The organism is Streptomyces sp. SM18, from assembly GCF_002910775.2.
GTDB classification, from domain to species: domain Bacteria; phylum Actinomycetota; class Actinomycetes; order Streptomycetales; family Streptomycetaceae; genus Streptomyces; species Streptomyces halstedii.
On the sequence record NZ_CP029342.1, the window covers coordinates 1,036,993 to 1,092,247 of the forward strand.

Sequence of the window (55,255 nt, forward strand, 5' to 3'; positions counted from 1 at the left end):
GGTGCCGGTACCGTCCCGGACTTCGACCACGTAGGGGTCGCCGCAGACGACGCGCAGGTAGGCGGTGCGGCCCGACCGGGGCCAGTCCGCCGTGAACGGCTCCTCGGGACCGGCCTCCTGCTCCGCGTCCCGTCCGGCCTCCTCGACGGCGTCCAGCAGTTGACCCCAGTCCGAGAGGTCCTCGGAGTCGAACCCGAGGCGGACGGTTCCGTTGACGAAGTCGCTCGTGACGACGGCCTCCGCGTCGTAGTACCGGACACCCAGGCTTTCGAGGGTGGGCTCGGCCGAACGCAGGCGGACGCTGACGCTCTGGCAGGGGTCGGCCAGCCGGATCAGCTCGATCGTCTCGGGCCGCGTGTTCGTGTCCATGGTCCGGAACCTACGGCAGGAGGGGGCGGCGGGCGGCACCGGTGCGGTCGACCGAATCGGCCGGGCTCGTCGCGGAACTCACCGCGCGAGGTGGCCGGAAATAACACAGGCCCGGAGATGACGCAGGCCGGACATGACGAAGGCAAGGAGGGACATCCGCTCCTTGCCACTCTCAAGGTATAGCGCACCAGGGGGCTTGCGGCAAGGCCCCGGTGGTGCCGCAGAATGACCGACCGAAGCCGCGACCTGCGGAAATGCCAGAGCTGCGGCGTATGTACGCCGTTGTCGGTGTACGGGCCGTACCGGGCGCGACCCCGCTGGAACGCGCCGCGCGGTCGCGGGATCCCTGCGGGTGGCCGGGGCGCGCGCGGCGGCCTGCGGCCGGCCTCCACCTTCGTTGAAATGGGCGTACTGATGAGTGACGTGATCGTGGTCGGCGGCGGACCGACCGGACTGATGCTGGCCTGCGAACTACGGCTGCACGCGGTGCGCGTGCTGGTACTGGAGAAGCTCACCGAGCCCACCGGGCAGTCCCGGGGGCAGGGTCTGCACGCGCGCAGCGTCGAGGTGATGGACCAGCGCGGGCTGCTCGGCCGCTTCCTGGCCGTCAGTAAGAAGTTCCAGGTCGGCGGCCTCTTCGGCGGCATCATGAAGCCGTGGCCCGACCGCCTGGACACCGCCCACCCGTACGGCCTCGCCACCCCGCAGCCGGTGACCGAGCGGCTGCTCGAAGAGCGCGCCCGCGAACTCGGTACGGAGATCCGGCGTGGCTGCGAAGTGGTCGGGCTGGACCAGGACGAGGACGGCGTGACCGTCGAGCTGGCGGACGGTACGCGGCTGCGCTCGCGCTACGTCGTCGGGTGCGACGGCGGGCGCAGCACGGTGCGCAAGCTCCTCGGCGTCGGCTTCCCCGGCGAACCCGCCAAGGTCGAGACGCTGCTGGGCGAGATGGAGCTGGCCGAGGACCCGGCGACGGTCTCCGCCGTCGTGGCGAGGGTCCGCAGGACCCAACTGCGGTTCGGGGCCGCTCCCGACGCGGGCGGGAAGGAGGGGGTGTACCGCGTCGTCGTGCCCGCCGACGGCGTGGCAGAGGACCGGGCGACCGCGCCGACCCTGGAGGAGTTCAGGCAGCGGCTCCGGGCGGTGGCCGGTACCGACTTCGGCGCGCGCTCACCGCGCTGGCTGTCCCGGTTCAGCGACGCCACCCGGCAGGCCGAGCGCTACCGGGTCGGCCGGGTGCTGCTGGCCGGGGACGCGGCGCACATCCATCCGCCGACCGGCGGGCAGGGGCTCAACCTCGGTGTCCAGGACGCGTTCAACCTCGGCTGGAAGCTGGCCGCCGAGGTGGCCGGCTGGGCTCCGGACGGGCTGCTGGACAGCTACCACACCGAGCGGCACCCGGTGGGCGCCCGCGTGCTGGACAGCACCCGCGCGCAGATCACGCTGCTGGGGACCGAGCCCGGGCCGGCCGCGCTGCGCGAGCTGTTCTCGACGCTGATGGACTTCGAGGAGGTGAACCGGTACGTGACCGGGATGATCACCGCCGTGGACGTCCGCTACGACCTCGGCGACGGCCACGAACTGCTCGGCCGCAGGATGCGGGACGTGGAACTGAAGCGGGGGCCTCTGTACGGGCTGATGCATACGGGCCGAGGGCTGCTCCTGGACCGGACCGGCGGGCTCTCGGTGGCCGGCTGGGCGGACCGGGTGGACCATGTCGTGGATCACAGCGAGGAGCTGGACGTGCCCGCCGTGCTGCTGCGGCCGGACGGTCATGTCGCGTGGGCCGGTGAGGACCGGCGGGAACTGCTCGGCGCCCTGTCCACCTGGTTCGGCGCGGCCACCGGCTGAGTTGGGGCGCGGGGCCCGAGGGGGCCCGCCGGGGCCGGTCGGCCCCGCCCGCGGGTCCGCCAGGCAGACCGAGAGGGCCGGGGCCGTCGCACGGGGCGTCGGGCGATCCGCCGGAGCGCCTTGTGCACCGGCGGGGAGTCGGACGGACCCGGAGGAGCGGGACGACGGAGCGGCCGGGCCGTGTGCCGTGTCCCGGGCCGGGCGACGGAGCGGCCCGGTCGTGTGTCGTGTCCCGGGCCGGCGCGTCCGTCAGGAGTCGGTGGAGTCGCCACCCGCGCGCTCGGCGGCGCGGGCCGCGTCGCGCGCCTTGATCCGCTCCGTCTCCTTGCGGACCTCCGCCTGGGTGGCGCGCTCCTTCTGGAGCCAGTCGGGGTTCTCCTGCTTCAGGGCGTCGATCTGCTCGGTGGTGAGGGGCTCCGTGACCCCGCCCCGGGCGAGGCCCGCGATGGAGACGCCGAGCTTGGAGGCGACCACCGGCCGGGGGTGCGGCCCGGTGCGGCGCAGGTCCCGCAGCCAGGCCGGCGGGTCGGCTTGCAGCGCGTTCAGCTCGGTGCGCGAGACGACGCCTTCCTGGAACTCCGTGGGGGTGGCCTCGAGGTACACACCCAGCTTCTTCGCCGCGGTGGCGGGCTTCATGGTCTGGGTGCTCTGGTGCGACGTCATGGGTCAAGGGTATCGAGCGTGCGGCACGGCTCCGACCACGGCGGGTGCCCCGGTAACCTGGCGGGGTGACAGGCTCGGAAGTACCCCCCTCGTTCCGGCTCGCCTACGTCCCGGGCATGACCCCGACCAAGTGGGTGCGGATCTGGAACGAGCGGCTGGCCGGTGTCCCGCTGACCCTCGTGGCCGTGGCCGCCGCCGAGGCGGCCGACGCCCTGCGGCACGGGGACGCCGACGCCGCCCTGCTGCGGCTGCCCGTCGACCGTGCGGACCTCAGCGCGATCCCGCTCTACACCGAGACGACCGTGGTGGTGATCCCCAAGGACCACATCGGCGCGGCCGTCGAGGAGCTGTCGGTCGCCGATCTGGCCGACGAGGTCGTGCTGCACCCCCTCGACGACACCCTGGAGTGGGAGCGTCCGCCCGGCCGGCCCGCGTTCGAGCGGCCCGCCACGACGGCCGACGCCGTCGAGCTGGTGGCGGCGGGGGTGGGGCTGCTCGTCGTACCGCAGTCGCTGGCCCGGCTGTACCACCGCAAGGACCTCACCTACCGGCCCCTCACCGCACCGGACGCGGAGCTTTCGGCCGCCGGGCCGGATTCCGCCCCCTCCGCTCCCTCGGTTCCCGGGTCCCGGGTCGCCCTGTCCTGGCCCGAGGCGCGGACCACCGACCTGGTGGAGGAGTTCATCGGGATCGTGCGCGGGCGGACCGTCAACAGCACCCGGGGGCCGAAGAAGTCCCCGGCGGCGCAGGAGGCCGCCGGGCGTTCCACCCGGGGCGGCGCGGCACGCGGTGCGTCGGCGGGCGGCACCAAGAGCGGCGGGGCCAGGGCCGGCGGGGCCAAGGGCGGCGCCCGGACCGGCGGCGGCACGGGCGCGGCAAGCGGGCGCAGCACCAAGGGCACCAGGGGCGCCAAGAGCGGCAGGAACACCGGCGGCGGCAAGGGTTCTGGCAAGGGCAACGCCAAGCGCGGCAGGCCCGGCCGCACCTCCTGACGGGCCATCACCACCCAGGCTGCGCACCGCTCCTGACGTAGCCTCACACATTTTCTGACGCCCTCTCATACCGCCGTACTCCCCGGTGGCGGCAGCAGCCCACCCCCTACCCGTAGTACTCGGGAGCTACCCCGCAGGTGGGCTCTTCTGCGGGACGCCGACGACACGGCTCGGTCCATAGCTTCTGTACCGGATTCACCACCCGGTACGGAAGGACCACCCCATGGCGTCCCGCCCACGCACCCACCGTCTGCGCCGAGCGCTGCTGACCGCGCTCGCCACCGGGGCCGTCGCGCTGCCGGTGTCGGGGGCGGCCCGGCCCGCCGCCGTCCCGGCCCCCGTGCCCGCCGCCCTCGCCCCGCTGGCGGCCGCGACCCCCACGGCGCTGGGTACGCGGTACGCCGCCACCCGCGACGAGATACGGGCCGCGCGGCGGGCGGCCGTCGACCACGGCGACGGGCGGCGGGCGGAATCCCTGCGGGCCATGGCGGCTTCCGGACGCCACTTCCTGGCCTTCGACGGACGCGACGGAGGCCGCACCGCCGAGGTCTTCGGTGACCTGTCCGGGGCCACCCGGATCGCCGTCCTGGTGCCGGGCGCGGGTGTGGACCTCGACCACTACTGGCGGCTGAAGCGGGACGCCGAGGCGCTCACCGACGAGCTGGGCGGCGGCTCGGCTGTCATCGCCTGGCTCGGTTACCGGACCCCGGCGACGGTGAGCCCCCAGGCGGTCACACCCGGGGTGGCCGATCAGGCCGTACCCCAGCTGACGTCCTTCGTACGGGAGTTGGGCGCGGCGCTGCCGGACGCGCGGATCTCCCTTCTCTGCCACTCCTACGGTTCGGTGGTCTGCGCCCGGGGCGCGTCCGGCCTCGCCGTCGCCGACCTCGTGCTGTACGGCAGCCCCGGCACCTCGGCCGGGAGCGCCGCCGGCCTGGGTACCAGCGCCACCGTGTGGGCCGGCCGGGGCGGCGGCGACTGGATCGCGCACATCCCGCACCTGCGGCTGGACCTGGGCTTCACCTCCCTGGGGTTCGGCACCGACCCGGTCTCGCCGGAGTTCGGCGCCGAGGTCTTCGACGCGGGCGACGCCGGACACAGCGACTACCTCCGACGCGGCTCGGTCTCGCTGCGCGGCATCGCCCGCATCGTCACCGGGACGGAGGACGACCGTGCGTGAGCGCGTGGGCGACCTCGTCCGCCGTATCGACGCGGCGACGCCTCCGGACCGCGACCGTGCCCTGGACGCGCTGCGCGCGTTCGCCATCCTGGGGGTGGTGTGCGGCCACTGGCTGGTGACCGCGCTGGTCTCCGACAGCGGCACGCTGCGCGGGGCGAGCCCGCTGCGGTACATGCCCGAGTTCACCCCGGTCTCCTGGGTCTTCCAGACGCTCGCGGTGTTCTTCCTGGTGGGCGGGGTGGTGGGGGCCAAGGGCTATGCCTCGGCGCGGGCCGGTGGCCAGTCGTACGGCCGGTGGCTGAGAGCCCGGACGGTCCGGCTGTTCCGCCCGGTCGTGGTGGTCCTGTCCGTGTGGGCCGTGGCGGCCGGGGTGATGCTGGCCTCCGGCGTGGACCAGGACACCGTCCGCGCGCTGGGCAAGCTGGTGTGGTCGCCGCTGTGGTTCCTGCTGGTCTTCATGGTGCTGACGGCGGCCACCCCGCTGGTGGCGCGGGTGCACCCGCTGTGGCCGCTCGCCGTGGTGCTGCATGTGGATCTGTTCCGGCTGGGGCTGGGCGGCCCGGCCTGGCTGGGCTGGATCAACGTGGCGGCGGGCTGGCTGGTCCCGTACAGCCTGGGCGCCGCGTGGGCCCGGGGCGGGCTGCGGGACCGCAGGACCGCGTGGGTGCTGCTGGCCGGGGGTGCGGCGGCCGCGGCCGGGCTGGTGCTGTTCGCCGGATATCCGGCCTCCATGGTCGGGGTGCCCGGGAGCACGCTCTCCAACCTGGACCCGCCGACCCTCGCCGCGGTGGCCTTCGGGCTCGCCCAGTGCGGTGGCGCGCTGCTGCTGCTCGGGCCGTTGCGCCGGGTGCTGGCCCGGCCCGCGGTATGGGCGGCGGTGGCGCTGGTGAACCTGTCCGCGATGACCGTATTCCTGTGGCACCAGACCGCTATGATCACGGTCACCTCCACCGCCCTGTTCCTGGGGGGCCCGCTGCCCGGCCTGCACACCGTGCCCGATTCCCCCGGCTGGGTGCTGGCACGGCTGGCCTGGCTGCCGGTGTTCGCGGCGGTGCTGCTGGTGCTCCGGACGGTGTTCGGGCCGTACGAGACGCGGGGCGGCGGCCGTTCGACGGTGGTGCGCACCGGCTCCCCGGCCCGGGTCAGGGAGTCGCGCCGTGTCTAAGCTGAGCGTTATGACGGGGGCGGCGGGGGCGGGGCGACGGCTGGTGGTCCTGCTGCGACGGCTGCCGCGCACGCTGTACGAGGACCTGTGGGCGTCACCCGTCGACCCGCTGCCCGCCCCGGGCCGGCCGGGGGCGCCGGTGTGGCGGCCGGTGTTCGCGATGCTGCTGGCACTCGCCGCGGCGGCCGTCACCCTGTTCCACGTGTACGACCTGATCCCGCCCGGCGCGGGCGTCCCCGCGTCCGTGGTGCTGTTGGCCCTCCTCCAGTCCGTGACGCTGATCGCCGGCCTGTCCCGGCCGCTGTACGCGTGGTGGGTCTCGCTGGTCCTCATGGTCGTCAGCGTGCGCCTCTCGGAGCCGGTGCTGCCCCCGGCGGACGCCTTCCCGACCGTGCCCGAGATCGCGTTGCAGAGCGGCGCCCTGTTCCTGCTGGCGCTGCGGGTCCGCCCACGCCGGGCGGCCACCGCGCTCGTGGTCAGCCTGCTCACCGGGGCGCTCGCGGCCGCGCACCACACCCAGCGCCACGACCACGCGCTGGACCGGGCGTTCCTCGTCCTCGTCACCGCCGTGGTGATCGGTGCCGCGCTGCGCGCGCTGCGGGTGGCCCGCACCGAGCTGGTGGAGCAGTCGGAGCTGACGGCGGAGGAACGCGCCCGGCGCACGCTCCTGGAGGAGCGCAACCGGATCGCCCGCGAGCTGCACGACGTGGTCGCCCACCACATGTCGGTGATCTCGATCCAGGCGCAGGTCGCGCCGCACCTCGTCGAGCACCCGTCCGAGGAGCTGAAGGCGAACCTGGCGGGCATCCGGGAGAACGCCGTGGAGGCACTGGCCGAACTGCGCCGGGTCCTCGGCGTGCTGCGCGCGCAGGACGCGCTCGCCGACGGCGTACGGCACGCCCCGCAGCCCACGCTGGACCGGGTGGACGAGCTGGTGGGCACGGTGCGGGCGGCCGGGGTGGACGTGACGGCCCGCACCACCGGCGTCCCCCGGCAACTGCCGCCCGGCGTGGGGCTGTCGGCGTACCGCGTCACCCAGGAGGCGCTCAGCAACGTGATGCGGCACGCGCCGGGCGCCCGCGCGAGGGTGGAGGTCTGCTACCACACGGCCGCCGTCACGGTGCGGATCACCAACTCCGCCCCCCGCGCACCCGCCGCACCCGCCGCCGGTGCCGGGCACGGGCTGCTCGGCATGTACGAACGCGCCGCATTGCTCGGCGGCGACCTCACCCACGGCCCCACCCCCGGCGGGGGCTACGAAGTCATGGCGACGCTCCCCCTGGAGGACCCCTCGTGACCATCCGTGTGCTGATCGCCGACGACCAGGTGATGGTCCGTCAGGGATTCACGGTGCTGCTCGGCGCGGAGCCCGGCATCGAGGTCGTCGGACAGGCCGTGGACGGTCAGGACGCGGTCGAGCAGGTCGCGGAACTCGCCCCCGACGTCGTCCTGATGGACATCCGGATGCCCCGGCTCGGCGGCATCGACGCCACCCGCCGCATCGCACGGAACTCCAGGACCCCGGTCAAGGTCCTGGTGCTGACCACCTTCGACCTCGACGAGTACGTGTACGAGGCCCTGCGCGCGGGTGCCTCCGGCTTCCTGCTGAAGGACGCCTCGGCCGACGAACTGGCCCAGGCGGTACGGGTGGTGGCGGCCGGGGACGCGCTGCTCGCCCCGAACATCACCAAGCGGCTGATCGCGGAGTTCTCCCGGGTCAGCACGGCCCCGCGGGCGCCGGACAAGGACCGGATCGGCGGCCTGACGGAGCGGGAGACGGAGGTGCTGTCCCTCATCGCGCAGGGCCTGTCCAACGCGGAGATCGCCGGCCGGCTGGTCGTGGCGGAGCAGACCGTGAAGACCCATGTGAGCCGCATCCTGGTCAAGCTCGGCCTGCGCGACCGCACCCAGGCCGCGGTGCACGCGTACGAGACGGGGCTGGTGCGCCCGACGGGCTACTGAGCCCACCGGCCGGCGGCGCCCGGGCGTCCGGCGTTCTCCAGCGAGCCGTACACCGCGTCGACCAGGGCCGTCTTGCGGGGGTCGTCGGCGATGTGCGGGCCCATGCGGTTCATGACGTAGCCCAGGGCGATCCCGGCCTCGGGGTCCGCGAGGCCGCAGGAGCCCCCCGCCCCGTCGTGGCCCACGGCGCGCGGATTGGGGCCGTAGGAGCCGTTCGGGCCGCTGAGCCAGAGGCCGAGGCCCAGTTCGGTCTCGTGCGTGAACCCGGTGCCCAGCACCAGGTCGCGGCAGCTGCCCTGGCCCTCGCGGACCCGTTCGGCGGCCTGTTCGGACAGGATCCGCCGGCCGTCGAGGCTGCCGCGTCCGGCGATGATCCCGTAGAGGGCGGCGACCGCGCGGGCGGTGCCGTGGCCGTTGGCGGCGGGGATCTCGGCGGCGCGCCACTCGGGGGTGTTGGCGGCCTCGGTCCCCGTGCCTGGGTTGAGCAGGGAGGCGATGGCCACCGGCTCCATCCGGGCGAAGAGGGCGGCCTGTTCGCGTACGACCGTGCCGGGCCGGACGAGTTCAGCGACCCGGTGCGCGTCCTGTTCCGGGCGGCCGATGGTGAAGTCGATGTCCAGCGGCCCGGTGACCTCCCGGCGCAGGAAGGCACCGGGCAGCAGGCCGGTGATCCGGCGGACGACCTCCCCGACCAGGAAGCCGTAGGTGAGGGCGTGGTACCCGGAGCGGGTGCCCGGCTCCCACCAGGGTGCGGTGGCCGCGAGCGCGGCCGTGGTCGCCTCCCAGTCGTACAGCGCGGCCAGGGTGTGCGGCTCACGCAGCCCGGCGACGCCGGAGCGGTGCGACAGAAGGTGCCGTACCCGGACCGACTCCTTGCCGGCGGCGGCGAATTCGGGCCAGTAGGCCGCCACGGGCGCGTCCAGGTCCAGCTGACCGCGGTCGGCCAGGATGTGCGCGCACAGGGCGGTCGGCCCCTTCGTCGTGGACCACACGTTGACGACGGTGTCGCGCTCCCAGGGGCGGCCGCGGTCCGCGTCGGCCCAGCCGCCCCAGAGGTCCACCACGGGCTCGCCGTCGAGGAGGACGGTGACGGCCGCGCCCAGTTCGGCGCGGACCGCGAAGTTCCCGGCGAACGCGTCGCGCACGGCGGTGAAGCGGGGGTCACAGTGGCCATGGATCCGCGACACGGGCTCTCCTCGACTCGGGGGCTGCGCACCCTACCGGGCAACGCACCGTACCGACCGGTCGGACCGCCGGGAAGGGCCCGCGCGTCACCGGTACGCCGTCCGGCCCGGCCGGTCAGCCTGGGAGCGCTTCCACGCTGAGGTGCCAGCGGCCGGGCAGCCCCGCGATGGTGGTGACGGACAGCGGCCGGACGTCCACGTGCCAGTACGCCGAGGGCGGCGCCCCCAGGGCGTAGACCAGGGCCGCGCGGACGACGGCGGGTTCGGCGACCGCGACGACGAACCCGTCCTGGACCGGCCGGGTGTCGAGCCAGCCCCCTATCCGGGAGATGAACGCGGTCAGCGGCTCGCCGCCGTGCGGGGCGGAACGCGGGTCCGCGATCCAGGCGCTCATGGCGGCCGGTTCGCGGGCGGCCACCTCGCCGAGGGTCAGGCCGCGCCACCGGCCCATGTCGCAGTCGCGCAGGGCGGGTTGCAGGAGCGGGGCGAAGCCGAGGGCGTCGCCGGTGGCGCGGCTGCGCGGGGCGGGCGAGCAGTAGCGCAGCTCGGCGGCGCCCAGCGGGACGAGGGTGTGCGCGACGAGCTGGATCTCGCGCCAGCCGGCGTGGTCGAGCGGCCGGTCGTCGTCGAAACGCTCGGCGAGCGGAGGGGAGGTACGTGCTGCGGCGACCAGCGAGACCCGAACACTCATGGCCGCGATCGTGGGGCGCGGCGCCGCCCCGGTCAAGAGGGCGGTGCGGCGCCGTCGCTCAGTTCACCTGGAGGGCCATCCACATGTCCGGTTCCGCGAGGGGCTCGAATCCGAGCTTGGCGTACACCCCGTGGGCGTCCTTGGTGGCGAGCAGGAACCGGCGTACCCCCAGCGGGGTCAGGTGGTCGCGGACGGCGGTGACGAGGCGGGTTCCCAGGCCGTGGCCCCGGGCTCCGGGGTCCACGTACACGTCGCAGACCCAGGCGAAGGAGGCGTGGTCGGTCACCACCCGGGCGTAGCCGGCCTGGGCGCCCGAGGCGCGGTCGTAGGCGCCGAAGTTGAGGGATCCGGCTATCGCCCGGTCCTGTTGCCCGCGGGTACGGCCGAGCGCCCAGTAGGCGTCCGTGGAGAGCCAGTGGTGGATGCGGGCGGCGTCGAGCCGGGAGGGGTCCGGGGAGATCTCGTAACGCCCCTGGGGCGTGGCGTGGTCGGTCATGCGGGGGAGGCTATCGCCCGGGGCCCCCGCGCGTCGGCCATATCCGGGAGGCCTCCGTACCGGATGCGGGCCGGGGCACGCCGTGTGCGGGGCGCGGCCGCGGGGAGGTCAGCCCCCGGAGGCGCGCAGCTCGTCGGCCGCGGTGCGCAGCCTGCGTACGCCCTCGGCGATCTCGGCGGCCCCCGAGACGGCGGCGAAGCTCAGCCGGATGTGTCCGGCCGGGGGTTCGGCGCAGTGGTACGGGCGGCCGGGCGCCACGGCGACCCCGGCGCGCAGGGCGGCGGAGACCAGGGCGGGTTCGTCGGCGGCCGGGCCGGGCAGCCGGAGCCAGAGGCTCCCGCCGCCCGACGGGACGTGGGTGAGGGTGAGTTCGGGCAGCCGGGTGCGCAGGGCGGCCGTCATCACGGTGCGGCGGGCGCCGAGTTCGGCGGCGACGGTGTGCAGATGGCGCGTCCAGGACGGGGAGCCGACGAGTTCGAGGGCGGCCTCCTGGAGCGGGCGCGGCACGAAGAAGCTGTCCACGGCCTGGAGGGCGCGCAGTCGTTCCAGCACCGGGCCCCGGGCGGCGAGCGCGCCGACCCGCAGGCTGGGTGAGGTGATCTTGGTGAGGGAGCGGACGTGGACCACGACGCCGTCCGGGTCGTGGGCGGCCAGGGGTTCGGGCAGCGGGCCCGCGTCGTGGTGGACGAGGCGGCGGGCGAAGTCGTCCTCCACGACGAAGGCGCCCGCGGCGCGGGCGGCCCGCACGACCTGTGCGCGGCGCCCGGCCGCGAGGGTCGCGCCGGTCGGGTTCTGGAACAGCGGCTGGCAGACGAAGACCCGTGCCCCGGTGGCCCGGAAGGCGGCTTCGAGCAGGTCGGGGCGTACCCCGTCGGGGTCCACCGGCACGGGGACGGGGCGCAGCCCGGTGGCGCGGGCGGCGGCCAGCAGGCCAGTGTACGTCGGCGACTCGACCAGGACGGGGGCGCCGGGCGGGGCGAGGGCGCGCAGGGCGACGGCCAGGGCGCTCTGGCCACCGGCGGTGATCAGGACGTCGTCCCCGGAGTGGGCGGGTCCGATCTCGCGGGCGAACCAGGCCCGCAGTTCACGCAGCCCGTCCATGGGAGGCCGGCTCCAGGCGCCCGGCCGGCGGCCCGCCCGCGCCAGGGCTGCGGCGAGCGCCCGTTCGGGCTGGAGTCCGGGGTGCAGATAGCCGCCGTTGAGCTCGATGATCCCGGAGGGCGGTGCGACGAGGGTGGTGAGGAGGCCGGAGGAGTCGACGGTGCGGGGGACGGCTTCGGGGCCGCCGTCGCCGCTCAGGGAGACCTCCTGCCAGGAGGTGTCCCCGGGTTCGGGTACGCCGGTGCGGGGCTCGGCCCGGAACGCGCCGGCGCCGGGGCGGGTGACGACGAGCCCTTCGGCGGCGAGCTGCGCGACCGCCCGGGAGACGGTGACCGGACTGACCCGGAAACGTTCGACGAGGGCCCGGCTGGACGGGAGCTTTCCACCGGGTGAGTAGCGCTCCAGCTCGCTCTTCAGCGCACTCACCAACTCCACCACGCTGCTACGCTCTTGCATGAGAGCAGAGGATAGCGCTACCGCGCACACCACGATAGCGATCGATCCGGGTCCGAAGGCTCCGGGGCGGGCGGGGCGGTCCGGCGGAGGGGTCCTGCTCGCCGGACTCGGCGCCGTCGCCTTCTCCCTGACCTTCCCCTCCACGGTGTGGGGCCTGGAGAGCTTCGGGCCCTGGTCCCTGGTCGCGGTGCGCAGTGTGCTCGCCGCCCTGATCGCGGGCGCGGCCCTGCTGGCGGGCCGGGTGCCGCTGCCGGCGCGGGAGCATCTGGCCGGGCTGGCGGTCGTCGCGGGCGGTGTGGTCGTGGGGTTCCCGCTGCTGACCACGCTGGCGCTCCAGACCTCGACCAGCTCGCACGCGGCGGTCGTGGTGGGTCTGCTGCCGCTGACCACGGCCCTGTTCGCCTCGCTGCGCACCGGCTCGCGTCCGCCGCGCGCCTTCTGGGCCGCCGCGCTCACCGGGGCCGCCGTGGTCATCGTCTTCACGGTCCAGCAGAGCGGCGGCTCCCTCTCCGGTGGCGACCTGTACCTCTTCGGGGCGCTGCTCGTGTGCGCCGCCGGATACACCGAGGGCGGCCGGCTGGCCGGGCTGATGCCGGGCTGGCAGGTCATCGGCTGGGCGCTCCTCCTCGCCCTGCCGCTCGCGGTGGCGGGCGCCGCGGTGGCCCTGCCCTTCGAGCCGGTCCACCTCACCGCGCACGGGGTCGTGGGGCTCGTCTGGGTGGCGGGCGGCTCCACCTTCCTCGGCCTGTACGTCTGGTACCGGGGCATGGCGGAGATCGGGGTGCCCCGGGCCAGCCAGCTCCAGCTGGCCCAGCCGTTGCTGACGCTGATCTGGTCGTTCCTGACCCTGGGCGAGGAGGTCTCCGCCGCCGCGCCGGTGGCCGCGGTGGCCGTACTGGTGTGCATCGCCGCCACGCAGCGTGCGGGCCGGGGTACGGGGCGCCGGGGGGACGTCCGCACAAGAGGCGGCGCTCGCGTCGGCACATAGACTTGTCGACAAGGACCGCCACCCCCGTGAGGAGGTCACTCCCGATGGAGGCACACACGGGCGACCAGCTGCTGACGCACGGCAGGACCGTGGGCGAGCAGGACCGGGTCGCGGAGATCATCGAAGTGCTGGGCGAGGGGGGCAGTCCCCCGTACCGGCTGCGCAACCAGGACGGGCACGAGTCGATCATGGCTCCGGGCCCCGACAGCGTGGTCCAGCACACCGGCTGCCAGGGCAAGGAACGGTGAGGGACCGCCGCTGACCCCAGGGACGCCAGGGCCCGCGCACGACCGTGCGCGGGCCCTCGGTGTCCCGGTGGCGCGGGCATCCGTCAGCGCGGGGTGCGCGCCCGGGTCTGGTAGTGGTCGGCGACGACCCGGGCCATGGCCCCGACCGGGTCGGCCTTCACGTGCCGGGCCGAGAAGAAGACGTGCCCGTCCACCTGGTCGTATCCGGCGGCCAGGTCGAGGTGGCGGGAGAGCTCGGCGGGGTCCTGCCAGGCGGCGGGCTGCGCGGGGTCACCGCACTTGTACAGAGCCTCCCCCACGTACAGGTCGACGCCCGTGCCCCGCACGGTCCGGTCCCACCAGGCGACGAGCTCGCGGTAGTCGGCGGCGGCGTTGCCGATCTCCCAGTAGACCTGGGGGCAGATGTAGTCGATCCAGCCCTCCTTCACCCACTTCCGGGTGTCCGCGTGCAGGTCGTCGTAGGTCTGCACCCCGCCCCGGGTGTCCGAGCCCAGCGGGTCGGTCGAGGCGTTGCGCCATACCGCGAAGGGGCTGATCCCGAAGCGGATGTCCTTCTTGAGCCCCTTGGCGCGCTCCGCCGTCTCCCGTACCAGCCGGTCGATGTTGTCGCGGCGCCAGGCGGCCTTGTCCGGGAAGCCGGCGCCGTACTTCTCGTACGTGGCGTCGTCGCCGAACGTCTGGCCCGCCACCGGGTAGGGGTAGAAGTAGTCGTCCCAGTGCACCGCGTCGATGTCGTAGCGGCCGACCGCGTCCAGCATCGCGTCCTGGACGAACGTCCTGACCTCGGGCAGCCCCGGGTTGTAGTACAGCTTCCCGCCGTAGGGCAGGACCCAGTCGGGGTGCACCCGGGCGGGGTGGGAGGCGACCAGGCGCGCGGGGTCGGTGTGGTTCGCCACCCGGTACGGGTTGAACCAGGCGTGCAGCTCCAGGCCCCGGGCGTGCGCCTCGCGTACGGCGGTCCCCAGCGGGTCCCAGCCGGGGTCCTTGCCCTGCACCCCGGTGAGGTACTGCGCCCAGGGCTCGTACGGCGAGGGCCACAGGGCGTCCGCCGTCGGCCGGACCTGGAAGACCACGGCGTTCAGCCGCGTCTCGACCGCGCGGTCCAGGTGCGCGATCAGCTCCGCCTCCTGGGCGGCGGCGCTCAGCCCCGTCCTGGACGGCCAGTCCAGATTGGCGACCGTACCGATCCACACCCCGCGCAGCTCCCCCGTCCCGGCCCGGCGCCCGGACCGGCGGCCCGGCACGGCGGCGGACCGGGGTACGGCGACGGCGTCACCGGCCGTCAGCAGCGCGGCCACCGCCCCCGCCGCCCCCAGCACGAAAGACCTTCGTCCCCAACGCCGCATATGCTCCACCTCTCGTCGCTCCGTCCCGTACGTCACCGCGGCATCCACACCTGACGCGGTCATGCCCGCCCGCTCCCCTCACCACCCCCGGGGCGCCGTGACGCGACCGCGGAGTAACGTCGTGGGGTCGAGGCGGGCACCCGGAATCAAACGGGAAGAGCCGCACGGAGATCAGCGAAAGGCACGAGGTGACGGACTCTATGGCCGACATTGCACGCGTCGGAGTGGTGGGCTGTGGCCAAATGGGCGCAGGCATCGCGGAGGTGTGCGCCCGCAGCGGCCTTGACGTCAGGGTGGCCGAGACCACCGGCGAGGCGCTGGAGATCGGCCGCACCCGGCTGCACAACTCACTCTCCAAGGCCGCCGAACGCGGCAAGATCACCGAGGAGGAGCGCGACGAGACGCTGGGCCGTCTCAGCTTCACCACCGACCTCGGCGAGTTCGCCGACCGCGATCTCATCATCGAGGCGGTCGTGGAGAACGAGCAGGTCAAGACCGAGATCTTCCAGGTACTCGATCAGGTGGTGACCCGCCCCGACGCCATCCTCGCCTCGAACACCTCCTCCATCCCCCTGGTGAAGCTGGCCGTGGCCACCTCGCGGCCCGACCAGGTCATCGGCATCCACTTCTTCAACCCGGCCCCGGTGCAGAAGCTCGTCGAGCTGATCCCCGCGCTGACGACGTCCGACGAGACCGTCAAGCGCGCCGAAGCCGTGGTGGAGGGCGTCCTCGGCAAGCACGCGATCCGCGCCCAGGACCGCTCCGGATTCGTGGTCAACGCCCTGCTGATCCCGTACCTGCTCTCCGCGATCCGGATGTTCGAGTCGGGCATCGCCAGCAGCGAGGACATCGACAACGGCATGGAACTGGGCTGCGCCCACCCGATGGGCCCGCTCAAGCTGGCCGACCTGATCGGCCTGGACACCGTGGCCTCGGTCGCCGACTCGATGTACGCCGAGTACAAGGAACCGCTGTACGCCGCTCCCCCGCTGCTCCAGCGCATGGTGGACGCGGGCCGGCTGGGCCGCAAGACGGGCTCGGGGTTCTACGCGTACGCCTGACCGCCCGCCTGCGGGCCCGGCGCACACGGCACCGGGCCCGCCGGGGCACATCACCCGAGGTCAGGACCGTGGGCGGCTCCGAAGAGCCTCGTCCTGTACAGCCGACCCGATGCCATGCCGGAGCGCTACGGAGCAACCGCGCGGATGCGCGGGCCCGAAGCCTTGGGCCTTTCAGGGCTGTCGCAGCCTTCCCTGCTTGTACTGCGAAAACTCCCTCGGATGTCCCTCCGACAGAGCTGAAAGTCCCTGAAAAATCCCTGAGCGACTCGGACCCCGGACCTACGCATTACGAGACCGTGAGGGTTCGTGTTGCCTGGTGTTACAGGTGGTGCTTGCCGGCGCACTGAGGACCGTGGCGTAGCGACGGGGCTACGCCATGGGTTCAGGTTCTGGCCATCCCGGTCCGATGGTCGGGCCGGGAAGCTCTGGGGTGCCGCTCGACGGTCCGGTCCTTTGTCCAGGAGCGTCGAGCAGCCGTCTATGCGGCGGGCACAAGATCGTCCAGGCTGACGACCTCGTAGTCCCGCAGTTCGCGTACGAGCTGAGAGGCGAGGAACCAGCCGATCTGGGGGTGGTTGTAGGGCAGGGGAGCGTCCGAGGCGGCGAGGGGCTGGATGCCGTCGGCGGTGTACTGGTACGGGGTGCCGATGACGCCGTAGAGCGGGAACCGCGTGGCCAGCAGGGCGACGTGTCCCTTGCTCCTGAGCCGGGGGCACCGCCGGGCCGCCATCCGGGCGTGCTCCAGACAGACCGGCGGCTGCGCGGTCTTCACCGGCCCGGTGTAGTCGTCGCCGTCGTCGGCCGTCTCTACGAAGAGGATGCCGTCGCTGCGCTTCAGCGGGACCGTGCACACCTGGCAGCGCAGGAGCGCCATCGTGATGCGCTGGCGGAGCGGGTGCACCAGCCGCCACCTCGGTACCCCGGTGGGCTGTCCTGCGAAGTCGAGCGACATGGAGTACCGCGCCCACAGCACGCCACGGAGATCTCGGTCGGGCCCCGCTTCGTCCTTGTACCCGAGCCGCGGGCGCCGGTCAGGACCGATGCGTACGTTCAGGTTGAGGAGGGAGTCCGCCTCTTCGCCTTCACAGGCGGTGATGTACGGAACGACCAGGTCGGCTGCGGTGATCGTCATGCCGCGCTTCCGACCGTGAGCGCGAGCGGCCGGTGGGGGGCGACGATACGGCCGTCGGGGAGGAGTTCTCCGGTGTCCTCGAAGACAAGCACTCCGTTGCACAGCAGGCTCCAGCCCTGCTCAGGGCGGTGCGCGACGGGTCGCGCGGCCTCCCTGTCGGGAGCCATGGCCGTGGGGCACGGCGGGTTGTGCGCACACATGGTGCTCGTCCTCTCGGGTGGGAAGTTGGGCCCTCTTCGGCCAGCTACGGGTGCCGTGGGCGAACACGGTTCGGGCACGGCCGAAGAGGGGGGACTTGCGGCACCCATGAAGGCCTCTATGGCTGCTTCGCTGTAGCCGTAGAAGCGCCCCAGGGTGGTGGCAGTGCGGTCGCCCTTGAGCGTGAGTGGTCTCTCTCCCCACTCGACAACGAAGCAGGGATCCGGGTGAGACGACCACTGCACGCGCAGGTCTCTTCAATCGCGGTCGTGCCGCGCCCTGCGGGTCACCTGCAGGCACGATGCAAAGTCGAGTACCACCCCACGGAGCGGCAGGAAATGTGTTGCCTGGTTGGTGTATCCCTCGAACGTCAAAACGGCCCTCCGATCAGGCGGATTGGTAGACGGTGGCGAGCACTGCGAACACGGTGACGACGAGGAGAACCTGAGCACTGGCCTGTCTCCAGCCCCAGCCCTTCGCATCCATCCACCGCAACGGTCGCCTTCAAGTCGGACCGGGCAGCTTCTCGGGGATCACGAGGTGAATGAATGCCTGGTACCGCTCGCCCAGCTCCTTGATCACAGCGTGATACTCGTCGTCATCGGAGCTGATGTTGTGCCGGTCGAGGACGATCACGCCGTCCGCGAAGCCGCCTCGGATCAGTCGCTCGACCTCCCCCCAGCCAGGGCGCTTCCAGGGCGGCGTGTAGACGCCACAGCCGGCACCCGAGCCGGGGAGGCACGTCGTGGTCGCGGGAACGGCTACATCGTGAAACCTCGCTCCCATTGCGTAGCCACGCTGCTCAGCCTCGGTCTGGAGGGTGTTCCAGTCCTCATCCGGCCTGGCACTCCTGCTCAGCACCAAGCTGTACGCCAACACCCGGAGACGGCGATCACCGGAGCGGCGGTCGCGCCTTTCGGTCGCCTCGCGACGGAACCGCTGACGGAGCCGGACGAGCTCGCCGCTGCGCGCCGGACGCTCCAGCGGGGCGGGTTCGCGGTGCCACTCCTGGGTTCGAGCAGTGTCGGTGTCCGTTCGGTTCCGGGATCCCATCAAGCTGATCCGTGGACTGGAGACGGCGATCATGTCGCCCAGGCTTCTACGTGTCTTCATGGTCGCCTTCCTCTGGATCGCGCTCAGCCCGCGCAGGGCTCATCCGACGGTTGCGCAATGCGTTCGGTCCGACCGACCACCACGTTCGCCACTGACGTGAAGCGGGTCCGTGTCAGGCGCCGTTCGGATACCGTGTGATCAGCTCGTACCGACAATGAAAGCGGTACGGAACCCCGGTGGGCAGGCCCTGGATGGAGCCTCACACGCTGGCTCCGCAGGCCCCACGGAGAGCCGCCCCTGTCGCTGACATCGACCGCGGGTGAACGAAAGTCCGCGGTGGAGGAGGAAGCGTGGGGCAGCAGCCGAACGAGCTGACTCCGGACGCCGGCCCATGGCACCGCTGGGGTTACGAGCTACGCCAGTTCCGCGAGGCCCGTCTGCTGTCGCAGCAGGCTCTGGCTCGCAGGGCGTTGATCGACCGTTCACATCTCGGGCGCTTCGAGCGCGCTGAACGTCCCGTCCCGAAACACGCGGCCATCACTCTCGACGACATCCTCGATGCCGCCGGTGCATTGGTTCGTGGCTGGGACAGCGCGGAGCGCGAGGCCCCCCAGGATTGCGCTGTCCCGGTGTCCAGAGCCGGGACAGCGACTCATGGGGCCAGTACACGGGGTCATGGGGCCAGCGCCCCGGAGACCCTGGCCATGAACGCGGTCGTGCGGGCAGGCTCGCTCGGAGACGACACGGACACGGTCGTCGTCCCCGCCCGCATCCACGGAAGGATCCTCTTCGTGCCCGTGCCCCGCCGCGTTGTTCTCGCATCAGGGATCGCCGGCCTGGCTGCGACAGCCATGCCGGCCGCGACGCCGGCGGCTGCCACCGAACTCGCCGACATGGGGTCTCCCCTCGAGCACTTCGCACAACTCCGCCGGGTCATGATCCAGACCGACAACCTCATCGGCCCCCGGCACGTGTTGCCCGCCCTGCAACAACACCTCGGCTCCCTTGCCACAAGACGTCGAGCCGCTCGTGGCACCGACGCCATCGAGCTTCTCGCCTTGGAAACGCGATACGAAGAGCTGGCAGGCTGGTTCGCCCAGGACATCGGCGACGAGCGCACCGCCCACGGCCACACCGCGAAAGCACTGGACGCTTCCCACATCACCGGCGACACCGATCTCACCGCGTACATCCTCGGCCGTAAGGCCCAGCTCGCGGTCGACACCGGTCATCCTGCCGACGCTCTCGGCCTCGCCACAGCCGCCCGACGCACCGCCCGGCCCGGGAGCCGCCTCGAAGTCATCGCCGTTCTGCACGAGGCTCACGCGCGTGCCGTACTCGGTGAAGGCAGCGAAGCCCACAGGGCTTACGACACCGCGCTTGCTCTCCTCGGGCGCGCGGGCTCCGACGGTGTCTGGGGTTCCTGGCTCGATGCGGCGTACATCAGCACCGCCCGAGCCCGCTCCCTTGCCGCACTTGGCGAGTATGAGCAGGCCGCGGCAGGCTTCGACAGCGCCCTCGCAGTGCTCCCGTCCGCATATCGCCGGGACCGCGGTGTCTACCTCGCTCGCGCCGCACGTGCCCACGCGGGCACAGGCAACGTGACCCTCGCTGCCCGAATCGGTGGGCAAGCCGTCGGAATCGCCGCCGAGACCGGATCCGCGCGCATCTTCGGACAGCTCGACCGGCTCGACCAGGCACTGGCCCCCGCAACAGGCGAGGACGGCGTCGCCGAGTTCCGCGCCTCACTCGACCGCATCGTTCTGCATCCCGCCTGAGTCACCCGCGTACACCGCTTGGAGATACCGTGCCCCGCCCGTTCGTCCTGTTGTCCGCAGCTGTATCGATCGACGGTCACCTCGACACCCGCCCGGGCGAGGAGCGGCTCCTGCTCTCCAACAAGGAGGACTTCGAGCGCGTCGACTCCGTACGAGCCGGTGTCGACGCGATCCTTGTCGGCGCCGGCACGCTCCGCGCCGACAACCCCCGCCTCCTCGTCAACTCGGCGGAACGCAGGGCGTCCCGGGTCGCCGCCGGTGAGCCGGAGTACCCGCTGAAGGTCACCATCACAGGAACGGGCAACCTCGACCCCGGCTGGAAGTTCTGGCACCACGGCGGAGACAAGCTCGTCCTGGCTGTGGGCCACGAGGCCACCGCGCAAGCTCGCGCCAACCTCGGTGACCTGGCTACCGTTCAGAGCGTCCCCGCCGAGGCCGTATGGCCGGCCGCGCTCGACATCCTCGGTGACGAATACGGCGTCAAGCGACTCATGGTCGAAGGCGGGGGCACCGTTCACACACAGCTCCTCGAAGCAGCTCTCGCCGACGAACTCCAACTCGTCATCGCCCCGCTCCTGGTCGGCCAGTTCGATGCGGTAAGGATGCTCGGCCCCGCGAGCTACCCTGGCGGCCCCGCCGCCCGCCTCCGGCTCCTGGAGACCCGCCAGATCGGTGACGTGGTACTCCTGAGGTACGCCCCCAAGGACACCTCGACGGAGTCTCGATGAGCACCACCTCTTCAGCCGGCGCCCCCGGCACCGGCCGCGAGCCCAACACCGCAGACCGGAACTGGCTCATCCTCGCCTGTGAGCTGGCCGCCCTCTGCCCACCTTCGGAGACCGCCTTCAGCGTGGGGGCGGTCATCGTCGCGGCCGACGGGACCGAACTCGCCCGCGGCTACTCCCGTGAAAGCGACCCTCACGACCATGCTGAGGAAGGGGCCCTCGCCAAGCTCCCCGCCGAGGACGTCCGGCTCGCGACCGCCACGATCTACAGCTCCCTGGAGCCCTGCGCCAGGCGAGCGTCCCGACCTCGTCCCTGCGCCCAGCTCATCCGCGACGTGGGCCTCCGCCGCGTCGTCACCGCTTGGAGCGAACCGGATACGTTCGTCGTCGGCGCCGATGGCACCGAGACCCTCGAAGAAGCTGGCGTGGCTGTCGTAGCACTGCCCGAATACTCGAACGCCGCGCAGGCACCCAACCTGCACCTGCTCTGACAACCCGGGGTGGGAAGGCCCACCGTAGGGAACTACTGAGGTTGAACTCGTGGTGTCGTGGTGAGCATCCCGGCGGGTCCATCGTGAGCGTGGCGACCTGGTTGGGGCACTCCTCCCCGAAGGTCACGCTCGACTACTACGCTCACTTCATGCCAGGTGCGGGCAACCATGGGCTGGCCGATATGGATACGTGGCTCGTGTGATGCGGGATCGAAAGTCCCCGAGAAGTCCCTGGCGCCGTCAAAGCCGCCACACAACCAACGAAACCGCAGGTCACAGCGCTACACGCAGCGCCGACCAGTTGTACGCCGAGTACAAGGAACCGCTGTACGCCGCTCCCCCGCTGCTCCAGCGCATGGTGGACGCGGGCCGCCTCGGCCGCAAGACGGGCTCGGGCTTCTACGCGTACGCCTGACCGCCCTGCCGACGGGGCCGGCACCGACGAAGCCGGTCCCGTCGGCACACGCTCAAGGTGCGATGTCACAGGACACTCAGCCAGCCGGTTCAAGGCGTCAGAAGACGGGCGGTCGCCCAGCCCTGGTGAGCCGGAGCACCGTGCGCCAGGACATGGGCTGCCTCGGGCCCTGGCCGCCGGAGAGCCCTTCGCGGAAGCCGGCGAGCGTGACGCGGAGGGCCTGGCGGTCGCGGATACGCCACAGCGTGATCAAACACCAGGTGGCGAGGTTGAAGGGGACGAGGAGTCGCGGCAGATTCCGGCGGGCGACCCAGACGCGGTTGCGGGCGTTGAGCCGGTAGAAGGTGTCGTGCCGGGCCGGGTTGGTGGCGGGGTGGTGGACGACGATGTCGGGCAGGTACCGGCCGGTGCAGCCCAGGTTCCACAGCCGCCAGGCCAGTTCGACGCCTTCGTGGAAGAGGAAGAAGTCTCCGGGCCAGCCACCGGCGCGGTTATAGGCGTCGCGGCGGACCATGACGACACCCTCGGCCATGACGGTGACGACGCCGGGCCGGGTGGGGTCTGATACCCGAAGACGGGGTACCCAGCGGCGGAGGGTCTCACCGGTCGCGGGGTCGCTGATGCGCGGTTGGACGTAGGCGAGCTGGGGGTCGCGGCGGAGTTCGGCGACGAGCCGGGCGAGGGTGTCGGTGCCGGGCAGGTGGGCGTCGTTGTCGAAGAAGAACAGGTAGTCGCCCTTGACGTTGTCGGCCCCTACGTTGCGGCCTTCGGGGATGCCGACGTTCTCCGGCAGCCTGACCGTACGAACGCCCTCGGGGACCTGTTCGGGCGCGCAGCCGTTGCCGATCACGACGACATCGAGGTCGACACCTTCCTGGGCGAGGAGCGAGGCCATGGCTCGGGGGAACTCTTCAGGCCGGTCGTTCATGGTCAGAACGACCGCACCGACCGTGGGACGCGAGGCGCCGGTGCTCACAAGGGTGCCCTTCTGCTTCTGTTCACGAGGAGTTCAACACTAGTGTTCGCCGGAGGCCAGCGGCGACGCCGCCGAGGTGTGAAGCGCCTGCGCCGCTGCGGCCGGCGCTGTGTGGAAGACGTGTTCGGTGTCCGACGAGTGCAAGTTCTGCAACTTCCGCAACGAGCCCACGAAGTCACCTCTCTCCGTCTTCCGTGAGCTCGACGATGTCGTCGCCGAAGCTGCCCGGCTCCCCCGCCGCTCCAGCGCATGGTCGACGCGGGCCGCCTCGGCCGCAAGACGGGGTCGGGGTTCTACGCGTACGCCTGACCCGCGCCCCGGTCCGGCGTACTCCCCCCGCGCCCGCCGCCCGTACCGGAGGCCGGCCGGAGTGATCCGGTCGGCCTCCGGCGTCGCGGGCCGCTCAGCCGAGCAGCATGTGGCGGAGCAGCAGCAGGGCGGCCGCCATGTTGGCCGCCGGTATCTCGCCGCGGGCGATCATGTCGGGGACCAGCTTCAGGGGCACCCACTCACGGCGCGAGGACTCGAAGCCGTCCGCCGGTGGCCCGGTGTAGACGGCCTCCCGCGTCCAGAAGAGGTGGTGGCGGGAGTCGATGAGCCCGTTGGCCGGCTCGACGGTCATCAGCGGGCTCAGCTCGCCGGGGCGCCAGCCGGTCTCCTCCTCCATCTCCCGGGCCGCCGCGACGGCGACGTCCTCGCCGTCCTCGACCACACCGGCGGCCAGTTCCCAGCCCCAGCTGTCGGTGATGAAGCGGTGCCGCCACAGCAGCAGCACCTCGTTGGCCTCGTTGACGACCGTCGCCGCGGCCACGGGGCGCAGTCGGATGAGGAAGTGGTCGAGGTGCCGGCCGTCGGGGAGTGCCACGTCCGCCAAGTTGACCCGGAACCAGCGATTCTCATACACGGTGTGTTCGTTCAGGTTCGCCCACTGCACAGTTCTGCCACCTTCCGGCTGATTGGTGGCAACATCCGAACAGGAACGGTTCACTCCGGGGAACGCGCGCAGACCGGCCCGGGGCGGCTCACAGAGGCACGCGCAGCGCTCCGTCGATGACGTCCGCCGCCTCGCCGGCGTCGGCGCACCCGCTGGTGGCCAGGAGTTCGCGGACCGCCCGCAGCCGGTCCCGCAGACGCCGGGACTCCATGCCCCGGGCGTGTTCGGCCATTTCGCGGGCGGTTCCGGCCGCCCGCTCGGCCTCCCCCTGGAGCAGTTCCAGATGGGCGAGCAGGGCGAGCCGGTGCACCCGGCCGCGCGCGTGCGCCGGGGAGCGTACGGCCGCGGAGGCGTGCTCCCGGGCCGCCGTGAGGTCCCCGAGGCCCAGCAGCGCCTCCGCCACCTGCACGTCGACCAGGCCGGGCTGGACGTATCCCGTCTCCTCCGGCTCCCTCCCCGGGCTGATCCGTCCGGCCTCCGACTCGGCGCGGTGGATGCGCTCCAGGGCGTTACGGGGGTCGCCGAGCCGCGCGTAGGCCTTGGCCTGCATCGCGTAGAGGTCGGCGGCCAGGGCCGGGGTGAGCTGCGGACCCGCGGCCCGCAGCGCGGCCTCGGCGAAGGCGACGGCCCCGCGGTGGTCGGCCAGGAACAGCGACTGGTTGACCAGCAGGGCGATCACATAGCCGCCGAGCCCCCGGTCGCCGCTGGCCTTGGCCAGGCGCAGGGCCTGGTGGAAGTAGCGCTGCGCGAGGCCGTGGGCGTCCGCGTCGTACGCGCAGATACCGGCGACCGCGACCAGACCGCCGACCGCCCGGTGCAGCCGGCGCCCCAGGGCGTCGTCGTACCCGCCGCGCAGCAGGGGGGCCGTCTCGGTGGTGAGGAACTTGACCACCCGGGGTCTGGTCGCGATGCCCCCGGCCTTCCGGTACATCTGCTCGTAGTGGGTGCGGGCGGCGCGCAGGGTCTCTATGTCGGCGGCGCTCACCCGGCAGGGGCCGGGGCGCGAGACGTCGGCGTCCTCCGGTGGGTTCTCCCACTCCCAGACGGGCATCACCGCCGTCGTGCCGGTCAGGACCGGGGCGTCGGCGAGCCGGGGGCGCCGCTGTTCGTCGGAGCGCCACAGGGCGGTGGCGTGCTCCACGAATCCCGGGAGTCCCGCGGACGGCGTCGCCGCGTGCCGCCCGGTCAGGCCCATGCCGATGTCGTCGAGGGTGACGGGCCGGTGGAGCCGTCCGGCCAGGACCTCGCAGATCAGGTCCGGGACCTGGCCCCGGGGGCGCTGGCCCTTGAGCCAGCGGGCGACCGCCGTGTGCTCGTACCGCAGGGTCAGCCCCCGGGCGCGGCCGGCCAGGTTGATGTGACCGGCGAGTCCGGCACGGGACACACCCGCCTCGTCGATCAGGGATTCGAGCAGGACATTGGGCTCCATTGCCCCCCCATGTGCGCGTGGGGACGAGCTTAGGGGTGATTCACACGGGGTGTGAACCAAATGCCCGAACCCTCCTGCTGTGCGCTCTGCCGCGCCGGAAGGTCGGCCGCTTGAATGAACGTCTCGCAAGAGGCGGCCGGGTCGTCGGCTCCCCCTCGTACCGTCCGACGACCCGTATCCGCGCCGTTCGTTCCGCCGGCCTGCCCGACACTCCGAGGCGGGACGGACGGCGCCGGATCGCACGAGCCCACTGCCGATGACAGGAGGGTGGTTGCGGGGCCGGGATCCCCGGCCCGTGTGCGGTCCCCTGGCCGTCCGGCGAGACAGGAGGAGGGGCGCATCCGGTGGCCGGATGCGCCCCTCCTGACTTCTGTGCGACCGCGCGCGACGCGGTCACGCCCCGCCCCGGGTGCGCCACGACCCGCCGCGCGAAGTGCGGCGGGCCGTGGTGGAGCGGTGGACGGTGCCGGGTCAGGCGCCGCGCAGCACCGCGCCGGTGCGCTCGGCGGCCAGGGCGACCGCGCCGTCACGGGCCGCGGTGGCCTCCTCGACGGTCAGCGTGCGGTCCGGGGCGCGGAAGCGCAGCGCGTACGCCAGGGACTTCCGGCCCTCGCCGAGCTGCTCGCCGGTGAAGACGTCGAACAGCCGCAGCGATTCGAGCAGCGGACCGGCGCCCTCGCGCAGGGCCCTCTCCACCACGTCGGCGGGCACCTCGGTGCCGACGACCAGCGCCACGTCCTGGGTCGCCACCGGGAAGGCGGAGATCCTCGGCGCCTGGAGCACACCGTCGGCGGCCCGCTCCAGGACGTCGAGCTCGATCTCCATGGCGCAGGTCCGCTCGGGCAGGTGGAGCTCCTTGACGACGCGCGGGTGCAGTTCGCCCGCGTACCCGCACAGGACCTCCTGGCCGTCCACCACGGCGTGGAGCGCGGCGCACCGGCCCGGGTGCCACGGCGCGTGCCGGTCGGCGCGGACGATGAGCTCGACGCCCGCCTCGGCGGCGACGGTGCGTGCCGCCTCGACGGCGTCCGCCCAGGTCGCGGGGCGGCCCTTGCCCCACCAGCCGGCCTGCTCACGGGCGCCCGCGAGGACGACGGCGGCGCGGCGCGGCTGGTGCGGGAGCGTCTCGTCCAGCCCGGCGATCTCCTCGTCGCTGGGACGGCGGTCGACGGGCAGCCGGGCGGCCCGGACGCCCTCGCCGGTCGCCACGGTCTCCGCCGCCCGGCCGGGGTCGAGCGCCCGGGGGAGGAAGACGAGGCCGGTCTCGAAGAGCGCCAGGTCGTGGCTGCCCCGGCCGTCGTTGCGCCGCAGTGCGCCGAGCAGCCCCGGCAGCAGCGTGGTGCGCAGCGAGGGTTCCTCGTCGGAGAGCGGGTTGACGAGCCGTACCGTACGGCGGCGGGGGTCGTCCTTCTCCACACCGAGCTGGTCGAGGACGGTCTCCCCGATGAACGGGTAGCTGAGGGCCTCGACGTAACCGGCCCCGGCCAGCGCGCGGCCGACGCGGCGGTGCAGCCGCTGGCGTTCGGTCAGCCCGCGCCCGGACGGCGGGGTGGGCAGGGTGGAGGGCAGGTTCTCGTACCCCTCCAGCCGGATGACCTCTTCGGCGAGGTCGTTCGGCGCGGCGAGGTCGGGGCGCCAGGACGGCACCGTGACGATCAGCTCGTCCTGCCCGTAGACGTCGCAGCCGACCTCCTGGAGACGGCGTACGACGGTCTCGCGGCCGTAGGAGACCCCGGCGACCTTGTCGGGGTGGTCGGCCGGCATGGCGACGCTGCGGGGCGCGGCCGGGGCGCTGATCTCCGTGACGCCCGCCTCCGCCGTACCGCCCGCGAGGAGGACCAGCAGGTCCACGGTGCGCTGCGCGGCGGCGGCGGCCGCCTGCGGGTCGACGCCGCGCTCGAAGCGCTTGGACGCCTCGGAGGACAGCTTGTGGCGGCGGGAGGTCCGGGCGATCGAGAGCGCGTCGAAGTGCGCCGCCTCGATGACGACCTCGGTCGTGCCGGCGTCCTCGGTGGCCGCGTCGGCGATCTCCGTGTGGGCACCGCCCATGACGCCCGCGAGGCCGATCGGCCCGCGCTCGTCGGTGATGACCAGGTCCTCGGCGTCCAGCACGCGCACGGTGCCGTCGAGCGTGGTGAGCTTCTCGCCCTGCCGGGCGCGGCGCACCCCGACGGTGCCCTCGACACGGCTGCGGTCGTAGGCGTGCAGCGGCTGGCCGAGTTCGAGCATCACGTAGTTGGTGACGTCGACGGCGAGCGAGATCGGGCGCATCCCGGCCTTCTGGAGGCGGCGCCGCATCCAGATCGGGGAGCGGGCCTCGGGCCGCAGTCCGGTGACCGTGCGGGCGGTGAACCGGCTGCATCCGATCGGGTCGGACACCTGGACCGGGTAGCCGAAGGCGTTCGGCGCGGGCACGTCCAGCAGCGCCGGGTCGCGCAGCGGCAGACCGTAGGCGATGGCGGTCTCCCGGGCGACCCCGCGCATCGACAGGCAGTAGCCGCGGTCCGGGGTGACGGCGATGTCCAGGATCTCGTCGACGAGCTGGAGCAGCTCGATCGCGTCGGTGCCCGGCTCGTACTCCGGCGGCAGCACGATGATGCCGTGCGTGCCGTCGTCGCCCATGCCCAGCTCGTCGGTGGAGCAGATCATGCCGTGCGAGGTCTTGCCGTACGTCTTGCGGGCGGAGATCGCGAAGTCGCCGGGCAGGACGGCGCCCGGGAGGACCACGACGACCTTGTCGCCGACCGAGAAGTTACGGGCGCCGCAGACGATCTCCTGCGGCTCGCCGGTGCCGTTGGCGTCGCCGACGTCCACGGTGCAGAAGCGGATGGGCTTCTTGAAGCCCTCCAGCTCCTCGATGGTCAGCACCTGTCCGACGACCAGCGGGCCCTTGAGCCCGTCGCCGGTCCGCTCGACGGTTTCCACCTCGAGGCCCAGGGCCACCAGCTCGGCCTGTACGTCACGGCCGGTCTCCGTCGCCGGCAGGTCGACGTACTCCCGCAGCCAGGAAAGCGGGACGCGCATCAGATCTCCATCCCGAACGGCCGGGTGAAACGGACGTCACCTTCGACCATGTCTCGCATGTCTTCTACGTTGTGGCGGAACATCAGCATCCGTTCGATGCCGAACCCGAAGGCGAATCCGCTGTACTTGTCGGGGTCCACGCCGCAGGCGACGAGCACCTTGGGGTTGACCATGCCGCAGCCGCCGAGCTCGATCCAGCCCTCGCTGCCGCAGGTGCGGCAGGGGCGGTCCGGGTTGCCGACGGACGCGCCGCGGCAGACGTAGCAGACCATGTCCATCTCGGCGGACGGCTCGGTGAACGGGAAGTAGTTGGGCCGCAGCCGGGTCTTCATGTCCGGCCCGAAGAGCGCCTGGACCATGTGGTCGAGGGTGCCCTTGAGGTCGGCCATGGTGAGGCCCTCGTCGACGGCGAGCAGTTCGATCTGGTGGAAGACCGGGGTGTGCGTGGCGTCGAGCTCGTCGGTGCGGTAGACCCGGCCGGGGCAGACCACGTAGACGGGGGGCTCGCGGTCGAGCAGCGCGCGGGCCTGGACCGGCGAGGTGTGCGTCCGCAGGACGACACCGGACTCGTCGTTCTTCGCGCCGTCGGCGCCCTGGACGAAGAAGGTGTCCTGCATCTGCCGCGCCGGGTGGTCGGGCACGAAGTTCAGGGCGTCGAAGTTGAACCACTCCGCCTCGGCCTCGGGACCCTCGGCGACCTCGTAGCCCATGGCGACGAAGACGTCCGCGACGCGCTCCATGAAGGTCGTCAGGGGGTGGCGGGCGCCCGCCGGGGTGCGGTCGTAGGGCAGGGTGACGTCCACCGCCTCCTCGACCAGCACCCGGGCGTCACGCTCGGCCTCCAGCTCCGCCTGGCGGGCGGCGAGCGCCTTGGAGACGGCGCCGCGGGCCTGGCCCACGCGCTTGCCCGCCTCGGCCTTGGCCTGCGGCGGCAGGGCCCCGATCTCCCGGTTGGCGAGCGACAGGGGCGAGGTGCCGCCCGTGTGCGCGGTCTTCGCCTGGGCGAGCGCGTCGAGGTCACCCGCGGCGGCGAAGGCGGCGAACGCCTCGTCCCGCATGCGCTCGATCTCTTCCGGTTTCAGTGCCTCGACCTCGACCGGGTCGTACGACTTGTTCGGTGCCGACATCTCTTCCCGTGCTTCCGATTGGCTGGTGGCGACCTGGCTGGACGACTGAGGACGCAAAGGTGCCAAAAGTCCAGTCTACGGGCCGCCGGGGGGCGAGGGAGCCCGTGGCCGCTCAGCTCAGGTAGGCCGGCGTGCTCACGGGCAGGACAAACCGGAATTCGGCGCCGCCGCCGGGCCCGCGGCCGACGGCGATGCTGCCTCCGTGCGCCTCGACGATGCCCTTGACGATGTAGAGGCCGAGGCCGGTCCCGCCGCGCTTGCTGCCCCGCCAGAAGCGGGTGAAGACGCGGCCCATCGACTCCTCGGGGATGCCGGGACCCTCGTCGCTCACGGTGACCGCCGTTCCACCCTCGCCGCTCCCGCCGGGTGCGGGTGCGATGTCGATGGTGACGGTTCCCTCACCGTGGCGCACGGCGTTTTCCAGGAGGTTGCCCAGGACCTGGTCCACCTTGTCCGGGTCCGCCCAGAGATCGGGCAGCGGCTGCCGGGTGCGTACGAGGAACCGGTCGGGCGCCTGGCCGGCCGCGGTGAGGGCCTGGACGTGGCGCTCGACGGCGGCGGAGACGTCCACCGGCTGGCGACGCAGCTCCAGCCGGCCGGAGTCGATACGGGAGATGTCGAGCAGTTCCGCGATGAGGCGGGTGACGCGGTTGGCGTCGGCGTCGACGGTCTCCAGCATCAGCCGCTTCTGGTCGTCGGTGAAGCGCTCCCATTTGGCCAGCAGTGTCGCGGTGAACCCCTTCACGGAGGTCAGCGGGGAGCGCAGTTCGTGGGCGACCGTGGCGATCAGCTCGGCGTCGCTGCGCTCGGAGCGCCGGCGGGCCTCGGTGCCGCGCAGCGAGACGACGACCCGGCGCACCGGGCCCCTCGGGGTGTCGCGTACGTACCGGGCGGAGACCAGCACCTCGCGGCCGCCCGGCAGGAGCAGGCCACGCTCGGGCTGTCCGACCCGGGTGACGAGTCCGCCGTACGGGTCGGTCAGGGTCCACCAGCGACGGCCCTTGAGGTCTTCCAGGGGCAGCGCGTGTTCCAGGGGGCGGCCGAGGGCGGCGGCCCGGGGGATGGCGGTGATCCGGGTGGCGGCGGAGTTGAAGCAGACGATCCGGCCCGTCTCGTCGGCGACGACGAGTCCGTCGGGGAGGTGGTCCGGGTCGATGGCGCCGACCGGGTCACCGGCGGCGTCGCCCGTGCCGTCCAGGTCGTCGATGGCGCGCACGGCTGCCGTGTGTGTCTGACGCGGCCTGCTCATGCCGACAGCCATATTCCCGTACCCCACCTCTCGAACCGGTGCAGTGGGCCCCCGAGTTCGTCACCCTACTAGGCGTCGGCCGGCGAGCGACACCCTGCGGCGGCGCACCGGCGGGTGTGGCCGGTATCGATCGGCCCCGGTGCGCTCCGCCGGCGGCTCAGGCGGTGCGGCGGGGGCGCTGGGCGCGCGCCGAGGCGTAGAGGCAGACGGCGGCGGCGGTGGCGAGATTGAGGCTCTCGGCCCTGCCGTGGATGGGGACGCGGACCACCGCGTCGGCCAGGGCCCGGGTCTCCTCAGGCAGGCCCCACGCCTCGTTGCCGAAGACCCAGGCGGTGGGGCCGCCCATGGTGCCCGCGTCGAGTTCGTCGTCGAGGTCGTCGGAGCCCGCGCCGTCCGCGGCGAGGATGCGCACCCCCGCGCCCCGGAGCCCGCGTACGGCCTGCTCGACGGGTACGCCGACCGTGACCGGCAGGTGGAAGAGCGAACCGGCCGAGGCGCGCACGGACTTGGGGTTGTACAGGTCCACGGAGCCGTCCGTGAGCACGACGGCGTCCGCGCCGGCCGCGTCGGCGCAGCGCAGCACGGTGCCGGCGTTGCCGGGGTCGCGGACGTGGGCGAGTACGGCGACCAGGGTGGGTCGCGCGGCGAGGACGTCCTCGAAGGGCGAGTCCAGGAAGCGGCAGACGCCGATGAGCCCCTGCGGGGTGACGGTCTGCGAGACGTCCGCGAGTACGTCGGGGTCGGCGAGGTGGACCCGGGCGCCGGCGGCGTGCGCGGCGCGGACGATGTCGGCGTGGCGGTCGGCCGCGTCGACGGTGGCGAACAGCTCGGTCAGCGTGGGCTCGCCGTCGGTCCCCCGGTGGGTGGCGGCCTCCCGCACGGCCTGCGGCCCCTCGGCGATGAACCTGCGCTCCTTGCCGCGGAGGTTGCGCCTGGCCAGCCGGCGCGCGGCGGCGACGCGCGGCGATCGGGCGGAGATCAGTTCGGGGGTGCCCATGGTCGGCGGCGAGCCTCTCTGCGTAACTCTGCTTCTCTGCGTACGTTTCTCCGCGTACGTCTCATCGCGTACGCGCGCCCCTCCGTACGGCGGCCGTGCGCGTGGCCTGTGACGCGCATGCCGTCCGACGCACCGGACCCGCAGACGGCTCGCGTCTGCGGGTCCGGCTCGAACGCTGGAAGAGCGGCCTGGATCAGGCGGCCTTCGGGGCGTTGACGTCGCTCGGGAGGGCCTTCTGGGCGACCTCGACGAGCGCGGCGAACGCGTTGGCGTCGTTGACCGCGAGCTCGGCCAGCATCTTGCGGTCCACCTCGATGTTGGCGGCCTTGAGACCCTGGATGAGGCGGTTGTACGTCATGCCGTTCTGGCGGGCAGCGGCGTTGATGCGCTGGATCCAGAGCTGACGGAAGTCGCCCTTGCGCTTCTTGCGGTCGTTGTAGTTGTAGACCAGGGAGTGGGTGACCTGCTCCTTGGCCTTGCGGTACAGGCGCGAACGCTGGCCGCGGTAACCGCTGGCGGCCTCGAGGATCGCCCGGCGCTTCTTGTGTGCGTTTACTGCCCGCTTGACGCGTGCCACTTTTAACTCCTTGCAGCGGGGCCGTGGTTCGACTCACACGGCCCGGAAACGAATGGGGTCCCGGTCGGGTGGGGAGGACGCCTCCGGCTCGGCCGGAGGACACGTCCTCACTTGCCGAGAAGCTTCTTGATCTTCTTGGCGTCGGCCGGAGCCACGACGGTCGTGCCGGTCAGCGAGCGGGTCTTCTTGGACGACTTGTGCTCGAGCAGGTGGCGCTTGCCGGCCTTCTCGCGCAGCACCTTGCCGGAGCCGGTGATCTTGAAGCGCTTGCTGGCACCGCTGTGCGTCTTGTTCTTCGGCATCGCGCCGTTATCTCCTCGTCAGTGGCGCCCCTCACGGTGCGGGGCACCGGACGGCAGGGGCGTCAGATCGTTGGGTGGTTCCGAGGGACCCGGGGGCGCCTGGGTGGCGCCCCCAGAGGTCACGCCTCGGAAGGTGTCTCGCCCGGAGCCTCGGCCGCTGCGGCGGGAGCCTCAGCGGATTCGCCCTCGGACTCGCCGTCAGAGGTGGACCCCTGGCGGCCTGCCTTGCGGGCGGCCTGGGCCTCGCGGGCCTCGGCCATGGCTTCGGTCTTCTTCTTGTGCGGGCCCAGAACCATGATCATGTTCCGGCCGTCCTGCTTCGGGTTGGACTCGACGAAGCCGAGGTCCTCGACGTCCGAAGCGAGACGCTGGAGCAGTCGGAAGCCCAGCTCGGGGCGGGACTGCTCACGGCCGCGGAACATGATCGTGATCTTGACCTTGTCCCCCTGCTTGAGGAACCGGACGACGTGACCCTTCTTGGTGTCGTAGTCGTGCGGGTCGATCTTCGGCCGGAGCTTCATTTCCTTGATGACCGTGTGCGCCTGGTTCTTACGCGCCTCACGGGCCTTCATGGCCGACTCGTACTTGAACTTCCCGTAATCCATGAGCTTGCACACGGGGGGGCGGGCGGACGCCGCCACCTCGACCAGGTCGAGGTCGTACTCCTGTGCGAGCTCAAGGGCCTTGGCAAGCGGAACGATTCCGACCTGCTCGCCGCTGGGACCGACAAGTCGCACCTCGGGAACGCGAATCCGGTCGTTGATGCGGGGCTCGGCGCTGATGGATCCTCCTCGGTAGCACCACGCGACCGCCTGGCGGACAGCCGCGTAACGTCTGTTTTGGTGAGACCAACCGAGCCGGGGGACGAAAAATGCCCCGGACGGGACACATGCGGGGCTCCTGGTGATACCGGAGCACCGCCGCGTGCAACCGCGGGGCGCATCGGGCGGCTCCATCGTCCGTACGGAACGATGGCTACCGCCTGACCGGTGACCCGCCGTCCCGGGGGACGGTCAGGTGGGAGATCGGAGCCTCCACTTGTGGGCCGGGCACACAGGTGTCCGGCCGGTCGTTACAGAAGGTTAGCAGGCCGCCCGCGCGTGCGCCAATCCCCGCCCACCGCCGTCGGGCCCTCCCTCCCGCGGGAGGGAGGCGTCCGGCCTGGCCTTATCGTGTGGGGCATGAGTGACGCGACCACCCCCAGCAGCGACAACCCCGGCTTCGACGACATGGCCCGCGACATCGCGGAGGTCCCCGCGGTCGAGGTGATCGTGACGGTCGCGGTCAATCTCATGAGCGCGGCCGCGGTGAAGCTCGGCCTGACCGAGGAGGGCGAGCGGCACAAGGACCTCGACGAGGCCCGCAAGCTCGTGCAGGCGCTGGCCGGACTGCTCGACGCGAGCGCCACCGAGATCAGCACGTTCCACGCCTCTCCGCTGCGGGACGGCCTGAAGTCGCTCCAGCTGGCCTTCCGGGAGGCCTCGCTCGTCCCGGACGAGCCCGGTCAGGGCCCCGGCGAGAAGTACACCGGCCCCGTCTACGGCTGAGAGCCGCCCGCTCAGGACTCCGAGCCCGCCGCCCGTCCCCGGGTGGCGGGCTCCTCTTCGTGCCCGGGGCGCCGGGCGGCTCCGTCCGGTGGTGTCAGCGGCTGAAGAGCGGTTCGCCGGGCGCCGAGGTCCCGGCCGGCAGCAGAGCCAGGTCGATACCGCGTACCAGCCGGGCGCGCAGGACCTCGCTGGCCGCCAGGGCGTCGGCGACCCGGCGGGCGGCCTCGGCGACGACAGCGTCCGGGGCGAGGACCAGGGCGAGGGTGCCGTCGGCCTGCCCGGGGCCCAGGTGGGCGCGGAGCACGGCCGGTTCGGCGGCGGCGATCTCCCGTACGGCGGCGACGACCCTCGGGTCGTCCAGCGGGGCGGTGCTGGTGCGGTTCTCGGCCAGGGCCAGCAGCGTCGGGCCGGTCAGCTCGAAGGCGACGGGCCCCGCGAGGTCCAGCACCACGGTGTCGGCCTTCTCGTGCGCGGCGGCCTGGAGCGCCTGGTGCAGGGGGACGGCGACGGGCCGGGCCCCCGGGTCCCAGAGGGCCAGCGCGTCGGTGGAGGTGAAGGCGGGCAGCGCGCGCCGGTCACCGGCCTGGAGCGTCGGCACGGCCATGTCGCTGGTCTTCTCGCGGCGCAGCCCGGCGCCGCGCTTCCCGGGGGTTTCGTGCGCCTCCTCGTCCCCTTCCTCGACCTCGCCGAGCACGGCGACGACCGGGACGAGCAGCCGGGCGCCTCGGAGCGCCGCCAGGACGGGGCCGACGGCTGTCCGGTCCTGGTCCCAGGCGGCCAGCGCGGCCGTCAGCTCGGGAGCGGCCGAGCCGTCGTCGTCGGAGTAACCAGGGTCCGGGATGTTCTTGAGCTCCACGTGACGAGCCTAGTGGGTCCGTTTTCCCATCTGGCCGACAGGTCGGGCACAGGCCGCTGCCAGCTCCGGTTCGTAGCGTCCGGTCATGCCCCGCCACAGCACGCGCAGATCCCGGCTCTCCCTCGCGATGACGGCCGTCGTCCTGCTGGCCGGCTCCACGGCGGGCGGCGCCTACCTGGTGGACCGCGCGTCGGAGGCGGCGCCCGCCGCGGGGGCGCCCGTATCGTCCGCCCCGGGAGCGAGTGAGGAGCCCGAGGTGGATCTCGACGCGGAACTGGCCGCCGCCGTGGCACCGCAGGCCGAGGGCGCCGACATGTCGGTGGCGGTCCGGGCCGTGGACGGCGGGACGGGCGCGGTGTACGGCGACGGGACGTACGACACGGCGAGCATCGTCAAGGTGGACATCCTGGCGGCCCTGCTGCTCCGGGCCCAGGACGAGGGGCGGCAGCTGGACGACGCCGAACTGGCGTACGCGGACGCCATGATCCGCCGCAGCGACAACACCTCGGCCACGGAGCTGCTGAAGGCGGTCGGCGGCGCGGAGGGCCTGGACGCGGCGAACGAGCGGCTGGGGCTGAGGGAGACGGACGCCGTGCACGCGTGGGGGCTGACGCAGACGACGGCGGCGGACCAGGTGCGGTTGCTGGAGGCGGTGTTCGGTACGGACTCGGCGCTGACCGCCGCCTCCCGCGCGTATCTCGCGGAGCTGATGGGGCGGGTGGAGGAGGACCAGCAGTGGGGCGTCTCGGCGGCGGGCACCACGTGGGCGCTGAAGAACGGCTGGCTGCGGCGTACGACGACGGGGCTGTGGGACGTCAACAGCATCGGACGGGTGACGAGCGGCGGGCGCTCCTACCTGGTGGCGGTGGTGTCACGGGGCCACGCGACGCGGGAGGCGGGCATCGCCCTGGTGGAGTCGGTGGCGAAGGCGGCGGTGGACGCGGTGGCGACGCCCTCCGGCGAGGGCCGTACGGGCACCGGGTGACCACCGGCCCGGTCGGCCGACGTGGCGCGTGGCCGGAAAGGCACCGAGTTCCCCCGCCGGTTCCACTGACGTGCGCGGCCGGAAGGGCACCGGGCGATCCCCACTGATCCGGTTCCGCCGACGTGCGCGCGGCCGGAAGGCACCGGGTGCCCGTGCGGCCGCCACTCCCCCGAGGCGGCCGGGCGCGTCCGGGCCGCCGGGCGTGCTCCGGCGCACGGCCCGCGAGCGGTACGGAAACCGACCCTCACCCTTACCGAGCGCTACCTTGCTGCACGTTACACCTAGATGCATAATGCCCCTATGCATGAGTGGGTCACGGAGGATCCGGAACCGGGCGACGACCTGGTCGTGGCGGTCGAGGACCTCGTCCGCCACGTCCGCCGGAGTTCCCTGGCCGGAGGACTCAGCCCCGCGACCGCCTCGGCGCTCGGGCGGCTGGGCCGTGAGGGCCCGCAGCGCCTCACCGATCTGGCCCGCGACGAGGGCGTGTCCCAGCCGAACATGACGCAGCTGGTCAACCGCATGGAACGCGACGGTACGGCCCGCCGCGTGGCCGACGCGCGGGACGGCCGGGGTGTCCTGGTGGAGGTCACCGCCCACGGCCGGGCGGTCCTGCGGCAGCGCCGCGCGGAGCGGGCCGAGGCACTGGCCCGGCTGATCGACGCGCTGGACGAATCGGAGCGCCGGGCCGTGGAGACCGCGCTGCCCGCGCTGGCCCGTGTCATCCGGGACCGCGGCACCCCCGGCACCTGACCTCTCCCCGCTCCCGCATCTCCCTGCCAACCGTTCTCAGACGCTGGAGACATCGCGCATGAGCACATCGCACGGAAAGTCCCCGGGCCTGCTCCGGCAGCCCAAGGCGGTCTGGGCCGTCGCCTTCGCCTGTGTCATCTCGTTCATGGGCATCGGCCTCGTCGACCCGATCCTGCCCGCCCTCGCCGACAGCCTGGACGCCACACCCAGCCAGGTCTCCCTGCTCTTCAGCAGCTATCTGATCGTCACCGCCGTCGCCATGCTCTTCGTCGGCTGGATCTCCAGCCGGATCGGCGCCAAGCGCACCATGGTCGCCGGGCTGGCCGTCATCGTGGTCTTCGCCGCCCTGGCCGGCGCCACCGGGTCCATCAACGGCATCGTCGGCTTCCGCGCGGGCTGGGGCCTGGGCAACGCGATGTTCATCGCCACGTCGCTGGCCGTCATCGTCGCCTCCGCCAGCGGCGGGTTCAGCGGCGCCATCATCCTCTACGAGACGGCCCTCGGCCTCGGGATAGCCGTCGGCCCCCTGCTCGGCGGCGAACTCGGCGCCATCAGCTGGCGCGGCCCCTTCTTCGGCGTCGCCGTCCTGATGGCCGTCGCCCTGGTCGCCACCCTGGTCCTGGTGCCCTCCACCCCGAAACCCGAGCGGCCGACCTCACCCATCGCCCCGCTCAAGGCACTGCGCCACCGCGGCCTGCTGACCATGGGCATCATGGCCCTGCTGTACAACTGGGGCTTCTTCACCATGCTGGGCTACGCGCCCTATCCCATGGAGTTGGAGGCCCACCAGCTCGGGCTGGTCTTTACCGGCTGGGGCCTGCTGGTCGCCGCCTTCAGCGTGTTCTTCGCCCCGCGCCTCCAGGCCCGCTACGGCACCGCCCCCGTCCTGTACGCCAACCTCTTCGGTCTCGCCGTCGTGATGGCCGTCATCGCGGCGGGCGTCGAGACCCCGACCGTGGTGATCGTCGCGGTCATCGCCAGCGGTGCCTTCATCGGCATCAACAACACCCTGACCACCCAGGCCGTCATGCTCGTCTCCCCCGTGGAGCGACCGGTGGCCTCCTCCGCCTACGGCTTCCTGCGCTTCATCGGCGGCGGCCTCGCCCCGTACGTGGCCGGAAAGCTCGCCGACGCGACGGACCTCGGCGTCCCCTTCTACCTCGGGGCCGCCACCTTCCTGCTCGCCATCCCGGTCCTCGCCAGCGGCCACCGCCTGCTCGTCCGGGCCGAACGCTCCACGGGCGACGACGAACCGGTCGGCCCCTCCCTCGTGCCCGTGGGGCGGACCGCCGAGCCGGGCAGCCGTCCGGTCGTGGTCGCGGTCGGCCCCCACGACCGGGCCGCCGCCGTGGTCGACGCCGCCGCCCTCCTGGCCCGTGCGACGGACAGCCCGCTGGAAGTCGTCCACGTCCGGCAGACCGCCGTCGTGGAGGAGCAGGCCGTCGACACGGAGACCGACGAGCAGGCCCGCGCCGCCGTCGGCGCCCACCTGGACCGGCTGGCCGCCCAGGGCGTCGCGGCGACCGGGCGGGTCCTCACGGTCGTCGGGGACCACGCCGCCGCCGGGCGGGCGCTGGCCCGGCACGCCCGCGAGATCGGGGCCCGCACCGTGGCGGTCGGCCGCTCGCCCCGTGGCTCCCTCGCCCAGTTCGCGGACGGCAGCTTCACCACCGCCCTCACCCACGCCGCCGACCGCACGGTCGTCCTGGTGGAGACCGACGACGCGCCCCGGCATCTGACCGCGGACAGCCTGGCGGAACTGCGCGGCAGCGCGCTCTGAGTGACGGCCGCCGGCCCGCGTGGATCAGCGGCCGCCGATCCGGTACGTCAGCGGGTACCGAACGAGTCAGCGGCCCCCGGTACCGCGTGGGTCAGCGGCGGCCGGGGAAGCCGGTGCCGCCGGGCCTGGAGCGCCACAGCACCACGGCCAGGGCCAGCAGGGCGGCGCCGACCACGCCCGCGGTCAGAGCGGGCCAGACCCCCGGGCCCCGGTCCTCCTCCGCGGGGGTGGGGCCGGGGCCGAAGTACCGCCCGCGGTACCCCGCCGCGGCGGACCCGGCCTTCGCGTCGGCCGGGCGGAGCGCCGCCGCGGCCTCGATCGCGGCGGCGGGGTCCACCAGCCCGTACCCGTGGGCGTCGTCGCGGCCGCCCTTCGGGGCGTCGCGGGCGGTGTCCGTGAGCAGGGTCTTGATCTGCGCGGGCGAGAGTCCCGGATGGGCGGCGCGCACCAGGGCGACCGCGCCGGAGACGAACGCGGAGGCGGCGGAGGTGCCCCACTCGATGTAGTAGTGCTGGTCGGGGTTGGCGACGACGATGTCCACCCCGGGCGCGCTGACCGTGGCGTACCAGCGGCGGGTGGAGAACGCCGCGTGCGTGCCGTACTTGTCGACGGCGGTGACGGCGATCACCCCCGGGTAGGCGGCGGGGTAGGAGGGTCGGTCGCCCTTGTCCCCGCTGTTACCGGCCGAGGCGACGACGGAGACGCCCTTGCCCAGGGCGTACTGGACGGCGGCGTCCTCGCCGGGATCGGGGTGGGCGGACTCGCTGTCGTCGCCGAGGGAGAGGTTGATGACGTCGGCGCCCTGGTCGGCCGCCCAGCGGATGCCGTCCGCGAGGGCGGTGCCGCGTGACTCGCGGGCCTTGGTGCGGGACGGGTCGGTGGACTCCAGGATCACCCGGCCCGGCAGGATCTTCGCTTCCGGGGCGATCCCGAGCACGCCCTCGCCGCCGTCCGCGCCGTTGCCGTGGCCCGCGATGATCCCGGCCATCGCGGTGCCGTGCAGGGCCCAGGAGCCGTCGCCGCGTCCGGCGCCGAACCCTATGAAGTCCTTGCCCGGCAGGACCTGTCCGGCCAGGTCGGGGTGGTCGGCGTCCACCCCGGTGTCCAGGACGGCGACGGTGATGCCCTCACCCTTGGTGATCTGCCAGGCCTGGTCGGTGTGCAGGGCCTCCAGACCCCACTGCTGGTCGCGGATGGCGTCCGCCTGGGCGGGTACGGCGGGCAGCAGCGCGAACGCGGCGGCCGCGGCTCCGGCGGTCAGCGCGCGGAGCCGGTGGGGGCGGGTCATTCCGGCTTCTCCGTGAGGTCGGTGATCGTCCGGCGCAGCGTGCGCTCCACCCGGTCGGCGATGCCCTTCGCCTCGTGGCCGAGCCCCGCCTCGGCCACGGGTGTGGTGGCTCCGGACTTCATGGCCGCGTCGGCGGGCTGCGGGTCGGTGACCGTACGCCCGTCGGCGAAGCCGGAGACGGACAGGACGACGACGGGCACCTCGGTCAGCACGTGGACGGTCCAGCTGGCGCGCTGTGCGTCCCCGAACCCGGCGGCGGGGGTCCCCTTCGCGGGATACGTACGGGGCATCAGATCCGTGCGCCGGGCGAGGTGCTGGGTGGTGAAGCGAGTGTCGAGCGCGGTCATCGCCTCGGTGCCGGCCTCGGTGAAGAGCAGGCCGACGGTGGTGACGCTGCTGCGGGTGGCGTCGGTGTAGGTCGCCCGCACCAGGCGCTCGCAGCCGACCGGGCGGAGCGTGGTGAGGAGCAGGGGGTCCAGTCCGGCCGCGCAGTCGCTGTCGGCGGCCACGGCGACACGGGTCCAGACGCGGTCGGTGGCTCCCGGGCCGGCGCCGTCGCCCTTGAGGGTGCGGGGGAAGAGGGTGTCCACGGGGACGTCGCGCCAGGCGGAACGGCCCACGGCGTAGGCGTTGTGGGCCGCCGGGTCGGCCGCCGAGTCCTTGGTGAGCCAGGTGCCGGTGACGGCGCCGCCGACCAGTCCGAGGCCGAGCACCGCGCAGACGGCGGCCGTGGCGGTCCTGGCCCGGTGGCGGGGACGGACGACGCGCAGCTGGGTGGTGGTCTCGGAGGGGGTCTCGGCGTACGCGTACCCGTAGGAGAGGTGGGGCGGGGCGGGGGGCCGGCCGGGATACGGGGTGGGGTGCGCCGCGCCGACGGGCGCGTGCCCCGCGGGGGTGTGCGGCGGCGGGGGCGGACCGGGGTGGGCCGGTCCGGCGGACGCCTGCGGGGCGGGCGGCGCCGGGGGGACCGCGCGCAGCCGGGTGGTCGTCTCCGAGGGCGTGGGCGGGGGGACGGGGCGCAGCCGGGCGGTCGTCTCCGAGGGCGTGGGCGGCGGCTGTTGCGGCGCGCCGGGGCGGGAGGCGGGGGACGCCGGCCGGTCGGAGGCCGTCCCGGAGGACGCGGGCCGGGGCGGCCGCGGCGTCTCGGGGCGGGACGCGGGGGCCGGCCGGGCGGTCGTCCCCGACGGGGCGGGCCGCTGCGGTGCGTCGGGCCGGGACGCGGGGGCCTGGGGCGGTGAGGCCGGGCGGGGCGGCACGGGAGCGCGCTGCGCCTCGGTACTCATCCGGCCCCCTGGTTCGCTTCCCCGCACCGCGCGCGGTTCGCCGTCCCGCACAGGGTGGTCGGTGAACCGCCGGACCCTCACTCTACGGGGTGCGCGCCGCCCCGTGGGACGGGACGGAGGGCGTGGGTGTTCTGCGCCGAACATCCCCCTACCCAGCGGTACGGTCGTTCTGGCAAGCTGCGGACATGACTGCCCGCGCCGCTGACCGGACCCGTTACGACCGGGCCACCGCCCACCTCGACGCCCCCGTCGCCGTGGTGGATCTGGAGGCCTTCGACGCCAACGCCGACGACCTGGTGCGCCGGGCGGGCGGCAAGCCGGTCCGGGTGGCGAGCAAGTCGGTGCGCTGCCGCGCCCTGCTGGAACGGGTGCTCGCGCGCCCCGGGTTCGCCGGGATCATGTCGTTCACGCTGGCGGAGTCGCTCTGGCTGGCCCGCGCGGGCTTCGACGACGTGCTGCTGGCCTACCCCTCGGCCGACCGGGCCGCGTACGCCGAGCTGGCCGCCGACCCGAAGCTCGCGGCCGCCGTGACCGTGATGGTGGACGACCCCGCGCAGCTGGCCCTGATCGACGCGGCGCGGGCCGGTGGGACGGAGGAGATCCGGGTCTGCCTGGAGCTGGACACCTCGCTGCGGCTGCTGGGCGGCCGGGTGCGGGTCGGCGCGTTGCGCTCGCCGCTGCGCTCCCCCGCCCAACTGGCGGAGCTGGCCCGCTCGGTGGTCCGCAGGCCGGGGTTCCGGCTGGTGGGGCTCATGGCGTACGAGGGTCATGTGGCGGGCGTGGGCGACGCGGTGGCGGGGCGGCCGCTGCGCTCCCGGGCGATCCGGCTGATGCAGGCCACGGCCCGCAGGGAGCTGGCCGTGCGGCGGGCCGAGGTCGTACGGGCGGTCCGGGCGGTGGCGCCCGGTCTGGAGTTCGTGAACGGCGGGGGCACGGGCAGCGTGCAGCACACGGCGGCCGAGTCCGCGGTGACGGAGATCGCGGCCGGGTCCGGGCTGTACGTGCCGAGGCTCTTCGACAACTACACCTCGTTCACCGGCCGTCCGGCCGCCCTGTTCGCACAGCCGGTGGTCCGCCGGCCGGGCGTCGGTGTGGTGACGGTGCTGGGCGGGGGCTATCCGGCGTCCGGGGCGGCGGGGGCGGACCGGCTGCCGGTGCCGTATCTGCCCGAGGGGCTGCGGTACGACCCGCAGGAGGGTCCGGGAGAGGTGCAGACACCGCTGCTGGGCTCGCCCGCCGACGATCTGCTGATCGGTGACAAGGTGTGGTTCCGGCACGCCAAGGCCGGTGAACTGTGCGAGCGCTTCGAGGAGTTGCGGCTGATCGAGGGCGACCGGATCACGGCGACGGTCCCGACCTACCGGGGCGAGGGCCGTACGTTCCTCTGAGCGTCCCGCCGCCCCGGACCGACTCCCGGACCGGCCCCCGCCCCGGTGGGAGGGGCCGGTCCGTGCGCGGTCGGGGTCATTCGGCGGCGGCCAGCACGGCGGGACGGCCGCCCAGCACCGCGGAGAACCGGTCCGTCACCTGGTCCAGGGCCTCGGCGGCACCCGGTGCGACGGTCAGGGTCCCGTCCGGGGCGACGGAGAGGTCCGTGTCGAGGGTGAACCAGCCGGGCACGATGTGCGCGGCGCCCATGGAGCTGAGGACGGGGCGCAGTGCGTAGTCGATGGCCAGGACGTGGGCGGTGCTGCCCCCGGTGGCCAGGGGCAGGACGGTCTTGCCGGTCAGCGCGTACTGCGGGAGCAGGTCGAGCAGGGACTTGAGCAGGCCGGAGTAGGCGGCCTTGTAGACGGGGGTGCCGATCACCACGCCGTCGGCACGCTCGAACAGGGCGCTCGCCTCGACGATCGCGGGGTGCCGGAAGTCGGCGCCGAGCAGGGGGCCGGGCGGCAGGGTGCGGACCTCCAGCGAGGTGACCTGGTGGCCCTGGAGCCTGAGCCGGTCGTCGAGGTGGCGCAGGAGCCGTGCGGTGCGGGACGTCGCGGAGGGGCTTCCGGAGACGGACAGGATGGCGGCCATGGGGACCTTCCGGTTGGGGGTGGGTACGGGGTTCGCGGGCGTACGGGTGCGGGGTTCAGGGCGCGTTCGGGCCGGTGGCGCTCACCACGCGCTCGTCCGTACGGCCACGGCGGGCACCAGCGCGTCGCGGAGCGCCTCCAGGAACGAGACGATCTCGGCCGCCACCGCGCGGTGCTGCGTGTCGTTCAGGACGTCGTGGTGGGCGCCCCGGACCACGGAGAGGCGGGCGCGGGGCAGCGAGGTCGCCGTACGGAGCAGGGCGTCGAGGTCCGCGAGCGGGTCGGCGTCGCCGACGAGGAACAGGGTGGGTACGGCGCTCGCGCCCCCGTACGCCGCGTCGAGCAGCGAGTCGGGCACCGGGTCGCCGAGTGAGCCCCGCCGGACCCGGTCGTCGTCGGTGAGCGTGCTCCGGTGGATCGGGCAGGCGGTGCGGACGTCCAGCTCGTCCTCCCACGCGCCGGGGGCGGTGGCCGCGCGGCCGGGCAGCCCGGCGAGCACCACGGCGTCCGGTGCGGGGGCGGCCGGGTGGGCCCCGGGTGCCAGGAGCGCGGCGACGGCGGCGGCTCCGGTGTCGGCCCCCACCAGCACGAGAGGGCGTACGGTCCCGTCCTCGGCCGCGATGCCGTCCACCGCCGCCGCGAGCCGGGCGGCGAAGCGGGCCGACGCGCCGGACGGGTCGCCGGTGTCGAGGTCGGGGGCGTCCACGACCCGGACCCGGTAGGCGTCGGCGGCGAGCCGGGCACCGAGCCGGGCGTAGGTCGCCCGGGTCTCCCCCCGGCCGGGCACGACGACGACCGTGGCGCGGGTACGGAGACCCACGGGGCCCAGGTGGTCGGTGTGGTCGGTGGGGTCGGTGGGGCCCGTGCGGTCGGCGGGACCAGCGCGGTCGCTGAGGTCGGTGCGGCTGGTGCGGTCGGTCATCTCGTCTCTCCGGGAGGTTCGGGCGGGTCGCGCTGGGTCCGGTCAGCCGTTCACGCGCTCACGCGTGCGGCCGTACGCCGCGGGCCCGGGTGTACCGGTTGGCGGGCACGGGCAGCCCCAGGTGGCCGCGGAGGGTGTCGGCCCGGTACTCGGTGCGGTACAGCCCCCGCTTCTGGAGGATCGGGACGACGCCGTCGACGAAGAGATCGAGGTCGTCGGCGGTACGGAAGGCGAGGTTGATCCCGTCGAAGGTGCCCGCGTCGAACCACCGCTCGATGCTGTCGGCGACGGTCCGAGGCGCTCCGACGAACGGCGCCGGGCGGAACGCGTTGAGCGAGGCGGCTACTTGACGTAGCGTCAGGTTCTCCTGCCGGGCGCGCTCGATGATCTTCGCGGCGCCCGTGCGGCCGCCCTTCTCCGCGAGGTGGGCGACGTCCGGGAAGGGGGCGTCCAGGTCGTACGCGCCGAAGTCGTGGGCGCCGAACGAGCGGCCCAGCAGCGCGAGGTTGCGGTCGAAGTCGTCGTCCTCCTCGAAGATCTCCCGCTCCCGCCCGCGGGCCGCCTCGTCGGTCGTGGCGACCACCGGGCTCCCGTGGATGAAGATCTTGATGTGCTCGGGATCGCGGCCGTAGGAGGCGGTGCGCTTCTTGACGTCGGCGTAGTACTCCCGGGCCTGCTCCAGCGAGCCGCCGGGCGCGTAGACCCCCTCGGCCACCCGTGCGGCGAGGTCGCGTCCCTCGTCGGAGACCCCGGCCTGGAAGATGACCGGCTGGCCCTGCGGCGAACGGGAGATGTTGAGCGGGCCGGCGACCGTGAAGTGCTCCCCGGTGTGGTCGAGCGCGTGGAGCTTGTCCGGGTCGAGGAAGACCCCGCGCTCCACGTCGGCGGGGAAGGCGTCGTCCTCGTAGGAGTCCCACAGGCCCCGGGCGACCTCGACGAACTCCAGGGCACGGCCGTAACGGGTGGCGTAGTCGAGGTGTTCGTCGAGCCCGAAGTTCCTGGAGGTGCCGGTGTCGAAGCTGGTCACCACGTTCCATCCGGCCCGCCCGCCGCTGATGTGGTCGAGGGAGGCGAACCTGCGGGCGAGGTTGAAGGGCGAGTTGTACGTGGAGCTGGCCGTGCCGACCAGGCCGATGCGCGAGGTGTGGGTGGCGACGGCGGACAGCAGGGTGAGCGGTTCCAGCCGGTTCAGGTAGTGCGCCGGGTAGCTGGCGTTGATGAACTGGCTGTCGACGATGAACAGGGCGTCGAAGAGCGCGTGTTCGGCCGCCTGGGCCTGCTGGATGTAGTGCCGGACGTCGATGCTGGAGTTCTTGGCGACGCGCGGGTCCTTCCAGAGCCCGTGCTGACCGGGGCCTCCGACGCCGTACGGGTGCAGGGCGAGGTGGATCGTGCGGGACATGGGGTGTTCCTCTCGGTGGTGCGCCCGGATGTCCGGGCACGGGGAGATCAGGTGTGCGGCAGCGCGCGCAGGGCCTCGCGCCGGGCCCGGTCGGCGGAGGCCGTGCGCAGGGTGGGGGCGGAGCCGACGAGCAGGCGGGTGTACGGGTGCGCCGGGCGGTTGACCACGTCGCGGGCGGCGCCGGTCTCCACGAGTGCGCCGTGGTGGAGCACCGCGATGCGGTCGGCGGTCCCGGCGACGGACCCGAGGTCGTGGGAGATGAGGACGAGGGCCGTTCCCGCGGCGCCGAGTTCCTTGAGGATCTCCAGGACCTGGACGCGGTTGGCGGAGTCCAGGGCGCTCACCGGCTCGTCCAGGACGACCAGTTCGGGTCCGCTCATCAGCGCGCGGGCCACCGCGACCCGCTGGCGCTGCCCGCCGGAGAGTTCCGACGGCATCCGTGCCAGCAGGTCGTCGCGGAGGCGTACGCGGTCCAGGAGCGAGCGGGCCCGCGCGGTCGCCTCCGCCCGGCCCCGGCCCTGGATGAGCAGCGGTTCGATCAGGGAGTCCTCGATGGTGAGGTCGGGGTCGAGGCTGCGCAGCGGGTCCTGGAAGACGTACTGGACCACGCCGCGCCGCCGCAGCGCCCGCCACCGGCGGTTGCCGTACCGGGTGACGTCCTCGCCGCCGACGCGGACCGAGCCGGCCGAGGGGCGCACCAGGCCGAGGACGGTGCGGGCGAGGGTGGACTTGCCCGATCCGGTCTCGCCGATGACGCCGACGGTCTCGCCGGGTGCGACGCTCAGCGAGACACCGGCCAGGGCCCGGCGGCGTCCTCGGCCCCGGCCGTAGTGCACGTCGAGGCCGGTGACCTCCAGGGCCGGGCGCGGGGCCGCCGGACGGGCGGGTGTCTCCGCTGCGGGTGGTCCGCCGGTCACGTCCTCGGGAAGTCCGGTGGTCATGAGGACGCCTCCGTGGGGTCGAGGAACCTGTCCAGGCCGTACTGCTCGTGCTCGGCGACGAGCAGCCGGGTGTACGGGTGCCGGGGGTGGTGCAGCACCTGGTGGACCGGGCCCTGTTCGACCACCTCGCCCTGCCGCATCACGAGGACCTCGTCGCAGACCTGGGCGACGACGGCCAGGTCGTGGGAGACGACCACGAGCGCGAGGCCGGACTCCTCGCGCAGTTCGTCGAGCAGGTCGAGGATCTCGGCCTGGACGGTGACGTCGAGGGCGGTGGTGGCCTCGTCGGCGATCAGGACGCGCGGTCCGGCGGCGACGGCGGTGGCGATCAGGACGCGTTGGAGCATGCCTCCGGAGAGCTCGTGGGGGTACTGGCCGTAGACCAGCGCCGGGTCGCGCAGCCGTACCGCCCGCAGCAGTTCGACGGCCCGGTGCCGCGCCTGACGGCGTTTCAGCCCGGTCTTGACCCGGAGGACCTCGGCGACCTGGGCGCCGACCCGGACGGAGGGGTTCAGGTAGGAGGCCGGGTCCTGGAAGACGGCGCTGATCGTGGCGCCGCGCAGCTCGGTCCACCGGGAGGGGGTCAGGGTCGCTGTGTCGGTGCCGGCGATCTCCACGGAGCCGCCGGTGATCTCGAAGTGCCGGGGCAGGATGCCGAGTACGGCGCGGCAGGTGAGGGTCTTGCCGCTGCCGGACTCGCCGACGACTCCGACCGCCTTGCCGGGGGTGAGTTCGAAGCTCACGCCGTGCACGACCTCGCGGTGGCCGGCCCGGTCACCGACGCGCACGTCGCGGACGGAGAGCACCGGCGGGACCTTGGGTGGTGCGGTGGGGGCGGTCGCGGCGGCCTGGGTCCGCTCGGGGGCGGAGCTGGGGGACCGTGGGGTCATCGGGTACCTCCTGCGGAGACGGGGCGGTTCGTGCCGGGGCGCGCGGCCCCGGCCTCGCGGTCGTCGGCCAGGGCGCGGCCCGCCTCACCGGAGACGTCCCGGATCGCGTCGGCCAGGAGGTTGCAGGCCCACACGGTGACCATGATCAACAGCGCGGGCGCCACCGGTCCCCACGGCCGTTGGCCGAGGTAGCCGAGGTCGGAGGCGAGCAGGCCGCCCCAGGTCGGCGCGGGCGGCTGGACACCGATGCCGAGGAAGGTCAGGCTGGAGACGATGACGAAGCCGACACCGATGGTCTGGGCGAGGGCGACCGCGAGGGCCGGGAGCACCTTGACCCGGACGTGGCGGCGCACGATCCAGCCGGTGGAGGCTCCGGCGACGAGGGCCGCCTCCACGTACGGGGAGCGGGCGACGGACAGGGTCGCGGCGCGGGCCACCCGGTAGAAGAGGGGCGAGACCAGTGCGCCCGTGACGAACATGGCCTGGGCGAGACCGTTTCCGAGCAGGGCGATCACGGCGACCGCGAACAGCAGGAACGGCAGGGCGACCAGGGTGTCCGCCAGGCGCAGGGTGACCCACTCGAAGACGCGGCCGAGGTAGACGGAGAGGATGCCGGGGACCGCGCCCACGACGAGGGCCACCAGGGCGACTTCGAGCGAGCCGAGGACGCTGACGCGGGAGCCGTCCAGGAGGCGGCTGAACACGTCGCGCCCCAGGTGGTCGGTGCCCAGCCAGTGGGACCCCGAGGCGGCGGCCAGGACGTGGTCGCTGGTGTCCAGGGGGTCCTGCGGGGCGAGCCAGGGGCCGAGGAGCGCCAGCAGGGCGATCACGGCGAGGACGGCGACGGCGATCCGGCCGGAGGTGAGTGCGAGGACGCGGCGCGTCATGGTCACATCCCTCGTCGGGCGGCCGGCGTCACGCGTGCCAGCACCAGGTTGACGATCAGGTTGAAGGAGACGACGAGCACGATCGACACCACGAGGACGCCCTGCACCGCGGGCACGTCACCGGCCTGGGCCGAGTCGTTGGCGAATCTGCCGAAGCCCTGGAGGCCGAAGATCCACTCCGTGACGACCGAGGCGCCGACCAGGGCGGGGAACTTGAGGCCGAGGGTGGCCAGGGCCGGTCCGATGCCGTTGCGCAGGACGTGGCCGAGGAAGATCCGCCGCGGGCTCAGTCCCCGTACCACCGCGCCCGTCACGTAGTTCTCGCCGCGCGCCGCGACCAGGCCGGTGCGGAGCTGGCGGGCGACGTCGGCGACGACGTCGCAGCTGAGGGCGAGGGCGGGGAGGGTGATGTGGGCGAGCCAGGGGCCGATCCCCTCCTCGGCCGGTACGTAACCCGCCGAGGGGAGGAGGTCGAGTCCCACCGCGAGGACGGCGACCAGGACGATGCCGACGACGAAGGGCGGCATCACCGAGATGACGGTGACCGCCCCGGTGATCGCGCGGTCCGTCAAGGTCGTGGGCCGCAGGGCCGCCAGGATGCCCAGGGCGAAGCCGACGACGACCCCGATGAGCAGCGCGAACGTGGCGATCGAGAGGCTCACCCCCAGACCGAGGCCGATGAGGGTGGAGATGTCGGCGCCGTTGACCCAGCTGGTTCCGAGCTCTCCGTGCAGGACGCCGGCGATCCAGTCCCCGTACTGGACCAGGAAGGGCCGGTCGAGGCCCCATTGGGCCTCGATCCGCTGGATCGCCTCGGGGGTCGCGTCTTCGCCGAGCTGGATCCGCGCCGGGCTGAGTCCGCTCAGCGACCGCAGGGCGAAGGTCACGAAGGTCGCCACCAGGAACACGGGGACGAAGATCGCGACCGACCGGGCGAGGACGCCCAGGATCCGGCCGAGCGTGTGCCGCACCCGGGCGGCGGCGGCCGCGCGGTACTCGTCGGGCACGGTCCAGAGCGCGGTCGTGGTCATCGGGTTGCCTCCTGTTCCGCTTCTGTGGTGAGGGGAAAGGCCGTTCCATACGGGACTTGACGGCCCGTCATTCGCCGGTGACGGTGACGCCCGTCCAGTCGATGTGGGCCGGGTTCTTCGGCAGACCGGACACCGCGGGGCTCTTGACCATGAGGTTCGGGGAGGAGTACGTGAAGACCAGGGCCTTGCTCGCCAGGCCCGCCCGGGTGGCCCTCCGCAGGACCTCCTGGTAGTCCGGGGCGTCCAGCGGGGTGCGGCGGACCGTGGCGGTGGCCTCCTCGAAACCGTCCGGCTCGTACGGCGAGCTGAGGTTGAGCGGGCCGTCGGGGCCGAAGTGGGCGGTGAGGGTCTGCACCGCGGAGTCGCGGCCGGTGGTCGAGTACAGCGAGAAGGCCAGGTCCTTGGCGAAGAACGGGGTGGCCCAGTTCTTGTCGATCCTGATGGTGACGGTGATGCCGACCGCCGCCAACTGCGACTGGACGATCTCGGCCTGCGGGTCCTCCGAGGGGATGACCAGCTCCAGCTTGAGGTCGCCCGGGGCGTGACCCGCTTCGGCGAGGAGCTTCTTCGAGGCGGCCGGGTCGTACGGGTAGGCGTTCTCCGACTCGGGGTCGTAGGCCTCGTACCCCTTCGGGAACGGCTGGTCGGTGACCTCGCCGTACCCGAACGTCAGCTTGTCCACGAACTCCTGGCGGTTGACGGCGTGGCGGACCGCGTCCACGACCCGGTCGTCGTCGAAGGGCGCCTTGTTGATGTTCAGGCTGATGTTGGAGGCGTTGAAGCCGGGCAGCACGAAGACGTCCAGACCGGCCTTCTCGGCGGTCTCCGCCTGACTGGGGTCCAGGTCCGCGAAGTTGTAGACACCGGTACGCAGTCCGGAGACGACGGTGGAGGCGTCCGGGGCGGACACCAGCTCGACCTTGTCGATGTGGATGTTCTCCGCGTCCCAGTAGTCCGGGTTCTTCTTCAGGACGGCCTTGGTGCCGGGGATGAGCTGCTGGACGGTGAACGGCCCTGCGCCGACCGGGTTCTGGTCCAGCTTCTCCGGGGAGGCGGCCGCCTTGGGGCTGGCGATCTGGAGGACGCGCTGGCCGAGGAGTTGCGGGATCTGGTAGTCGACCTGGGAGAGGTGGAGCACCGCGTCCAGTCCGTCCGCCTCCACGGACTCGATCGAGGTCAGATCGCCGAAGAGGGCGGAGTTCTTCTGCTCCTTCGCCCGTTCGACGGCGGCCTCGACCGCGGCGGCGTCGACCGGCTCGCCGTCGCTGAAGGTGAGCCCGGGGCGCACATGGAAGGTGACCTGGTCACCGGCCGCGTTGTACTCCCAGCTCTCGGCGAGGTCGGGGACGGCCTTGCCGCTCTCGTCGGTGCGGGTCAAGGAGGCGTACACCAGGGAGAGTTCGCGGAACTGGGCGCCGCTTCCGGAGACCACCGGGTCCCAGTGCGCCGGAAAGTAGGACGAGGCCCACTTCAGTGTGGCGGCGCCACCGGTCGCCGAGGAGGAGCCGCCGCAGGCGGTCAGGGCCGGGACGAGCAGGGCGACGAAGGCGGTGGTGAGGGCCCCGGCGCGGCGGACCGGCCGGACGGAGGGCCGGGGACGGTGGTGCGGCGTATGTGCGAACATCTGATGACTCTCTGTGATGATCCCGGCCCGGCTCAGGGCATGCGGGACCGGGAGGCGGCGACGGCTCGGTACGGCCCCCGCGCACGCCTCGGCCCACGCCGGAGGGCGGGCCGGGGGTACGGCGGCGTACCCCCGAGGGCGGAACGGGAGGGCGGGAGCCGGGCTTTCACCGTGCGAGGACGCGGAGAAGGGGCCGGGCGGGAGGACACCCGCGCGGAGGCGCAACCGTGTGACGGTACGCGCCGCTACACGGAGTCGGTCGCGCTACACGGGGGCGGGGACGCGGGAGAGGCGGTGAGGGCGGACGCGGCCGGCGAAGGGGCGGCGGGCCGTCGGCGGGTGCGGACGGCGGTGCCGGTGGGCCGGATGCGGGCGGTCAGCGACAGAGAGCGCTGGAGGTGCGCCGCAGGTCCACATAGCGGCACACCACGCCGGGGTGCGTCGTGAGCATGGTGCACATCCTGGGGGCATCCGTCGGCGGCTGTCAATGGACACCAATCGGTGTCTCATTCCGCGAAACGTGCTCCGACCGCGGATCAGGGCTCTGGGACGGCCGGAGGAACGAGGGCGGGATGCGTCGCGGCCTCCTCCGGATGAAGCCACACGGGACCGTTCGCGGTGTCCACGCGTACGGCCTCCACGGGCCGGGCTCCGCCGGTCAGCAGGGCCAACTCCGGTCCGGTCAGGCTGCGGTAGCGCTCCAGCGCGGCGGCCGGGTCGATCGGCCGCAAGGGCCGGAGCAGTCCCGGAGCCAGGGCCTCGACGGCGCTCGCGTACGCCTCGTAGGGCCGCCACCCGGGGACCACGCGGTGTCCGGCCGGTGAGCGGAAGAGCAGGGTGGGCAGGGCGTAGCGGTGACCGCCGTCCGGGGTCTCCTTGGCCGTGCCGGGGTGCGGCGAACCGCTCTGCCCGGCCAGCACGTCGGCGACCGGGCGGCGCGCCTCGGCCCGGTCGGCGCGTACCCCGTCGAGCGTGGACAGTGACGCGGCGTCAGCTCCGAGCCGCGCCGGGTCGAGGCCCGGCACCCCTCGCGCCGCCGCCAGGGCCAGGGCGGTGGTGTCGGCCGGTTCGCCGCAGACGAAGACGCTCTCGCGCAGCCGTCGCAGGACCCGGTCGGCCGTGTCGGAGCCCTGGAGTCCGGCGGCCCTGGCGACGAGCGAGGCGGGCCAGGAGCTCGCCGCCACCCGGCTCAGCCCGGCGGTGTGGGGGGCGAGCGTGTGCGTGCCGATCTCCGCGACATGGCGGGTGTACCAGGCGGTCTCGGCGGCCGGGTCGGGCGGCGGGTCGTCGTCGTGGTCGAACAGGACGGCGTACACCCGGCGCCAGCGGACCCGGCCGGCCGACGCGGCCCGCAGCGCGCGGAAGACGGGCTCCGCGCCCCAGGCCCAGGGGCACAGCGGGTCGGTGTACTCCACCACCTCCACCCCGGACTCCACCCCGGCCCCCACGCCGGACTCCGCCCCGGCCCCTACGCCGGACGTCACCGTGGGCCTCACGCGGACCCCCCACCGGACTTCACCGTGGACGACGGCGGCCGCGGGACGCCCGTCACGCCGCGTCGCTCCGGCCCCGGTGGCGCGCGGCCGCGGACAGCAGCGTGGTCAGCGACTGCGCGGCCAGGAGCGCGGTGGCCCTCTCCTCGACCTCGCGCCACACCCCGGGCAGGGGCGCGGCGGGACCGGGGTAGTCGAGGCCCGCCAGGGGCTCTCCCCGCAGGGTGAGTACGTCGCCGTCGACGGCGCGCACGACGTCCAGCAGGGTGATCTCCCCGGCCGGCCGGCCGAGCCAGTACCCCCCTTCGCAGCCGCGCTGGCTGCGCACCAGGCCCGCCTTGCGCAACTCGCCCACCACGGACTTCAGGAAACGGAACGGGATGCCCTGCGAGGAGGCGATGGCCTCGCAGGTGAGGGGGCGGCCGGGCTCGCGGGCGAGCTCCAGGAGAGCGCGCGTGGCGTAGTCCGCCTTCGCGGAGATATGCATGCGGACATCATGCCCGCACGACCGGTCCGACGGGCGGGTTCATCGCTTCACGCCCTCTGTTGCGGCAACGTTGCCGCAGGTGAAGCACAAAGGACACCTCTTGACATCTTTTTCTCCGGGGTCCTAGCGTCCCAGCCATGAACGAGCCGTCGACGACCCCCGGTGAGGGCTTCCACCCTCATCTCCCCGACTCCCCGGACCGCTCCGCGGCGCCCCTGCACACACGTCTGCACCACATCCGCGCCGACGCGCTGGACGGGGGCACGGCGCAGACCGGCGGCATGCGCCGGTTCGCGGCGGTCAGCGGGAGGACGGTCGGGTCCGAGAAGCTGTGGATGGGCCAGACCCATGTGGCACCCGCGACCGCCTCCTCCGACCACCACCACGGCGCGTCCGAGACCGCCATCCATGTCGTCAGCGGGCACCCGGAGTTCGTCTTCGTGGACGACTCCGGCGAGGAGCCGGAGGAGATACGCCTGCGCACCTCTCCCGGCGACTACGTCTTCGTCCCGCCGTACGTGCCGCACCGGGAGGAGAACCCGGACCCCTCCGAGGAGGCCGTGGTCGTCATCGCCCGCAGCACGCAGGAGGCGATCGTCGTCAACCTGCCCCGCCTGTACGCCCTTCCGGCGGACGGGGGCGGGGAAACCACCCGGCCGCCGGACTGAGCCCCCGTCACGGCCGGGCCCACGTCCCCGGACACGTCCTACGACGGCGTCACGTACGCACCCGAGATGCCGCCGTCCACCAGGAAGTCCGTGGCGTTGACGAAGGAGGAGTCGTCGCTCGCCAGGAAGGCGACGGCGGCGGCGATCTCCTCCGCCTCGGCGAACCGGCCGAGCGGGATGTGCACCAGCCGGCGTGCGGCACGCTCCGGGTCCTTGGCGAACAGCTCCCGCAGCAGAGGCGTGTTGACCGGCCCCGGGCACAGCGCGTTGACCCGGATACCCTCCCGGGCGAACTGCACGCCGAGTTCACGGGAGAGCGCGAGCACCCCGCCCTTGGAGGCGGTGTACGAGATCTGGGAGGTGGCCGCGCCCATCCTGGCCACGAACGACGCGGTGTTGATGATCGAGCCGCGTCCCTGGCGCCGCATGTAGGGCAGGGCGGCCTTGCAGCAGAGGTACACGGAGGTGAGGTTGACATCCTGCACCCGCTTCCACGCCTCCAGGCCCGTGGTGAGGATGGAGTCGTCCTCGGGCGGTGAGATACCGGCGTTGTTGAAGGCGACGTCCACGCTCCCGCCGGTCTCGTACGCGACCCGGAAGAGGGCTTCGACCCGCTCGGGGTCGGTGACGTCCACGGGTACGAAGGTGCCGCCGGTCTCGGACGCGGCGGCGGCGCCCGCCTCCTCGTCGATGTCGCCGCAGACGACATGGGCGCCCTCGGAGGCCAGGCGGCGGGCGGCCGCCAGGCCGATACCGCTGCCCGCGCCGGTGACGACGGCGGTACGGCCCACCAGCCGGCGGCAGACGGGTCCGGTGGAGGGGGCGGCGGGCCGCTCGGGCGTCGGGTCGGTGCTCATACGCGTTCAGTCCTCCGTGGAGATGAAGACGTTCTTGGTCTCGGTGAAGGCCGCGAGGGCGTCGGGCCCGAGTTCGCGGCCGAGTCCCGACTGCTCACAGCCGCCGAACGGGGTCCAGTAGCGGACGGCGGAGTGGGAGTTGACGGAGAGGTTCCCGGCGCGGACGGCCCCGCAGACGCGCAGCGCGCGGCCGATGTCGCGGGTCCAGACCGACCCGGCCAGGCCGTAGTCGGTGGCGTTCGCCAGCCGGACGGCGTCGGCCTCGTCCTCGAAGGGCAGCACGACGGCGACCGGCCCGAAGACCTCCTCGGTGGCCACGGGCGCGTCGGGGCGTACGCCGGTGAGGACGGTCGGCGGGAACCAGAACCCGGGGCCGTCCGGAGCACTCCCCCGCAGGGCCTCCGCGCCCTCGGGGACGTATCCGCGGACCCGCTCCAGCTGGGTGCGGGAGATCAGCGGCCCCATCTGGCTCCGCGCGTCCGCCGGGTCACCGACGACGACCGAGGCGAGGGCGGGGGCGAGGAGTTCCAGGAACCGGTCGTACACCGTGCGCTGGACCAGGACGCGGGTACGGGCGCAGCAGTCCTGGCCGGCGTTGTCCAGGAAGGACATGGGGGCGGCGGCCGCGGCGGTCTCGAGGTCGGCGTCGGCGAAGACGAGGCTGGGGCTCTTGCCGCCGAGTTCGAGGGTCAGCCGCTTCACCCGGTCCGCGCAGCGAGCCATGACGTGCTTGCCGGTCCGGGTCGACCCGGTGAAGACGATCTTGGCGACGCCGGGGTGGGCGACCAGGGCCTCGCCGGTCACGTCACCGGCTCCGGGCACCACCTGGAAGAGGTGCTCGGGCAGGCCCGCCTCCAGCGCGAGCCGGGCCAGGTGCAGGGCGGTGAGCGGGGTGGTCTCGGCCGGTTTGAGGAGGACGGCGTTCCCGGCGGCCAGCGCCGGGGCGGCCGCCCAGGCGGCGATCGGCATCGGGAAGTTCCACGGGACGATCACGCCGACGACGCCGACCGGCTCCAGGAGGGTGAGGTCGATGCCGCCGGGGACAGGGATCTGACGGCCGGTCAGGCGTTCCACTCCCCCGGCCGCGTAGTCGAGCAGGTCCCGGACGTTGGCGGCCTCCCAGCGGGCGTTGCCCAGGGTGTGGCCGGCCTCGGTGACCTCCAGGCGCGCGAGCCGCTCGCCGTGTTCGTCGACGAGGACGGCGAAGCGGCGCAGCAGCCGGGCCCGGTCGGCGGGGGCGAGCGCGGCCCAGACTCGCTGGGCGGCGGCGGCCCGGGTCACCGCGGCGTGGACCTCGGCGGCGGAGGTGGCGGGGACGGTGGCGACGTGCTCCTCGGTCGCCGGGTTCAGCACCTCGTGCTCATGGACGGCGGGGCGCGC

General features: G+C 73.3%; 52 protein-coding genes and 3 pseudogenes (2 of these 55 running past the window's edge). 19 read left to right on the forward strand and 36 right to left on the reverse strand.

Going from position 1 to position 55,255, the window contains the following annotated elements; genetic code table 11:
* A protein-coding gene (locus B9S64_RS04455) for a DUF5959 family protein (protein ID WP_103492074.1) crosses the window boundary here: on the reverse strand, positions 1 to 369 show its 5' portion. 108 nt of this gene lie to the left of the window's left edge; 369 of the gene's 477 nt are visible here — the first part of the coding sequence; the start codon lies at positions 367 to 369; the stop codon falls past the left edge of the window.
* Between the two features lie 414 nt (positions 370 to 783).
* On the opposite strand from B9S64_RS04455, the gene rox reads away from it, so the two are divergent.
* Positions 784 to 2,220 carry a rifampin monooxygenase gene (gene rox, locus B9S64_RS04460; protein ID WP_103492075.1) on the forward strand — a complete coding sequence of 479 codons (1,437 nt, stop codon included), beginning with the start codon at positions 784 to 786 and terminating at the stop codon, positions 2,218 to 2,220.
* Between the two features lie 249 nt (positions 2,221 to 2,469).
* Here rox and B9S64_RS04465 read toward each other — a convergent pair whose 3' ends face one another.
* Positions 2,470 to 2,883 (reverse strand): DUF5997 family protein, encoded by a 414-nt coding sequence (locus tag B9S64_RS04465; RefSeq protein ID WP_037875759.1) that lies wholly within the window; start codon positions 2,881 to 2,883, stop codon positions 2,470 to 2,472.
* A 65-nt stretch (positions 2,884 to 2,948) separates the two neighbouring features.
* On the opposite strand from B9S64_RS04465, the gene B9S64_RS04470 reads away from it, so the two are divergent.
* The 5 genes from B9S64_RS04470 (at position 2,949) to B9S64_RS04490 (ending at position 8,182) form a co-directional block, all read left to right on the forward strand.
* Positions 2,949 to 3,875 (forward strand): LysR substrate-binding domain-containing protein, encoded by a 927-nt coding sequence (locus B9S64_RS04470; RefSeq protein WP_103505002.1) that lies wholly within the window; start codon positions 2,949 to 2,951, stop codon positions 3,873 to 3,875.
* A gap of 223 nt (positions 3,876 to 4,098) precedes the next feature.
* Positions 4,099 to 5,055 (forward strand): alpha/beta hydrolase, encoded by a 957-nt coding sequence (locus B9S64_RS04475; protein ID WP_109491969.1) that lies wholly within the window; start codon positions 4,099 to 4,101, stop codon positions 5,053 to 5,055.
* 4 nt (positions 5,056 to 5,059) lie between these two features.
* Positions 5,060 to 6,220 carry an acyltransferase gene (locus B9S64_RS04480; RefSeq protein ID WP_181012232.1) on the forward strand — a complete coding sequence of 387 codons (1,161 nt, stop codon included), beginning with the start codon at positions 5,060 to 5,062 and terminating at the stop codon, positions 6,218 to 6,220.
* The gene (locus tag B9S64_RS04485; protein ID WP_308460749.1) at positions 6,213 to 7,517 is read left to right on the forward strand and encodes a histidine kinase; all 1,305 of its coding nucleotides are present in this window, start codon (positions 6,213 to 6,215) and stop codon (positions 7,515 to 7,517) included. The genes B9S64_RS04480 and B9S64_RS04485 overlap by 8 nt, the downstream gene beginning before the upstream one ends.
* On the forward strand, positions 7,514 to 8,182 hold the full coding sequence (locus tag B9S64_RS04490; protein WP_103490536.1) for a response regulator transcription factor: 669 nt from the start codon (positions 7,514 to 7,516) through the stop codon (positions 8,180 to 8,182). The genes B9S64_RS04485 and B9S64_RS04490 overlap by 4 nt, the downstream gene beginning before the upstream one ends.
* Here B9S64_RS04490 and B9S64_RS04495 read toward each other — a convergent pair.
* From B9S64_RS04495 to B9S64_RS04510, 4 genes are all read right to left on the reverse strand, one after another.
* Complete coding sequence (locus B9S64_RS04495) at positions 8,176 to 9,369, reverse strand: serine hydrolase domain-containing protein (RefSeq protein ID WP_103490537.1); 1,194 nt, start codon at positions 9,367 to 9,369, stop codon at positions 8,176 to 8,178. The two genes, B9S64_RS04490 and B9S64_RS04495, sit on opposite strands and share 7 nt — an antisense overlap.
* 112 nt (positions 9,370 to 9,481) lie before the next feature.
* A complete protein-coding gene (locus B9S64_RS04500) occupies positions 9,482 to 10,057 on the reverse strand; it encodes a histidine phosphatase family protein (protein WP_028444080.1) in 576 nt (191 codons plus the stop codon).
* A 58-nt stretch (positions 10,058 to 10,115) separates the two neighbouring features.
* On the reverse strand, positions 10,116 to 10,553 hold the full coding sequence (locus tag B9S64_RS04505; RefSeq protein ID WP_103490538.1) for a GNAT family N-acetyltransferase: 438 nt from the start codon (positions 10,551 to 10,553) through the stop codon (positions 10,116 to 10,118).
* A gap of 108 nt (positions 10,554 to 10,661) precedes the next feature.
* Positions 10,662 to 12,110, reverse strand: a complete 1,449-nt coding sequence (locus B9S64_RS04510; RefSeq protein ID WP_181387618.1) for a PLP-dependent aminotransferase family protein — start codon at positions 12,108 to 12,110, stop codon at positions 10,662 to 10,664.
* Here B9S64_RS04510 and B9S64_RS04515 point away from each other — a divergent pair.
* Positions 12,109 to 13,098 (forward strand): DMT family transporter, encoded by a 990-nt coding sequence (locus B9S64_RS04515; RefSeq protein ID WP_103490539.1) that lies wholly within the window; start codon positions 12,109 to 12,111, stop codon positions 13,096 to 13,098. The two genes, B9S64_RS04510 and B9S64_RS04515, sit on opposite strands and share 2 nt — an antisense overlap.
* A gap of 44 nt (positions 13,099 to 13,142) precedes the next feature.
* On the forward strand, positions 13,143 to 13,346 hold the full coding sequence (locus tag B9S64_RS04520; protein WP_103490540.1) for a DUF1918 domain-containing protein: 204 nt from the start codon (positions 13,143 to 13,145) through the stop codon (positions 13,344 to 13,346).
* An 83-nt stretch (positions 13,347 to 13,429) separates the two neighbouring features.
* On the opposite strand, the gene B9S64_RS04525 is transcribed toward B9S64_RS04520, so the two are convergent.
* Positions 13,430 to 14,692 (reverse strand): glycoside hydrolase family 10 protein, encoded by a 1,263-nt coding sequence (locus B9S64_RS04525; protein ID WP_103490541.1) that lies wholly within the window; start codon positions 14,690 to 14,692, stop codon positions 13,430 to 13,432.
* A 200-nt stretch (positions 14,693 to 14,892) separates the two neighbouring features.
* Here B9S64_RS04525 and B9S64_RS04530 point away from each other — a divergent pair, with 200 nt between their 5' ends.
* Positions 14,893 to 15,753 carry a 3-hydroxybutyryl-CoA dehydrogenase gene (locus tag B9S64_RS04530; RefSeq protein WP_103490542.1) on the forward strand — a complete coding sequence of 287 codons (861 nt, stop codon included), beginning with the start codon at positions 14,893 to 14,895 and terminating at the stop codon, positions 15,751 to 15,753.
* Positions 15,754 to 16,231: 478 nt separating this feature from the next.
* Here B9S64_RS04530 and B9S64_RS04535 read toward each other — a convergent pair whose 3' ends face one another.
* The 4 genes and pseudogenes from B9S64_RS04535 to B9S64_RS04545 all read right to left on the reverse strand — a co-directional run bounded on the left by B9S64_RS04535 (position 16,232) and on the right by B9S64_RS04545 (position 18,196).
* Positions 16,232 to 16,885, reverse strand: a complete 654-nt coding sequence (locus B9S64_RS04535) for a hypothetical protein (protein ID WP_103490543.1) — start codon at positions 16,883 to 16,885, stop codon at positions 16,232 to 16,234.
* Positions 16,882 to 17,085 carry a DUF5999 family protein gene (locus B9S64_RS34860; protein ID WP_037830893.1) on the reverse strand — a complete coding sequence of 68 codons (204 nt, stop codon included), beginning with the start codon at positions 17,083 to 17,085 and terminating at the stop codon, positions 16,882 to 16,884. Before B9S64_RS34860 ends, B9S64_RS04535 begins: the two co-directional genes overlap by 4 nt.
* 63 nt (positions 17,086 to 17,148) lie before the next feature.
* A pseudogene (locus tag B9S64_RS35490) lies at positions 17,149 to 17,328 on the reverse strand (DUF6302 family protein); the annotation flags it as partial.
* Between the two features lie 259 nt (positions 17,329 to 17,587).
* Positions 17,588 to 18,196 carry a hypothetical protein gene (locus B9S64_RS04545; protein WP_103490544.1) on the reverse strand — a complete coding sequence of 203 codons (609 nt, stop codon included), beginning with the start codon at positions 18,194 to 18,196 and terminating at the stop codon, positions 17,588 to 17,590.
* Between the two features lie 290 nt (positions 18,197 to 18,486).
* Between B9S64_RS04545 and B9S64_RS04550 the strand changes: the two genes are divergently transcribed.
* From B9S64_RS04550 to B9S64_RS35495, 3 genes and pseudogenes are all read left to right on the forward strand, one after another.
* Entirely contained in the window at positions 18,487 to 19,914 is a 1,428-nt protein-coding gene (locus B9S64_RS04550) for a helix-turn-helix transcriptional regulator (RefSeq protein WP_103490545.1), read from the forward strand.
* A 29-nt stretch (positions 19,915 to 19,943) separates the two neighbouring features.
* Positions 19,944 to 21,130, forward strand: a pseudogene (locus B9S64_RS34330) (dihydrofolate reductase family protein).
* A gap of 202 nt (positions 21,131 to 21,332) precedes the next feature.
* The gene (locus B9S64_RS35495) at positions 21,333 to 21,545 is read left to right on the forward strand and encodes a 3-hydroxyacyl-CoA dehydrogenase family protein (RefSeq protein WP_374936058.1); all 213 of its coding nucleotides are present in this window, start codon (positions 21,333 to 21,335) and stop codon (positions 21,543 to 21,545) included.
* A gap of 97 nt (positions 21,546 to 21,642) precedes the next feature.
* On the opposite strand, the gene B9S64_RS04570 is transcribed toward B9S64_RS35495, so the two are convergent.
* A complete protein-coding gene (locus tag B9S64_RS04570) occupies positions 21,643 to 22,521 on the reverse strand; it encodes a glycosyltransferase family 2 protein (RefSeq protein WP_103490548.1) in 879 nt (292 codons plus the stop codon).
* Between the two features lie 228 nt (positions 22,522 to 22,749).
* Between B9S64_RS04570 and B9S64_RS04575 the strand changes: the two are divergent.
* Positions 22,750 to 22,830 (forward strand): annotated as a pseudogene (locus tag B9S64_RS04575) (3-hydroxyacyl-CoA dehydrogenase family protein); the annotation flags it as partial.
* Positions 22,831 to 22,924: 94 nt separating this feature from the next.
* Here the strand turns inward: B9S64_RS04575 and B9S64_RS04580 are convergent.
* From B9S64_RS04580 to infC, 9 genes are all read right to left on the reverse strand, one after another.
* The gene (locus tag B9S64_RS04580; RefSeq protein ID WP_103490549.1) at positions 22,925 to 23,455 is read right to left on the reverse strand and encodes an NUDIX hydrolase; all 531 of its coding nucleotides are present in this window, start codon (positions 23,453 to 23,455) and stop codon (positions 22,925 to 22,927) included.
* Between the two features lie 88 nt (positions 23,456 to 23,543).
* On the reverse strand, positions 23,544 to 24,884 hold the full coding sequence (locus B9S64_RS04585; protein WP_103490550.1) for a transcriptional regulator: 1,341 nt from the start codon (positions 24,882 to 24,884) through the stop codon (positions 23,544 to 23,546).
* Between the two features lie 471 nt (positions 24,885 to 25,355).
* Positions 25,356 to 27,908: a phenylalanine--tRNA ligase subunit beta gene (gene pheT / locus B9S64_RS04590; RefSeq protein WP_109491970.1), complete on the reverse strand. Its 2,553-nt coding sequence runs from the start codon at positions 27,906 to 27,908 to the stop codon at positions 25,356 to 25,358.
* Positions 27,908 to 29,035, reverse strand: coding sequence for a phenylalanine--tRNA ligase subunit alpha (gene pheS / locus B9S64_RS04595; RefSeq protein WP_103489538.1), 1,128 nt, complete (start codon positions 29,033 to 29,035; stop codon positions 27,908 to 27,910). The genes pheT and pheS overlap by 1 nt, the downstream gene beginning before the upstream one ends.
* A gap of 112 nt (positions 29,036 to 29,147) precedes the next feature.
* Positions 29,148 to 30,296 carry an ATP-binding protein gene (locus B9S64_RS04600; protein ID WP_103489539.1) on the reverse strand — a complete coding sequence of 383 codons (1,149 nt, stop codon included), beginning with the start codon at positions 30,294 to 30,296 and terminating at the stop codon, positions 29,148 to 29,150.
* 145 nt (positions 30,297 to 30,441) lie between these two features.
* Positions 30,442 to 31,281: an RNA methyltransferase gene (locus B9S64_RS04605; RefSeq protein WP_103489540.1), complete on the reverse strand. Its 840-nt coding sequence runs from the start codon at positions 31,279 to 31,281 to the stop codon at positions 30,442 to 30,444.
* A gap of 193 nt (positions 31,282 to 31,474) precedes the next feature.
* Positions 31,475 to 31,858, reverse strand: a complete 384-nt coding sequence (gene rplT / locus B9S64_RS04610) for a 50S ribosomal protein L20 (protein ID WP_014044926.1) — start codon at positions 31,856 to 31,858, stop codon at positions 31,475 to 31,477.
* Between the two features lie 107 nt (positions 31,859 to 31,965).
* Positions 31,966 to 32,160 carry a 50S ribosomal protein L35 gene (gene rpmI / locus B9S64_RS04615; protein WP_014044927.1) on the reverse strand — a complete coding sequence of 65 codons (195 nt, stop codon included), beginning with the start codon at positions 32,158 to 32,160 and terminating at the stop codon, positions 31,966 to 31,968.
* A gap of 119 nt (positions 32,161 to 32,279) precedes the next feature.
* Positions 32,280 to 32,942: a translation initiation factor IF-3 gene (gene infC / locus B9S64_RS04620; protein WP_103489545.1), complete on the reverse strand. Its 663-nt coding sequence runs from the start codon at positions 32,940 to 32,942 to the stop codon at positions 32,280 to 32,282.
* A 399-nt stretch (positions 32,943 to 33,341) separates the two neighbouring features.
* Here infC and B9S64_RS04625 point away from each other — a divergent pair, with 399 nt between their 5' ends.
* Entirely contained in the window at positions 33,342 to 33,707 is a 366-nt protein-coding gene (locus B9S64_RS04625) for a DUF1844 domain-containing protein (protein ID WP_103489546.1), read from the forward strand.
* A gap of 94 nt (positions 33,708 to 33,801) precedes the next feature.
* On the opposite strand, the gene B9S64_RS04630 is transcribed toward B9S64_RS04625, so the two are convergent.
* Positions 33,802 to 34,563, reverse strand: a complete 762-nt coding sequence (locus B9S64_RS04630; protein ID WP_103489541.1) for an SseB family protein — start codon at positions 34,561 to 34,563, stop codon at positions 33,802 to 33,804.
* Between the two features lie 85 nt (positions 34,564 to 34,648).
* Here B9S64_RS04630 and B9S64_RS04635 point away from each other — a divergent pair, with 85 nt between their 5' ends.
* From B9S64_RS04635 to B9S64_RS04645, 3 genes are all read left to right on the forward strand, one after another.
* A complete protein-coding gene (locus B9S64_RS04635) occupies positions 34,649 to 35,548 on the forward strand; it encodes a serine hydrolase (protein ID WP_103489542.1) in 900 nt (299 codons plus the stop codon).
* Positions 35,549 to 35,848: 300 nt separating this feature from the next.
* Positions 35,849 to 36,301: a MarR family winged helix-turn-helix transcriptional regulator gene (locus B9S64_RS04640; RefSeq protein WP_103489543.1), complete on the forward strand. Its 453-nt coding sequence runs from the start codon at positions 35,849 to 35,851 to the stop codon at positions 36,299 to 36,301.
* 58 nt (positions 36,302 to 36,359) lie between these two features.
* A complete protein-coding gene (locus B9S64_RS04645; protein ID WP_103505038.1) occupies positions 36,360 to 38,081 on the forward strand; it encodes an MFS transporter in 1,722 nt (573 codons plus the stop codon).
* Positions 38,082 to 38,172: 91 nt separating this feature from the next.
* On the opposite strand, the gene mycP is transcribed toward B9S64_RS04645, so the two are convergent.
* Together mycP and B9S64_RS34865 are read right to left on the reverse strand one after the other, a co-directional pair.
* Positions 38,173 to 39,369 (reverse strand): type VII secretion-associated serine protease mycosin, encoded by a 1,197-nt coding sequence (mycP, locus tag B9S64_RS04650; protein ID WP_103489281.1) that lies wholly within the window; start codon positions 39,367 to 39,369, stop codon positions 38,173 to 38,175.
* Positions 39,366 to 40,346, reverse strand: a complete 981-nt coding sequence (locus tag B9S64_RS34865) for a hypothetical protein (RefSeq protein WP_375153040.1) — start codon at positions 40,344 to 40,346, stop codon at positions 39,366 to 39,368. Before B9S64_RS34865 ends, mycP begins: the two co-directional genes overlap by 4 nt.
* Positions 40,347 to 40,837: 491 nt before the next feature.
* Here B9S64_RS34865 and B9S64_RS04660 point away from each other — a divergent pair, with 491 nt between their 5' ends.
* A complete protein-coding gene (locus tag B9S64_RS04660; RefSeq protein WP_103488553.1) occupies positions 40,838 to 42,040 on the forward strand; it encodes an amino acid deaminase/aldolase in 1,203 nt (400 codons plus the stop codon).
* Between the two features lie 76 nt (positions 42,041 to 42,116).
* On the opposite strand, the gene ssuE is transcribed toward B9S64_RS04660, so the two are convergent.
* The 10 genes from ssuE to B9S64_RS04710 all read right to left on the reverse strand — a co-directional run bounded on the left by ssuE (position 42,117) and on the right by B9S64_RS04710 (position 52,350).
* Positions 42,117 to 42,674 carry an NADPH-dependent FMN reductase gene (ssuE, locus tag B9S64_RS04665; protein ID WP_028444043.1) on the reverse strand — a complete coding sequence of 186 codons (558 nt, stop codon included), beginning with the start codon at positions 42,672 to 42,674 and terminating at the stop codon, positions 42,117 to 42,119.
* An 81-nt stretch (positions 42,675 to 42,755) separates the two neighbouring features.
* A complete protein-coding gene (locus tag B9S64_RS04670) occupies positions 42,756 to 43,595 on the reverse strand; it encodes an alpha/beta hydrolase (RefSeq protein WP_103488552.1) in 840 nt (279 codons plus the stop codon).
* A 58-nt stretch (positions 43,596 to 43,653) separates the two neighbouring features.
* Positions 43,654 to 44,997, reverse strand: coding sequence for an LLM class flavin-dependent oxidoreductase (locus tag B9S64_RS04675; protein ID WP_103488551.1), 1,344 nt, complete (start codon positions 44,995 to 44,997; stop codon positions 43,654 to 43,656).
* A gap of 47 nt (positions 44,998 to 45,044) precedes the next feature.
* Positions 45,045 to 45,938 carry an ABC transporter ATP-binding protein gene (locus B9S64_RS04680; RefSeq protein ID WP_103488550.1) on the reverse strand — a complete coding sequence of 298 codons (894 nt, stop codon included), beginning with the start codon at positions 45,936 to 45,938 and terminating at the stop codon, positions 45,045 to 45,047.
* Positions 45,935 to 46,828, reverse strand: a complete 894-nt coding sequence (locus tag B9S64_RS04685) for an ABC transporter ATP-binding protein (protein ID WP_103488549.1) — start codon at positions 46,826 to 46,828, stop codon at positions 45,935 to 45,937. The genes B9S64_RS04680 and B9S64_RS04685 overlap by 4 nt, the downstream gene beginning before the upstream one ends.
* Positions 46,825 to 47,715, reverse strand: a complete 891-nt coding sequence (locus B9S64_RS04690; RefSeq protein WP_103488548.1) for an ABC transporter permease — start codon at positions 47,713 to 47,715, stop codon at positions 46,825 to 46,827. The genes B9S64_RS04685 and B9S64_RS04690 overlap by 4 nt, the downstream gene beginning before the upstream one ends.
* 2 nt (positions 47,716 to 47,717) lie before the next feature.
* Positions 47,718 to 48,746: an ABC transporter permease gene (locus tag B9S64_RS04695; RefSeq protein ID WP_103488547.1), complete on the reverse strand. Its 1,029-nt coding sequence runs from the start codon at positions 48,744 to 48,746 to the stop codon at positions 47,718 to 47,720.
* Positions 48,747 to 48,813: 67 nt separating this feature from the next.
* Entirely contained in the window at positions 48,814 to 50,370 is a 1,557-nt protein-coding gene (locus B9S64_RS04700; protein ID WP_103488546.1) for an ABC transporter substrate-binding protein, read from the reverse strand.
* A gap of 536 nt (positions 50,371 to 50,906) precedes the next feature.
* Positions 50,907 to 51,854: a DsbA family protein gene (locus B9S64_RS04705; RefSeq protein WP_258037663.1), complete on the reverse strand. Its 948-nt coding sequence runs from the start codon at positions 51,852 to 51,854 to the stop codon at positions 50,907 to 50,909.
* A 64-nt stretch (positions 51,855 to 51,918) separates the two neighbouring features.
* Positions 51,919 to 52,350 carry an Rrf2 family transcriptional regulator gene (locus B9S64_RS04710; RefSeq protein ID WP_103488544.1) on the reverse strand — a complete coding sequence of 144 codons (432 nt, stop codon included), beginning with the start codon at positions 52,348 to 52,350 and terminating at the stop codon, positions 51,919 to 51,921.
* A gap of 137 nt (positions 52,351 to 52,487) precedes the next feature.
* Here B9S64_RS04710 and B9S64_RS04715 point away from each other — a divergent pair, with 137 nt between their 5' ends.
* Complete coding sequence (locus B9S64_RS04715; protein WP_103488543.1) at positions 52,488 to 53,018, forward strand: cupin domain-containing protein; 531 nt, start codon at positions 52,488 to 52,490, stop codon at positions 53,016 to 53,018.
* A 38-nt stretch (positions 53,019 to 53,056) separates the two neighbouring features.
* Here the strand turns inward: B9S64_RS04715 and B9S64_RS04720 are convergent, their stop codons facing one another.
* Positions 53,057 to 53,875, reverse strand: a complete 819-nt coding sequence (locus B9S64_RS04720; protein WP_103488542.1) for a 3-oxoacyl-ACP reductase — start codon at positions 53,873 to 53,875, stop codon at positions 53,057 to 53,059.
* A 6-nt stretch (positions 53,876 to 53,881) separates the two neighbouring features.
* On the reverse strand, positions 53,882 to 55,255 hold the 3' portion of the coding sequence (locus B9S64_RS04725; RefSeq protein WP_258037664.1) for an aldehyde dehydrogenase. 27 nt of this gene lie beyond the right edge of the window; only the last 1,374 of its 1,401 coding nucleotides appear in the window; the start codon falls outside the window, past its right edge; the stop codon is at positions 53,882 to 53,884.

Coding starts and splice junctions, on each gene's coding strand:
- rox (WP_103492075.1), top strand. CDS start 784: ATGAGTGACGTGATCGTGGTCGGCGGCGGACCGACCGGACTGATGCTG.
- B9S64_RS04465 (WP_037875759.1), bottom strand. CDS start 2,883: ATGACGTCGCACCAGAGCACCCAGACCATGAAGCCCGCCACCGCGGCG.
- B9S64_RS04475 (WP_109491969.1), top strand. CDS start 4,099: ATGGCGTCCCGCCCACGCACCCACCGTCTGCGCCGAGCGCTGCTGACC.
- B9S64_RS04500 (WP_028444080.1), bottom strand. CDS start 10,057: ATGAGTGTTCGGGTCTCGCTGGTCGCCGCAGCACGTACCTCCCCTCCG.
- B9S64_RS04505 (WP_103490538.1), bottom strand. CDS start 10,553: ATGACCGACCACGCCACGCCCCAGGGGCGTTACGAGATCTCCCCGGAC.
- B9S64_RS04515 (WP_103490539.1), top strand. CDS start 12,109: ATGAGAGCAGAGGATAGCGCTACCGCGCACACCACGATAGCGATCGAT.
- B9S64_RS04510 (WP_181387618.1), bottom strand. CDS start 12,110: ATGCAAGAGCGTAGCAGCGTGGTGGAGTTGGTGAGTGCGCTGAAGAGC.
- B9S64_RS04520 (WP_103490540.1), top strand. CDS start 13,143: ATGGAGGCACACACGGGCGACCAGCTGCTGACGCACGGCAGGACCGTG.
- B9S64_RS04525 (WP_103490541.1), bottom strand. CDS start 14,692: ATGCGGCGTTGGGGACGAAGGTCTTTCGTGCTGGGGGCGGCGGGGGCG.
- B9S64_RS04530 (WP_103490542.1), top strand. CDS start 14,893: ATGGCCGACATTGCACGCGTCGGAGTGGTGGGCTGTGGCCAAATGGGC.
- B9S64_RS04535 (WP_103490543.1), bottom strand. CDS start 16,885: ATGACGATCACCGCAGCCGACCTGGTCGTTCCGTACATCACCGCCTGT.
- B9S64_RS34860 (WP_037830893.1), bottom strand. CDS start 17,085: ATGTGTGCGCACAACCCGCCGTGCCCCACGGCCATGGCTCCCGACAGG.
- B9S64_RS04545 (WP_103490544.1), bottom strand. CDS start 18,196: ATGAAGACACGTAGAAGCCTGGGCGACATGATCGCCGTCTCCAGTCCA.
- B9S64_RS35495 (WP_374936058.1), top strand. CDS start 21,333: ATGCGGGATCGAAAGTCCCCGAGAAGTCCCTGGCGCCGTCAAAGCCGC.
- B9S64_RS04585 (WP_103490550.1), bottom strand. CDS start 24,884: ATGGAGCCCAATGTCCTGCTCGAATCCCTGATCGACGAGGCGGGTGTG.
- pheT (WP_109491970.1), bottom strand. CDS start 27,908: ATGCGCGTCCCGCTTTCCTGGCTGCGGGAGTACGTCGACCTGCCGGCG.
- pheS (WP_103489538.1), bottom strand. CDS start 29,035: ATGTCGGCACCGAACAAGTCGTACGACCCGGTCGAGGTCGAGGCACTG.
- B9S64_RS04600 (WP_103489539.1), bottom strand. CDS start 30,296: ATGGCTGTCGGCATGAGCAGGCCGCGTCAGACACACACGGCAGCCGTG.
- B9S64_RS04605 (WP_103489540.1), bottom strand. CDS start 31,281: ATGGGCACCCCCGAACTGATCTCCGCCCGATCGCCGCGCGTCGCCGCC.
- rpmI (WP_014044927.1), bottom strand. CDS start 32,160: ATGCCGAAGAACAAGACGCACAGCGGTGCCAGCAAGCGCTTCAAGATC.
- B9S64_RS04625 (WP_103489546.1), top strand. CDS start 33,342: ATGAGTGACGCGACCACCCCCAGCAGCGACAACCCCGGCTTCGACGAC.
- B9S64_RS04635 (WP_103489542.1), top strand. CDS start 34,649: ATGCCCCGCCACAGCACGCGCAGATCCCGGCTCTCCCTCGCGATGACG.
- B9S64_RS04640 (WP_103489543.1), top strand. CDS start 35,849: ATGCATGAGTGGGTCACGGAGGATCCGGAACCGGGCGACGACCTGGTC.
- B9S64_RS04645 (WP_103505038.1), top strand. CDS start 36,360: ATGAGCACATCGCACGGAAAGTCCCCGGGCCTGCTCCGGCAGCCCAAG.
- mycP (WP_103489281.1), bottom strand. CDS start 39,369: ATGACCCGCCCCCACCGGCTCCGCGCGCTGACCGCCGGAGCCGCGGCC.
- B9S64_RS04660 (WP_103488553.1), top strand. CDS start 40,838: ATGACTGCCCGCGCCGCTGACCGGACCCGTTACGACCGGGCCACCGCC.
- ssuE (WP_028444043.1), bottom strand. CDS start 42,674: ATGGCCGCCATCCTGTCCGTCTCCGGAAGCCCCTCCGCGACGTCCCGC.
- B9S64_RS04670 (WP_103488552.1), bottom strand. CDS start 43,595: ATGACCGACCGCACCAGCCGCACCGACCTCAGCGACCGCGCTGGTCCC.
- B9S64_RS04675 (WP_103488551.1), bottom strand. CDS start 44,997: ATGTCCCGCACGATCCACCTCGCCCTGCACCCGTACGGCGTCGGAGGC.
- B9S64_RS04680 (WP_103488550.1), bottom strand. CDS start 45,938: ATGACCACCGGACTTCCCGAGGACGTGACCGGCGGACCACCCGCAGCG.
- B9S64_RS04685 (WP_103488549.1), bottom strand. CDS start 46,828: ATGACCCCACGGTCCCCCAGCTCCGCCCCCGAGCGGACCCAGGCCGCC.
- B9S64_RS04690 (WP_103488548.1), bottom strand. CDS start 47,715: ATGACGCGCCGCGTCCTCGCACTCACCTCCGGCCGGATCGCCGTCGCC.
- B9S64_RS04695 (WP_103488547.1), bottom strand. CDS start 48,746: ATGACCACGACCGCGCTCTGGACCGTGCCCGACGAGTACCGCGCGGCC.
- B9S64_RS04700 (WP_103488546.1), bottom strand. CDS start 50,370: ATGTTCGCACATACGCCGCACCACCGTCCCCGGCCCTCCGTCCGGCCG.
- B9S64_RS04710 (WP_103488544.1), bottom strand. CDS start 52,350: ATGCATATCTCCGCGAAGGCGGACTACGCCACGCGCGCTCTCCTGGAG.
- B9S64_RS04715 (WP_103488543.1), top strand. CDS start 52,488: ATGAACGAGCCGTCGACGACCCCCGGTGAGGGCTTCCACCCTCATCTC.
- B9S64_RS04720 (WP_103488542.1), bottom strand. CDS start 53,875: ATGAGCACCGACCCGACGCCCGAGCGGCCCGCCGCCCCCTCCACCGGA.